Origin of the sequence: Micromonospora sp. NBRC 101691, from assembly GCF_030269285.1 — a bacterium.
Lineage (GTDB): Bacteria > Actinomycetota > Actinomycetes > Mycobacteriales > Micromonosporaceae > Micromonospora > Micromonospora echinospora.
Genome location: NZ_BSTB01000002.1, coordinates 344,421 through 400,363, shown reverse-complemented (window position 1 = coordinate 400,363; position 55,943 = coordinate 344,421). Strand labels below are relative to the sequence as shown.

Sequence of the window (55,943 nt, the reverse complement as noted above, 5' to 3'; positions counted from 1 at the left end):
CCTGAGCCCGGGAGCCTTCCGGGCGACCGGTGGCCGGGTGGCCGTGCCGGCGCGGATCGTCCGCCCCCGGCCACCGCATTGGACCGACCGGGCATGATGGCATCGTGCAAATCTCGGCCCGCGGCGACTACGCGATCCGGGCGGCGCTGAGTCTGGCCGCCGCGTACCCGTCGCTGCTCTCCACCCAGTCCATCGCCGCGGAGCAGGACATGCCGCGCAAGTTTCTCGAAGCCGTGCTGGCGGATCTGCGCCGGGCCGGCATCGTCCGGGCCCAGCGTGGGGCCGAGGGCGGCTACACCCTGGCCCAACCGCCCCGGGAGATCGCCGTCGGGGCGATCCTGCGGGCGGTGGACGGGCCGCTGGCCGGCGTACGGGGGATGCGCCCCGAGGAGACCGAGTACCTCGGCGCGGCGGAGAACCTGCCCCGCCTCTGGGTGGCGGTCCGGGCCGCGGTGCGGCAGGTCGTCGACGAGGTGAGTCTGGCCGACCTGTCCACCGGCAAGCTGCCGGCGCACGTGCGGCGGCTGACCGCCCGGCCGGGGGCCTGGGAGCCACGCTGAGGCGATCCGGCGACCGGTGACCCGCTCCGCCCGACCCGGTCGGTGTTGTGTTCCAGGGTGGAACGACCGCGGGTTTCGGGAAACAGCCATCCGGGCATGTTCGACACCGAACACGGACGGCTGGTCACGAAGGGAGGCCCCGACATGGGCCTGATGTTCCGCAAGCGGAAGAAGTACGGTCCCCTGGTCCTCAACTTCACCGAGAACGGCTTCTCCTCCTGGACCGTCCGGCTCGGCCGGTGGTCCTGGAACTCCAAGGCGCGGGCGCACCGGGTCGACCTGCCCGGCCCGCTCTCCTGGAAGCAGGACAAGTCCCGGTCGCGGGCGTAACGGACACGACCGAAGGCTCCCGACGTCGAGCGGGGTGCGTGGTGGACCACCACCGGCACCCCGCTCGACGCGTCCGGGTCGTCCGCCGGGCACCAGGTTCCCCGTTCCGGCCGGTGGCCGGCGGGCCGGGGTCGACAATCACCCCATGACCCGGGAGCGGCCCCACCGGCGCGAACGCCGGCACGCGCTGTGGGCGTCGGCGCTGCTCCTGCTCGCGTACTTCGTGGCCCCGGTCGAACCGGACGTCAACAGTGTCCGGCTGGCGTTGCGGGCGCTCGGCACCGCCGTGCTGGTGCTGGTGGTCGCCGGGCTGGTCACCGGACAGGTGCGCCGGCAACTCGCCGACGACGGGGAGTCCACCGCCCTCTGGCACCTCGCGGTGGGGCTGGTCGCCGGGGTGCTCGCCTTCGCGCTCGCCGACTACGTCATCGCGATCAGCGACCCGACGCAGTTCGTCAGCCTGCGGACCCGGATCGACGCGCTCTACTTCTCGCTCGCCACCCTCACCACGATCGGCTACGGCGACGTGCACGCCCAGGGACAGGTCGCCCGGGCGGTGGTCGGCGGGCAGATGGTCTTCAGCATCGGCGTCGTCGCCACCGGGGTGTCGATCCTGTTCAGGCGTCTGACCGAGCGCCCCCCGTCGAGCCCGCCACCGAAGACTGCCCCGGAGGCCGGGCCTTCTCCGCCGGCCGGGAACCCGCCGCCGGCCGGGACTCCCCCGTCGGGTGGGACTACTCCGTCGGGTGGATGAGCACGTCCCCGCCGAGCCGGCCGTCCGCCGGTTCCCGGGTCACCGTGCCGGCGTCGAGGAGCGCGGTCAGCGCCCGCACCGCGTCGGTGGCCCGGTACGGGGTGGTGGTCAGCACGTGTCGGCGCAGCTCGGTCACGGTGCGGGGGCCGGAGCGGGTCAGCTCGGCGACCAGCAGCGCGCCGAGCCGGTCGGCGTCCACAGCGGCGGTGAGGTCGCGCGGCACGCCGTCGAGGTCCCGGTAGCGGAACCCGGCCGTCGCACCGACGTGCCAGATGGCCTCCTTGCCCGCCTCCAGGTTGCGGTCCGAGCCGGTGCCGAGGGCGAGCAGCCGGGCCGGTCCGTCGTCGGCCGGGCTGGCCTCGACCCCGGTGACCAGGGGGAAGCCGGCCCGCTGGAGAGCGGCCGGGCCGTCCACGTCGGCGGGCACGGCGAGCAGCAGGTCGGCCGGGCGGCCCGCGGCGGCGGCGGTGAGGAAAGGTGCCGCCGCCGGTCCACCCAGCACGACGCCGGCCAGGTCGACGAGGACGGTGAGGGTGGGTGCGCCGGCCGCGCCGGCCGCCTTCAACGCCACCGGCAGCCGGTCCGGCGCACCGGGTACGGGGTACACGGCCACGTCGGCGGGGAGGGAGGTCACCGCCCCGAGCCGGCCCGGCAGGTCCGGGTCGCCGCCGACCACCACGACGGTGACGCGCCGACCGCGTACCCGGTCGGCGGCGTCGGTCAGGGCGCCCAGGGCGGCCTCGACGGTCCTGCCCGACGGGCCGGCGTACGCGAGGGCGAGCGTGACCCGCCGCGAGCGGCGCAGCGCCCCGGTGAGCCAGGTGTCGAGCTGACGGGCGAGGAGCCCGCAGAGAACGGTGTCGTACGGATCACGCGACATCCTGTGGTTCTACCAGGCGTCCGGCGTGGGCCCGGCGGGCCGGGGGCGGACGGACCGCGAACTGTCCCCGCCGGTCGGCCGGGCAGTCCCGGCGGGGGCGGACGGACCGGGGGCGGACGGACGGGGCGCGCGGACGGGTCGCTCCGGACGGGCCGGGACGGGGACGCCGCTCCGGGTCAGGCCGGGACGGAGACGCCGACGCCGCCCCGGGTCTGCCCGCCGTAGCGCTGCCGTTCGCGGGCCAGGTCGAGGCGGCCGATCCGGGTGCGCGCGGCGAGCGCGGCGGCGTCGAGCCGGTCGGCGGGGACCAGCCAGACGATCTCGAACTCCAGGCCGTCCGGGTCGCGGCCGTAGAGGCTCTTGGTGGTGCCGTGGTCGGAGCTGCCGACCAGCGCGCCGGCCGAGGTGAGCCGCTCGGCGGTGACGGCCAGTTCGTCGAGGGTGTCGACCTCCCAGGCCAGGTGGTAGAGGCCGACGGTGCGGCGGCCCGCCTCGGACGGGCCGGCCGCCGCACCGATCTCGAAGAGGCCGAGGTCGTGGTCGTTGGTCGAGCCGGGCGCCTGGAGGAAGGCGGCGCCGGTGAACCCGTCGGGGGTCATCGGCACGGGCTGGAAGCCGAGCACGTCACGGTAGAAGGCGACGCTGCGTTCGACGTCGCGGACGAAGAGGACGGCGTGGTTGAGGCGGTGGATTCCCATGCCCGCCACGGTAGCGCGGTTTTGTTGAGCGTTCAACTAGTTGTCGTATGATGGTTCCATGACCCGCTGGTTGGACCCCGACGAGCAGCGCACCTGGCGGGCGTTCCTGGCCGCCTCCCGGGCGCTGATGGAAGCCCTCGACCGCGAGCTGCAACACGACGCCGGCATGCCGCACGCGTACTACGAGATCCTGGTCCGGCTCTCCGAGGCGCCCGGCCGGGAGCTGCGGATGACCGACCTGGCCCTGGCCAGCGGGTCCTCGCGCAGCCGCCTGTCCCATGCGGTTACCCGGCTGGAGGCCGCCGGCTGGGTGCGCCGCCGGGACTGCCCGACCGACCGACGGGGACAGTTCGCCGTCCTCACCGACGCCGGCTTCGCCGCGCTCGCCGCCGCCGCGCCGGGCCACGTCGAGGGGGTGCGCCGGCACCTGTTCGACGCGCTCAGTCCGGCGCAGGTCGACCAGCTGCGCCGGATCAGCGAGTCCCTCGTGGACCATCTGGGCGTCGATCGACCACTATCCTGACCAAACTGCCACCTGACGGGTCTTGTACATACCGTCGCGGAATGCGCACGATGAGGCGTGTCCTCCCCCTTCGGTGAACTGACCGGCCAGGCGCACCATCTCGTGGCCGCCGGCGACCTCTCCGGTGCCCAGGAGCTGCTCGCCGACGCCCTGGCCGACGCGGACCCGCGACCGGCGAACGCCTCCCCCGAGTTGGCCGAGGCCGCCGGCCTCCAGGCCCGGGTGCTGGTCACCCTCGGCGAACCGCACTCCGCCCGGGGCTGGGCGGCGTTCGCGTACGCCGCGATGACCCGGCTGTACGGCACGTCCGACCAACGGACCGTGGCCGCCGCCGCGACCCTCGCCGCCGTGCTGCACCGGGTCGGCAGCTACGCCCGCGCCGCCCGGCTGTACCAAGAGGTGATCATCGAGCTGACCGCGCTCGACGGGCCGGAGTCGCTGCGGGTGCTGGCCGCGCACGCCGACCTGGCCACCGTCGAGTACGCCCGGGGCGAGTGCACGGTGGCCCGGGAACGCCTCCAGGATGCCTGGGAGTTGCACCGCGAGGTGTACGGCGACGGGCACGTCAGCGGAATCAAGATGCTCGCCCGGCTCGGGGCGATGCAGCGCGACTGCGGTCACTTCGCCGACGCGCACGACAACCTGGCCCTGGCCCGGGAACTGTGCCGGCAGCACCTGGACCCGGACGACCCGCTCGCCGCCCAGGTGGCCGCTCTGGCCCGGGCCGCCGCCAATCCCGACCACGCCTGCGACGAGGTCGACGACGCCGAGTCCGCCGTGGCGCCCGCCGCGCGGACCCCGTCGACCGACGAGGGCGACACCGGTGGAGCCTGGCCCCCCGAGGCGGCCGACCACGCCGACGGCCCCGGACCGGAGCCCTGGGACACCGGCCACGACGACGCCTACCGGACGGACGCCGGCTACGACACACAACCGCCGTACGGCTCCGGGGCGGGATACGAGCGCTACGGGGCCGGGCACGGTCCGGTGCCCCGCCCACGGGTTCCGGAGGAGGAGCCAGCCGACCGCACCGGCACCGGTGACGCGTACCCGGGCGGTCCCGACCGGTACCGGACGTACCCGGGTCACCATCCGGACGAGCGGTCGACGGGCGGCGGTCAGCAGCACCACGCCGGACAGCGGCACGACCCCGGTTACGCCGACCCCGGGTACGCCGAGGCCGGTTACGCCGAGGCCGGGTACGCCGACGGGGGCGTCGGGTACGCGAGCGACGGGATCGGGTACGCGGACGACGCCGGGTACACCGCCGAGCGCAGCCGGGAGGGCGGAGGTGCCGGACCGGACGGCGGCTGGTCGACCGGCCACCGGTACGGTCCCGACGGTCGCCCGTACCGGCACGACCAGCGGTCCACCGGCCCGGGGCGGTACGGCGACGGCCCGGACGGCGACGACTGGTGGCCTCCGGAGGGCGAGGTGGACCGCCCCGACGACCCGGCCGGCACCCGGGCCCCGACCGCCCCGGCCGTGCCGCCGTCGGTGGTCGGCCTCACCGCCGGACAGCGCCCGGAGGAGTCCCCGGGCGTGCACCGGGTCGCCCACCTGCCGGTGCGGGTCGGCTCACGGCTGCCGGTGCACGTTCCCCGTCCGCCGGCCGATCCGCCCCGCCGGCTCGCGCCCCTGGTCGTCGCCGGGGTGGTCGTGGTGCTGCTCGGCACGGGCGCGGTGATCGCCGGGGTGGCCCGGGTCGACGAGCCGGGTGGGCAGCCGCCGCCCGTCCCCGGCACTCCGACCTCCCCGGGCGCGACACCCGGCGGCACCGCGAAACCGGCCAGCGCGGCGCCCGGCGCCCCGCCCAGCGGGGTGACCCTGCGCGACAACCGGGACAGCGTCACGTTGACCTGGACGTACCCGGCGGGGGCAGAGGGTCCGGTGCTGGTCTCCGGCGGCCGGGTGGGAACGGACGCACGTGCCTTCCAGGAGTTGCCGGCCGGCGCGACCAACTACATCGTCTACGGGCTGGACCGTGGCACCGACTACTGCTTCACCGTGGCGGTCGTCCACTCGGCCGACACGGTCGGCCGGGCGAAGCCGGTCTGCACGAAGCGGAGCTGACCGGAGCCGGGGCAGCCGGGGCGGTCCGGTCGACCACCCGGGGCGGGCGGACCAGGGCCGGGGCGGTCAGGCGTCCGGGTCGGGCAGGGCGGGCAGGCACACCGCGACCCGCAGTCCCGGCCCGGCGTCGGAGAGCCGCACCGTGCCGTCGTGCAGCCGGACGAGTTCCCGGACGATGGCCAGGCCGAGGCCGGCGCCCCCGGCGTCCCGGTCCCGGGCGTCGTCGAGTCGGGTGAACCGGTCGAAGACCCGTTCCCGGTCGGCGGCCGGGATGCCCGGCCCGTCGTCGGTCACGGTGACCAGATGGGCGTCGGCGAGGGCGGTCACCTCGATCACGACCGTGCTCCGGCAGTGGCGGACCGCGTTGTCGATCAGGTTCGTGACGACGCGGTGCAGTTCGTCCGGGTCGCCGACCGTCCACTGCGGGCCGGACGCCGGCAGGACGCGTACCGGAGGGGACGGGAAGCGCGCGGCGACGGCCCGGACCAGCTCGGTCAGCTCGACCGGGCCGGTGGCCCGCCGCCCGCGTACCGCCCGCCCCGGAGTGTCGGCCCCGGCGACCGCGCCCACGCTGCCGGCGCCGGCGTGCCCGGCCTCGTCCAGCCGGGCCAGCAGCAGCAGGTCGTCGACGAGACGACTGAGCCGTTCGGTGTCCGCGAGCAGGTCCCGGGCCACCACCGGCCAGTCGGTCCGCTCCCCCAGCCGCCCGGCCACCTCCAGTTCGGTCCGCATGTTCGTCAGCGGGCTGCGCAGCTCGTGGGCGGCGTCGGCGAGGAACGCCCGTTGCCGGGCCCGGGCCGCCTCCAGCCGGGCCAGCATGTCGTTCAGGGTGACCGCCAGCCGGTGGATCTCGTCCTGGGAGGCCGGGACCGGCAGCCGCCCGCCGTTGGCCCGGCCGGTGATCTCCTCGGCCCCGCTGCGCAGCGCCTCGACCGGGCGCAGGGTCGCCCCGACCACCCGCCAGGTCACCCCGCCGAGGATCACCACCAGCAGCGGAATGCCCACCAGCAGGACGAAGCGCACCACCTTGGCGCCCTGGTTCACGTCCGCCATCGACTTGCCGACCAGCACGGTCAGCGGATCGGTCGGCGTACCGGCGGGGACGCTGACCACCCGGACCGGACCGGGCAGTCCCAGCCGTTCCCCCCGGACGAAGGCGCGCTGCCGGGTGGCGTGGTCGATCCGGTCCACCGGCAGCATCGGCACCAGCCGGTCGGCGTCGATCGAGGCGGCCCGGACCCGTCCCTGTCCGTCGACCACCTGGACCCGGACCTGTCCGGCGGCGACCGGCAGCGGGTCGGGCAGGGCATCCTCGGCGGCGAGCAGCGCCACCGCGTCGGCGGTCTGGAACGCCTCGGCGTCGACGCTGCGTTGCAGGACGTGGCCGAGCACGCTGAGCAGCGCCAGCCCGCCCAGCGCCAGCCCGACCGCCAGCCCCAGGACGCTGACCAGGGTGAGCCGGCCCCGCAGCCCGAGCGGGGGTGTGCGGCGGGCCGCGCGCTCCCCCGCCGCCGTGGGCTCCACCGGTCGGGTCACGGGGTCAGGCGGTAGCCGGCGCCCCGGACGGTCTCCAGGTGGTGCCGACCGATCTTGCGGCGGAGGTAGCCGACGTACACCTCCACCGCGTTCGGCGCGGTCTCCACGCTGGCGTCCCAGACGTGGTCGAGCAATTCGGTCTTGGAGACCACCTCTCCGGGGCGGCGCATCAGGTAGTCCAGCAGGGCGAACTCGCGGGCGGTCAGGGCGATCTCGGTGTCGCCCCGGGTCACCCGCCGACCGGCCGGGTCGAGGCTGAGGTCACCGACGGTCAGCACGGTGGGGCGTTGCGGCGCGCCCCGGCGCAGCAGGGCCCGCAGCCGGGCCAGCAGCACCACGTACGAGAAGGGTTTGGTGAGGTAGTCGTCCGCCCCGCAGTCCAGCCCGTCGGCCTGGTCGTACTCGCCGTCCTTGGCGGAGAGCATCAGCACCGGCAGCCAGTGCTCCTCGGCCCGGAGCCGGCGCACCAGCTCGTAGCCGGAGAGCCCGGGGAGCATCACGTCGAGGATCATCGCGTCGTAGCCGCCGTGCCGCGCGGCGTCCAGCCCGGCCGGACCGGTGGCCGCCACGTCCACCGCGAAGCCCTCCGCCTGGAGCCCCCGTTGCAGGGTCCCGGCCAGCCGGGTCTCGTCCTCCACCACCAGCAGTCGCACGGGTCAAGGGTGCCACCGTCGCGCCGCCCGCCGATTCCTTCTCCTCAGCACCCTCACAGCATCCGTCGGGCAGGATGGCGGTCAGGAGGTGCACATGTCTGTTCTGACAAGCCGTCCGGCGTTGCGCTGGATCGTGCCGACGGCCGCGACGGTCGTCCTGATCGGCGGTGGCGCGGCGGTCGGCCGGTTCGCCGCCGAGGCCGAGCCGAGCCTGCCGCCGAGGAGCGCCGCCCAGCTCCTGGTCGACCTTCAGACGTCCCGGTTGGAGGGGCTCTCCGGCACCGTGGTGCAGCGCGCCGACCTCGGTCTGCCCCCGCTGGTCGCCACGGTCGCGGAGCGCCGCGAGGACCTGACCGCCCTGGTGGCCGGCACCCACACCATGCGGGTCTGGTACTCCGGTCCGGACAAGGCGCGGATCGCCTTCAAGGACACCCTCGGCGAGCGGGACGTGATCCGCAACGGCGCCGACCTGTGGGTGTGGAACAGCAAGAAGAACGAGGCGTTCCACCGGACGCTGCCGGCCGACGCCGGGCAGCGGCCCGACGCCGGCACGGAGCTGCCGGTCACCCCGGCCGAGGCGGCCGACCGGGCGCTGGCCGCGATCGACCCGACCACCGAGGTCAGCGTCGGCCGGTCCGCGACGGTGGCCGGGCGGGACGCGTACGAGCTGGTGCTCAAGCCGAGGAACACCGCCTCCCTGGTCGACCAGGTGCGGATCGCGCTGGACGCGAAGGAGCACGTGCCGCTGCGCTTCGAGCTCTTCGCCGACGAGGGGGACGCGCCGGCGATCGAGGTCGCCTTCACCCAGGTCGACTTCAGCCGTCCGGACGCGGACCAGTTCACCTTCAACCCGCCGCCCGGGGTGAAGGTGAACGAGGAGAAGTCGACCGGGACGCGGCCCGAGCGCCCGGCCGGGGCGGAGAAGCCGGGCGGCGCGAAGGACCGGGACGCGACCGTGGTCGGTGAGGGCTGGGCCGCCGTGCTGGTCGCCCGGACCGGCGCTCCCACCGGACGGCCGGCGGGTGACGCCCCCGCCCGGCAGCCGGAGGGGTCGGAGGCCGCCGCCGGACTGGACCTGCTCAACCAGCTGCCCAAGGTCAGCGGCCCCTGGGGCAGCGGCCGGCTCTTCTCCGGGACGATCTTCAGCGTGCTGCTGACCGACGACGGCCGGGTGCTCGCCGGTCTGGTCACCCCGGAGCGGCTCTACGAGGTCGCCCGCGGCTGACCGCGCACCACCCACGATTCGCGTCACCGGAACCCGTTCCGGTGACGCGAATTCTTTCCCGGGACTTGGTTCCTACCGCCGGGGCAGGCTATCTTTCTCAGTTCAGACACAAAAAGAACGACCATTAGCAAATGGCCGCTCGAAGCTATTTTAGCGAATTGGGAGAGGGCTTGTCAACGCAGTCCGACGAGCAGCAGCACACCGACGAGATCGGCCACGAGCAGGAGTACGTCTCGATGCTCTACCGCCGGCTGGACGGGCTGCGTGACCAGGCCGCCCACCGGCTGGCCCAGGAGCTGCGCAGCGACGGTGGCACGATGCAGGCCCGCTCCCAGCGGGACACCGTCGTGCGGATGTACGCCGAACAGGTGGAGCAGTTCTCCGCCGTGGAGCAGGGGCTCTGCTTCGGCCGGCTGGACTCCGACGACGGCTCACGCCACTACATCGGCCGAATCGGGATCTTCGACACCGGCGACGACTACGACCCGCTGCTGATGGACTGGCGGGCCCCGGCCGCCCGGCCCTTCTACCTGGCCACGGCGGCCAATCCGCAGGGCGTACGCCGCCGCCGGCACCTGCGGACCCGGGACCGCAAGGTGGTCGGGCTGCACGACGAGACGCTCGACCTGACCAGCGCCTCCCCCACCGCGCACGAGGAGCTGACCGGTGAGGCGTCGCTGCTGGCGGCGCTGAACGCCAGCCGGACCGGCCGGATGCGGGACATCGTCGAGACCATCCAGGCCGAACAGGACCGGGTGATCCGGGCCGACCTGGGCGGGGTGCTGGTCGTGCAGGGCGGGCCGGGCACCGGCAAGACGGCGGTCGCGTTGCACCGCGCCGCGTACCTGCTCTACACCCACCGTCGGGAGCTGTCCAGCCGGGGCGTCCTGCTGGTCGGGCCGAACGCGACCTTCCTGCGCTACATCTCCCAGGTGCTGCCGACACTGGCCGAGACCGGCGTGCTGCTGCGCACGCCGGGTGACCTCTTCCCCGGCGTGACCGCCCGTCGCGCCGAGTCGGCCCGGACCGCCGCCCTGAAGGGGCGGACGACGATGGTCGAGGTGCTCGCCGGCGCCGTCCGGGACCGGCAGCAGGTGCCGGACGAGCCGCTGGAGATCGAGCTGGAGCAGCGGGACGTGCTGACGCTGACCCCGCAGGTGTGCCGGGAGGCGCGGGAGCGGGCCCGCCGCTCGGGTCGGCCGCACAACCTGGCCCGAGCGCTGTTCGACATCGAGGTCATCCACGCGCTCGCCGACCAGGAGGCGGAACGCATCGGCGCGGACCCGCTCGGCGGGGAGAACCTGCTCGACGAGGCCGACATCGCGGAGATCCGCCGGGAGCTGCGGGAGGAGCCGGGGATCCGCGCGGCGCTGGACCAGCTCTGGCCGGTGCTCACCCCGCAGCGCCTGCTGGCCGACCTGTTCGCCGACCCGGACCGCATCGCCGCCGCCGCGCCCATGCTCGACGCCGACGAGCGGGCGCTGCTGCACCGCGAACCGGGCGGGTGGGCCCCCTCCGACGCGCCCCTGCTCGACGAGGCCGCCGAACTGCTCGGCGAGGACGACCGGGCGGCGGCGGCCCGCCGGGACCGGATCCGCGCGCAGGCGCGGGAGTACGCCGAGGGTGTGCTGGAGATCTGGCGGGGTTCCCGGTCCATCGACGTGGAGGACGAGGCGGACGGCGGTGAGATCCTCGGCGTCACCGACCTGCTCGACGCCGACCGGCTGCTCGAACGGCAGGAGACCGGGGACGCGCTGACCACCGCCGAGCGGGCCGCCGCCGACCGGAACTGGGCGTTCGGGCACGTCATCGTGGACGAGGCGCAGGAACTGTCGCCGATGGCCTGGCGACTGCTGATGCGCCGCTGCCCGAGCCGGTCGATGACCATCGTCGGCGACGTCGCGCAGACCGGCGCGCTCGCCGGCACCCCGTCCTGGGGGGAGGCGCTGGAGCCGTACGTGGCCGACCGGTGGCGGTTGGCGGAGCTGACCGTCAGCTACCGCACCCCGGCCGAGATCATGGCGGTCGCCGCCGACGTGCTGGCCCGGATCGACCCCGGACTCCGTCCACCCCGCTCGGTCCGCAGCACCGGCGTCGAGCCGGTGGAGCGTACGGTCGCCCCGGAGCGGCTCGCCGCCGAGGTGGTCGACGTGGCGCTCCGGGAGGTGACCGGCCTCGACGACGGCCGGCTCGGCGTGATCGTGCCGGCCGGACGCGTCGACGAGTTGGGCGCGGCGGTGACCGGCGCGCTGCCGGAGGCGGCGGTGGGCGAGCACCCCGAGTTGGAGAGCCAGGTCGTCGTGTTGACCGTCGCCCAGGCCAAGGGGCTGGAGTTCGACTCCGTCCTGCTGGTCGACCCGGACGCGATCGTCGCCGAGTCCCCGCGCGGTGAGAGCGACCTGTATGTCGCCCTCACCCGCGCCACCCAGCGCCTGACCACCCTGGTCTGCCCCTGACCGCCGGCGGGTGGGTCAGTCGTCGGTGAAGCCGCCGACCTGGCTGGCGGCCGAGGACTGGTCACTGGTGGAGCTGCCGGCCGGGGTGCTCAGGCCCCCGGTGGTGGCGTCCCCGGTGGTGGTCGGGGCGACCGTGCCGGGGTGCCGTTCCGGTTGCCGGGCGATGCGCCGCACGCTCGCCGGGCCGGCGGTGCCGCCGGTGGTGGTGACCGCGCCCTGACCCCGGGTCGGGCCGCCGTCGCGCAGCACCTCCGGGTCGATCGGCACGTCCGCCGGGTCGCCCGGGTCCTCGCGTTGGAGCTGCTGCTGCACGTCGCTCGGGGGCGAGTTCACCTCGTTCAGGGTGTCCTCGCCGTAGACCCCGGCGAGGAGCCTTTCCTCGGTCCGGCGGGCGGACTCGCGCATGCTCTCGGACACGTGGATCACCTCGCAGATTCGTCGGCGACCCGTGGCCTGCCCGGCCCCGCCCCGGCTAAACCCGGCCGCCCCGGTCGACCGGCGTCAGGGGTCGTTCACCGTCACGTCGTCTGCCGCTCGCCCGCGCGACGGCCGCGCTCGGCGATGCTGTCGGGCGGGTAGGCGGGACCCGCCCGCCCCCGAGGGGAGCAAGCGTGCGGACAGTACGCCGTACCGCCACCGCGGTCCTGGCGGTGGCGATCGTGACGAGCGGGCTCGGTGTGCCCGCCCAGGCGCGACCGCGCCCGGACCGGACGTTCGACGTGCAGGCCCACCGGGGCGGGCTGGGCCTGCGGGTGGAGAGCAGCCTCGCGTCGTTCGGCAACGCGCTCCAACTGGGGGTGACCACCCTGGAGCTGGACGTGCAGATCACCGAGGACGGGCAGGCCGTGGTCACCCACGACCGCCGGGTGAGCGGGACGAAGTGCGTGGACACCGCCCCGGTCGCCCCGGGTGACCCGGAGTTCCCGTACGTCGGGAAGTACGTCAACACGCTCAGCCTGGCGCAGGTGCGCACGCTGGACTGCGGCACGAGGACCCTGCCGGACCGGCCGGGTCAGGTCGCCGTGCCCGGTGCCCGGATGCCGCTGCTGCGCGAGGTGTTCGACCTGGTGAAGCGGTACCGGGCCGACGACGTGACGCTGAACGTCGAGACCAAGGTGGAGGCCGGCGCGCCGCACGAGACCGCGCCCCGGGAACAGTTCGTCCAGGTCACCGCCGCCGAGATCCGCGCGGCCGGGCTGCGCGACCAGGTGACGATCCAGAGCTTCGACTGGGGCGCGCTGATGCGGATGCGCCAGGTCGACCCGAAGCTCCCGCTGATCGCGTTGACCAACTACGACTTCCTCCAGGTCGGTCAGCCCGGCGCGTCGCCCTGGCTGGGCGGCATCGACATCGACGATTTCGGTGGGGACCCGGTCCGCGCGGTGCGCAGCTTCGGCGCGGACGCGTTCTCGCCGGTGCACGGCTTCCCGCAGAACGGCACGGTCACCGACCCCGGCTACCGGCCGTACGTGACCAGGGAGATGGTGGCGCACGCGCACCGCAACGGGCTGAAGGTGATCCCGTGGACGGTGAACGACGTACCGACCATGGCGAAGCTCGTCGACGACGGCGTGGACGGCATCATCACCGACTACCCGGACCGGTTGCGTGGCCTGCTCGCCGAGCGTGGCCACGAGCTGCCACGCCGGTACGCCTCCCCGTTCGACGTCCAGGCGCACCGGGGCGGCCGGGCGGACCGGCCGGAGAACACCCTGCCCGCGTTCGCGTACGCGCTGGAGAACCCGGCCGTCTCCACCCTGGAGCTGGACACCGGAGTCACCGCCGACGGGCACCTCGTGGTGCTGCACGACCGGCGGGTCAACGGCAGCCACTGCCGGGACACCGCCCCGGCCACCCCCGGTGACCCGGAGTTCCCGTACGTCGGGAAGCTGGTGCACGACCTGACCCTGGCCCAACTGAAGACCGTGGACTGCGGGACGCTGACCCCGCCGGACGCGCCGGACCAGGTGCCCGTGCCCGGTGCCCGGATCCCCACTCTGGACGAGGTCCTCGACCTGGTCCGGGCCAGCGGCCGGGACGACGTACGGCTGAACATCGAGACGAAGATCAGCCCGCTGGTGGCGGACACCGCGCCGTACCGGGAGTTCACCCGGAAGCTGGTGCGGGCGGTCGAGCGGGCCGGGTTCGTGTCCCGGGTGACCATTCAGTCCTTCGACTGGCGGACCATCACCCACGCCCGGGAGCTGAACCGGCGGATCGAGACGGTCGCCCTGGTCTGGCAGTACGGCCCGGCCGAGTGCGCCGGCCTCGCCGACGAGTGCTCGCTGCGGGCGGTCTACGACGACCCGTCGGTCAAGAGCCCCTGGACGGCCGGGCTGGACTGGTGGCGGCACCGCGACCTGGGCAAGCTGGTCCGCGCGTCCGGCGCGACCACGGTGTCGGCGAACTGGCAGGTGCACGACCCGGCGCAGGGCACCCTGACCTCCGCCGACTGGTACCTGCGGGAGAACCCGGCCTACCACCACGGACCGGACGTGCCGACCCTCCAGCGGCGGTACGGGCTGAAGGTGGTCCCGTACACGGTCAACGACCCGGCGGTGATGCAGCGAGTCATCGACCTCGGGGTGGACGGCGTCATCACCGACGACCCGCGGCTGCTGGTCGAGGTGGCGATCCGCAACGGCCTGCGCTGAGCCGGCCGGCGGACCCGGCGACGATGTCATCCGGCCCGGGAGCCGGCGTTAGTGCCCCGCCGGCGCCGGGTAGCCAGGCGATGCCCCGCCGAGTACCGCCCCGTGACCGGAACGCGGAGTGGGGGCGTGGGTGCAGTACTCATCGCATCCTGAGGAGGAAAGATGAGCACGCAGGCTGCAAGCACCAGGCCGGTCAACCGCCAGGCGCAGGACATGCAGACCCGGGCGGGACAGGACATGCCGAACCGCGCGATGGCGGAGGCGCCGACCCGTCCCATGCCGATGATGCACGACGGCCGGCGCGAGGCCATGCAGGCACCGGGTACGGAGACGAAGAACGCGTTCAAGACCACCGAGTTCTGGGTCTACGTCGCCGCGGTGATCGGCGTCCTGGCCGCCTCGCAGCTGGTGGGCCGGAACTCGGCCGGTGTGGACATCTTCCGGGCCGACAACGCCTGGTTCATGATCACCCTGCTGACCCTCGGTTACCTGGGTAGCCGTGGCCTGGCCAAGGCCGGGAGCGCCTTCCGCAGCGGCGCGGAGCGCACCGCCCGGCACTGACCGGACGGACGGTACGCGCGGTCACTGACCGCCGTCACCGCGACGGTGGCCCCCGGGGATTCCCCGGGGGCCACCGTCGTCGTACCGTTCGGCCGGATCCACCGACCCGGACGGGTCACTCCTCGAAGTCGCCCCCGTCGTCACCCTCGAAGGCGTCGTCGAGCATCTCGCCGGCGATCATGCCGCCGGCCACGCCGAGGGCCGCGCCGGCCACCACGCCGCCCATGCCCATCCCCCGGCTGTGTCCGCCGTGTCCGTGTCCGTGCCCATGGCCGTAGCCGTGGCCGTAGCCCTGCGGACGCATGCTGCCGTAGCGGTTGATGGTGGCCTGGAGCCACCCGTCGACCACCTGGGCCCAGTCGACCCGGTCGACGTCGGCGTGGGAGACCGTGTAGCGGCCGAACGTGTCCTGCCCGGGGGTGAAGATCCCGCCGCGCTTGTCGCACTCCAGGATCACGTCGACGCCCTGCTGGCTGGTCACGAAGGTCAGCTCGACCTCCCGGACCGTGTGCGCGTACTGCGGCGCGGCGAAGTACTCGATCTCCTGGTAGAACGGGAGCGTCTGCTGCACGCCGTAGATGTGCCCCCGCTCCAGGTCGGCGTTCTTGAACCGGAAGCCGAGACGCTGGAACGCCTCCAGGATCCGCTCGTGCACCGGCAGCGGGTGCACCGACACCTGGTCCAGGTCGCTCTTGTCGACCGCGCGGGCGATCGCCAGCTCGGTGCGCAGCCCCATGGTCATGCCGTGCAGGCGCTGGCCGTACACGTCGGTGATCGGGGTCTCCCACGGCACGGGCAGCTGGAACGGGATGGAGAGCTGCTGCTTCGGGGCGAGCTGGAACGCGCCGCTGACCCCCATCCGGTGGAACTCCATGACGCCCGCGTACTCACCGTCACCGGTCTCGACCTCGACCCGGGTGACCAGCCCGACGCTGATCTGCTCGATGTTCGCCGGGGCGTCCCCGCCGACCAGGTTGACCTGGCCGTCGAGCATGAGGCCGGGTCGGGTGTTCGGGTTGGCGAGGACGGTGTCCACAGTCGGCCCGCCGACACCGAACGCGCTCAACATCTTCTTGAAGACCATGTCGCAAACTCCCGGAAATCGCACCGGCCCTCACAGGTGGGACCGGACGCCACTCTCCGCACCCTAACCGCTCCCACTGGGAACTACCTGGGAGGACACCACCGGTCACAGCGGACCGGCGGGTCCGGTCGGACCGGTGCCGAGCAGCCCGCGCAGCCACGCTCTGGTCCAGGCCGCGATGGTGAACCCGTCGCTGACGACGCCGTCCCGGATCAGCTCGCCCACCTTCTCCGGCGGGTACGTCCGGGCGGCCCGGATGCCCTCCACCGCGTCCAGGGGGCCGAGCTCCGCGATCTCCACCAGATAGAGGTGGACCCGGTCGGTGGCGGTGCCGGCGTCCGGGTGCAGCAGCCCGAGGTCGACCACCCGGGTGGGCACCGCCCCGAGTTCCTCCCGCAGTTCCCGGGCGGCCTGCTCCACCGCCGGCACGCCGGCCTCACCGAACCCGCGCGGGGCTTCGAGCTGCCAGCCCCGGACGGCGTGCCGGAAGTGCTCCACCAGGACCACCGCCCCGTCGAGCACCGGCAGCAGCACCACCCCGTCCGCGTCGCCGCCCGGCATCGACCGGATGTACGTCCCCAGCGACCCGTCGGAGAAGCGGACCGGGTCACGGATCAGCGTCACGTACTCGTCCTGGTACGCCACCCCGACCCGGCTCCACTCCGGCGGCAGGCCGCGCTTGCGGAGCGACTCGGCCTTGGCCCGCTCCGCCGCCGCCACCTCCTCCGGTTCGTGCAGGATGTACACGGCGGCGTCCGGCGGGTTGACGAAGTAGGCGGGCTGCCGCTCGCGCAGTTCGGCGTACTGCTCCCAGCTACTGGTCATCGTCTTCTCCCTGCGCTCGGTCGATGTTCGGCTCGTCGTCGCGGGCCGCGTCCCCGTCGGCGACCGGGAAGCCCATCTCCTGGAGCCGGCGGACGAGTTCCCGCCAATCCTCCCCGGCCCGTTGCAGACGCACCCGCATCACGTCGATACCGGTGCTCAGTTCCCGGGCGGCGCGGCGCTCGTCCCGGCCGACCACGGCGAAGCGGAGCACGGCGGTCGCGGCCCGGGCGACGACCTCGGTGGGCACCTCGCCGACCATCTCGAGTCGCGGGTGACCGTCGAAGACGACCGAGAGGACCGCGCCGGACACCTCGACGGTGACCCGGATCGCCGGGTCCCAGACGCTCATCCGGTCCTGCCGGCGCTCGCCCACGATCTCGGCCAGCCGCCCGGCGAGCGCGACGTACCGGTCGTAGAGCGACTGGGACCGGGCGACGAAGTCGAGCGGCTCGTCGAGCAGCGCCTGGAGGGCGCCGACGTAGTCGCGCCACTCGTCGGTCTGCCGGGCCTGCCGCACGTGGTGCAGGTCCAACCCGGTCAGGTCGAGCCGCAGCGGGGACTGCGCCAGGTCGAAGACCTGCGGCCGGAGCGTCCGGATCACCTCCAGCAGGTCGCCGAGGCCGCGGTGCGCCCCCTCCGGCCGGCGGTACTCCTGCATGGCGGTACGGCGGAGCGAGTCCGCCGGGGTCAGGGCGTATCCGTCGACGGCGTCCGGAAGGGTGGTGTTGTAGCGCAGGTCGACGAGTTGCTTGAACTCGGCGACCAGTGGGTCGGAGCGGAAGAAGCCGTCCGCCGGGTTGGTGCCCGGCTCCACCAGAAACTCCTGGTAGAAGCCGTTCCGGGTGACCTGCTCGCTGTCGACCGCCCAGTTGTTGATCTCCCGCAACCGGCGCTTGAGCAACGGTCGGTCCTCGTTCCGCAGGCCCAGGTCCCGCTCCAGTTGGGGCAGGTCGAAGACGGCCATGTCGACCAGGAACCGGCGGAACTCGGCGTACATGCAGCGCTGGGTGAGTCGCTCGTTCTCGTCGTCGTCCCACGACAGTCGCAGGCAGCGGACGGCGTCCACCTCGTCGAGAACCCGCAGCCAGCCCCGCCAGCCGGCGGAGTCGACGCCGAACTCCGGTTCCTCGGCGGGGGTGCGCTCCCGCAGCAGGAAGGGAACGATCACGCCCTCGTCCAGCAGCACCCGGAACGCCTCCCGTTGTGGGCCGGTGGCGACGAAGTCCCGGTGGACGACCGGGTTGTTGAAGAAGTACGCCCGGTTGACGACCACCTGCTCGGCGTTGAGGATGGAGCGGAGGTACTCGGCCCGCGCGTCGCGCTGGCGTTGCCGCTCCACGTCCCGGTACGACCGCCGCCGCTTGATGATCTCGGTGAGCAGGTCCTCGGTGACCCACTGGTTGTCGAGGCACTGGGCGACGACCGCGACCCGGGCAAGGTCCCGGTTGTCGATCTGCGCCCGACGGGCGCCGCTGAACAGATCCGACATGACTCTCCCATGTGGATAGACGTTCCCCCACAAGGATGATGACGGACCGGCGCCAGCCGATAACGCAGCGCCGGCCGGCCATACGGCCGACCGGCGCCGTGGATCACTCTCCCGCTCGGGTCGCCCCGCTCCGGGAGGTCGGGATCAGGCCGCGGTGCAGGTGGGCGTCGGGACGGTGTTGCCGCCCGACGTCGAGCCGATGAAGCCGAAGGTGGTGCTGGCCCCGGCCCCGAGGTTGCCGTTGTAGCTGACGTTCTTGGCGGTCACGGCCGAGCCGCTGCTGGTCACCGTTGCGTTCCAGGACTGGGTGACCGTCTGGCCGTTGGCGAAGGTCCAGTTCACCGTCCAGCCGCGGATGGCGGCGGAGCCGGCGGTCACCTTGACCTCACCCTGGAAGCCACCCTGCCACGAGCCGACCACCGTGTACGTCGCCGTGCAGCCGCCCGGCGGCGGCGTGGTCGGCGGCGGCGTGGTGGGCGGAGGGGTCGTGGGCGGCGGGGTGGTCGGCGGCGGAGTCGTCGGCGGGGTGCTGCCGAAGACGGTCGCCTCCTTCGCGGTCTGCTTGATGCCGTTGGTCCCGTTGAAGATCCGCTGCCCCCAGCTGCTGAGGTTGGCCGGGTTGAAGTTGATCGCCATGTCGAGGTACTCGACGCCACCGCCGTTGCCGCTCCACGACCAGCCCAGGTAGCCGATGCCGTTGGCCTGGCTGTAGGAGAGGATGGCGTCCTCGTCCGGGTCGCCGTCGGAGTGGTTGTGGCCGAACTCGCCGACCAGGATGGGCAGGCCGGCGGTCCGGAACCGGCCGAGGTAGTCGCTGATCTTCGCGGCAGTGTTGAACACGCCGTACATGTGGATCGAGAACATGGTGTTCTTCGCCGGGTCGGCCGCGAAGACCGACGCGGCGTTGTCCCGCATGGTGTACGTCCAGTCCTGACCCCAGTTCGGCCCGTCCACCATGATGGTGTGCGCGAACCCGGCGGTGCGCAGCCGCTTGATCGCGTTGGCGGTGTCGGTCGCCCAGCCGCTGTAGTTCTGGTTGCCGTACGGCTCGTTGCCGATGTTGACGATGACGTACTTCTCCTGGCCGGTCAGGGCCGACTGGACGCTGATCCAGTAGTCGACCGCCTGGGCCAGGGTGGCCGCGCCGGCCTGCTCGCCGTAGCCGGTGGTGTCGTGCACCTCCAGCACGCAGATCAGGCGGTTCTGCTTGCAGAGCGAGATGACGTTGGCGACGTCGGCGGTCTCGTTCTTGGTCCAGCGCTGACCGCTGGAGAGCACCACCCGGACGGTGTTCGCGCCGAGCGCCTTGATGTTGGCGAAGGAACTGGTCTGGTGGGTGTACCAGGTGTGGGCGTGGTTGACGCCGCGCATGACGAATTCCGCGCCGTTGGCGTCGTAGAGCTTGCCGTTGGCGACGGTGAACCCGGTCGCGGCGTGCGCCGGCTGTCCACCGAACGCCACCAGGCTCACCACGAACGCGAGCAGGGTGGCGGCGACGACGGAGAGTCGTGTCTTCATGACCTTCCTCAGGGATGACCCCCGGCCCGACGGGGGTGAAGGGTGTGACGAGGGGCGGCTGCAGCCCGACAGCCGCGCCCGACTCCACGGCGCGGGATCAGCGTAGGCCGATGCGTCCCCCGGCGGCAACCTGAACCGGTTAAGAAATCGTCCACCTGCGGCCCCGTACGCCGTGCCGCCGGAGGGTTGAGCGGCGGGGCCGGGGGTAAGCCGGAGGGACCGGTGCGGCGAGAGGAGCGTGCGATGGTCAACGTCGGCTACACCCTGATGTGCGAGCAGGCCGGCCCGAAGCAGCTGGTCGACTACGCGGTACGGGCGGAGGCGGCCGGCTTCGACCAGCTCGTCATCTCCGACCACTACTACCCGTGGCTGGACTCGCAGGGCCACTCGCCGTACGCCTGGTCGGTGCTCGGCGCGGTGGCGCACGCCACCAGCCGGGCCGAGCTGATGTCCTTCGTGACCTGCCCGATCCGGCGCTACCACCCGACCGTGGTGGCACAGAAGGCCAGCACCGTCGGCGTCCTCTCCGACGGCCGGTTCACCCTCGGTCTCGGCGCCGGGGAGAACCTCAACGAACACGTGGTCGGCGGCTGGCCACACGTGCAACAGCGGCACGAGATGTTCGAGGAGGCGTTGCAGATCATCCGGCCGCTGCTCAACGGCGAGACGCTGACCTTCTCCGGCAACCACTACGACGTGCCCGACGCGTACGTCTGGGACCGGCCGGAGCAGCCGGTGCCGATGGCCATCGCCGCCTCCGGCCGGCAGTCCGCCACCCTCGCCGCCGAGTACGGCAACGGCATCGTCGCCACCGAACCGGACCGGCACATCATCCAGATGTACGACGACGCCGGCGGCGCGGGCCAGCCCCGCTACGGGCAGGTGGCGATCTGCTACGGCCCGGACGAGGCCGAGTGCCGCAAGATCGTGCACGACCAGTTCCGCTGGTTCGGCCTGGGCTGGAAGGTCAACGCCGAGCTGCCCGGCCCGGACTCGTTCGAGGCGGCCAGCCAGTACGTCCGGGAGGAGGACGTCGCCGAGGGCATCTCCTGCGGCCCGGACGTCGACAAGCACGTCGAGGCGTTCAAGAAGTTCGTCGACGCCGGCTTCAGCCACGTCGCCGTCGTCCAGGTGGGCGGGGACAGCCAGCCGATGTTCCTGGACTGGGCGCGCGAGGAGCTGCTGCCCCGACTGCGCGAGCTGTGAGCGACCCGTCGGTTCCCGTCCCGAGGGGCACCGGACGCGCCCGGACGACCGGTCCGACACCGGACCGGTTCGGGTGGGCACAGCTACGGGTCGCGCTGGCCGCGCCACGCCCGGCCGCCGGGCTGACCAGCGAGTGGCGGCTGGTGGACGGCATCCGCACGCACTGCCGCCGGTCCCCCGGCCCGGCCGAGGGACGACCGTCCGTCCTGCTGGTGCACGGCCTGGCCGTCTCGCACCGGTACCTCACCCCACTCGCCACGGCCCTCGCGTCCACGCACCCGGTCTACGTGCCGGACCTGCCCGGCTTCGGGTTGAGCGGCCCGCCCCCACGGCCGTACGACGCGGCCCGGCACGCCGCGCACCTGGCCGCCTGGCTGGCGGCGTACGACCTGGGGCCGGTCTGCGTGTTCGGGCACTCCTTCGGCGCGGAGGTGGCCGCGGCGCTCGCCGCCCGGCACCCTCGCACGGTCCGGGCGGTGGTGCTGGCCGGGCCGACCAGCGACCCGGCCGCCCGGTCCCGGTGGGGGCAGACCCGCCGCTGGCTGCTGGACACCACCCGGGAAGCCGCGCTCCAACTTCCGGTCCTGCTCCGCGACGTCCGCGACGCCGGCCCGCACCGGGTGTACGCCACGCTGGCGCATTCGGTGCGCAACCCGGTGGAGACCGATCTGGCCCGGATCACCGCGCCCACCCTGGTGCTCACCGGCGGGCGGGACCCGATCGTGCCGCCCGCCTGGCGGGAGGCGGTCGCCCGACTGGTCCCCACGGTGGCACCGGTGACCGTGCCCGGGGCCGCGCACAACGTCGCCACCACGGCACCGGCGCGGGTGGCCGACGCGGTCCGCACCTTCCTCGCCCGACCCGACCTTCTCGACGGACAGGTGGACCTTCATGCGCATCGGTAACACGGAGATCCGGCCGCTCGGCGGCGGCCTCGGATGCCTGCTGATGATCCTCTTCTCGGTCCTCGCCTCGGTCGCGCTGACCGTGCTGGTCAACACGGTGCTCTGAACACCCCACCGAGACAGATATGACTTTCGATATTTACCGCTAGCAAAATGACGCGCACCCAGGGTGCGGCGACGATGCCGAGCGTCGCAGCCGGGTGGTCTACCTCTGATCCGCCTGCGGCTCGCTTGTCGGCGGACGTTCATCGCCGCGACGGTGCTGCCGGTGCTGTGCGTCGATCGGCAGCACCGGGTGGGACAGGTGGTCGCCTTGCCGGTCCTTTGGAGCTGCCCCGTTTGTGCGGGCACCGGGTGCGCTTGAGCCGGTCGGTCTACTGACGGCAGAGACCACTGGGCCCTATCCGGAAGTCGGCGGTGACGCCTGGACCGGTGTCACCGCCCCCGTTGCGGCCTGTCCGTGGCGCCGGCCACGGAGCCTGCGCAGAAAACACGTCCGGCGGGTCACGGCGGCCGCTGCTAATGTTCGGAGGCCGTGCGAGAGACCGAGGAGGTGGTACCCGTGAACGTTTCGACGTGGGTGCTCCCCTCTGGGGTCACGGTCGGGCGATAGGTCGTCCGGGAGCGCCGTTCACGAGCACTCCCGAAGGGCACGACCATGCGATTCACTTCTGAACAGCGCCTCGATGACGGCGTCCTCGAACGCGAATTCACCCTCGGCGAGATCCCCGGCATCCTGTGGACGCCCGGATCCGCATCCGCACCGGTCCCGCTGATCCTGCTCGGCCACCCCCCGCTCGGACTGCGCACGATGTACCCCCGTCTGGTGGCGCGGGCCCGGCACGCCGCGGCCGACGGCTTCGCCGCGGCCACCATCGAGCTTCCCGGCAGCGGTGACCGGCCCCGTTGGGCCGCCGCCGAGCGGGCCCGCGCTGACCTGCGTCGGGCCATGGAGGCCGGCGAGCCGGTCAGCGACGACATCGTCGACGCCCTCGTCCTCCCACTGGTCGACAGGGCGGTCCCGGAGTGGCGGACCGCCCTGGATGCTCTCCTGTCGCTGCCCGGGATCGGCGGCCCGGTCGGGTACTCGGGGGGAGTGATCTCCGTCGGCATCCGGCTTGCGGTGGTGGAGCCGCGCATCGTGGCCGCCGCTTTCTTCGCCGGGAGTCTCGTGCCTCGCACCATGTTCGAGGAGGCCCGGCAGGTCACCATTCCGCTGCACGTCCTGCTGCAGTGGGATGACGAAGGGAACGACCGGCAGGCCGCCCTGGACCTGTTCGACGCCCTCGGCTCCAAGGAGAAGACGCTGCACGCCAACATGGGCGGACACACCGGTGTCCCGCAGTTCGCCGGGCAGGACGCCGCCGCGTTCTTCGCCCGGCATCTGCGCTAGCGCCTGGCCGAAGTCGCGCACAGCCACTCGTTGATCGCGGCTGTCCCCTCGCTGACCGCACGCGGTTGTGACAACTCAGATGCACGACACGCCGAGCGGATCACACCTCAGGCAGCCACGAAGCCTCGAACACCCCGACAGACGCGGGTGGGGCCGGACTCCAGCCAGAGTCAGGGCCCACCTGTCGTCCGATCAGTCACGCGGCGTCAGTGCGCCAGCCACGGTGGCCCGAGCGAAAGCGGCCCATGCGGCAGGCGGGAAGGACAGCACCGGCCCCTGCCGGTCCTTGCTGTCGCGAACGCCCACCACGTCGGGCAGGTTCGTCGCCACCTCGACACAGGTCGAGCCACCGTTACCGCTCCGGCTGGACTTCCGCCACACCGCCCCGGTCAGGTCCATGACTTCGCCGCTTTCTGAATCAGCTCCCAGGAAGCCCTGCGAGGCAGCGCCTCCCCACGCATGGCCTCCCACTTGCGTTGAAGAGTATCAACGTCTTCCGGCCTGTCGGTGACGTGCGCGCGGAGTTGGTTGTCGAGATGCACGACCTCACTGCCGTCCGGCGTCTTGGCGAGGATCAACGCTCCGGCGAGGCCAGCGTGAGCGCCTGCCCCGAACGGCATCACGTGCAGATGAACGTGTGGCCACTCGGAAACCTGCGCCAGGTGGTCGAACTGTTCGACCATGAGCGCCGGCTCGCCGACGGCGCGATGCAGCACCGCCTCGTCCAACAAGGCCACGAACTGCGGAGGCGTGTCAGCGGAGAGAACCGCTTGCCGTGACAGGCGGGACGTGACCCGTTGCTCGATCTCGGGCTGACGAAGTAGCCCGCCCCACGCCAGGACCGCGCGGGCGTACGCCTCGGTCTGGAGCAGGCCGGGGACGAGGGACGGCTCGAACCAGCGGATCAGGGTGGCTTCCTTCTCCACGCTGATCCACTCACGCAGCCAGGGTGGCGCGGCGTCGGCGCGGACCAGACCGAGCAGCCGCTCGAACAGGCCACCGGCCCGCAGTTCGGCGTCCACCCGGGCGATGAAGTCCTGTGACGGCGTACGGTGCCCGATCTCCACCATCCCCACCAACGAGGACGAGTAGTTGATCCGCTGGGCCAGGTCTTCCCGGCTCAGCCCGGCCTCCTTGCGCGCCCGCCGCAGCTCCGCACCGAGGAATTCCAGGGTCGACAGTCGACCGTCCGCCATCACACCTCCACCACCGCTCCCCCACCTGGTGTCACCGCCCCGACACGCGAGGTCGACCGGAGAGCACGCCCGCCGCTGGGACACCACATCCTCTTCGGAAAGTAGTCGATCGACCGCAGAGTGTGAACAGCCAGTGAGGAGAGGACCGAGATGGCACGTCGTCCCGGTGCCGGCGCAGCCCGGCGACCGCAGGGCCGGGCCGACGAACCTCGGCGGAAGGTGAGAGTGCTCGTGACGTACCAGATCCTGTCGGTCGTGTTCGGCGGGCTGATGCCCGGGTTCCTGCTCGGTCTGCTCGCCTTCCGGGTCAAGTCCCGCTGGTGTCCGCGCTGCGGCGAGTACACCGAACCCGTCCACCCGACGGAGGGGCGATGAACGCGCCCCGCCAGCCCGACCGCCGGGACCTGCCCATCGGGCGACGCGTCGCACAGCTACGCGCTCGGCGCGGCATGAGCCAACAGGTCCTCGCCGACCGGATCGGCCGCTCGAAGAGCTGGGTCGACAAGGTCGAACGCGGCGTCCGTACCCTCGACCGCCTCCCCATGATCGAAACAGTCGCCGCCGTCCTCGGCGTCGCGCCCGGCATCCTGCTCGGCCGGCGCGTCCAGCGCGCACCCGCCACCGACGCCACCACCGCCATCGAACGTGTCCGCGAAGCCCTCGCCAGCCACCACACCCCCGACACCGTCAGCCGCGGCCGGCCGCCGTCCGTCGCCGCCCTCGACCACCAGGTCGGATACGCCTGCACGGCCTACCGCCACGCGCACCACACCCAGGTCCTCAGGATGCTGCCCGACCTGCTCGCCGCCGCCAGTCCCGCCCACCACCCGGCCTCGACAGCCAGCGCTCTCCTCCTGGTGCGCATCTACCGGCTCACCGCCCAGACGCTGGTCAAGCTCGGTGAGCCGCACCTCGCCTGGCTCGCCGCCGACCGGGCCATGACCGCCGCAGCCGGAGACCCCTGCCGCACGGCCCTGGCCGCCGTCCCCCTGGCCCAGGCGCTGCGCACGCTCCACCGGGGCCGGCTGGCGCTGACCGTCGCCACCACCGCCGTACGCCCCCTCAATGTGACCCCGGACCACCTCGCCCTGGCCGGGACGCTCCTCACCGAAGCCGCCCTCGCCGCTGCCACCTGCGGCGACCCCACTGCCGTGGACGACCTCACCGACCGCGCCGCCCACCTCGCCGCTCACACCGCGCACCAGCACGACGACGGCTTCGGGCCGATCGTGGTCGACCTGGCTCGCGCGCTGGCCGCCGCGCACCTGGGAGACAACCACCTCGCCGTCACCCTGCACCACCGGGCCACCACCACCGACGCCTGGCACCGGCTACCCGCCGAACACCGCGCCGCCCACCTCGTCGACATCACCCGGGCCCACCTCGACCTCGGCGACCACCACGCCGCCGGCCGCGCCCTGCTCACCGCGGACCGGATCGCCCCCGCCGAGGTACGCCTCCGACCCGCCGCCTTCGCCGTCCTGACCGCCGTACTCCGCGCCGGCCCCACTCCCGCCGACCTCACCCGCCTCGCCGCCACCATCGGCCTGGCCGGGTCGCCCTGATGGGCCGGTGCGGGTCGCGTATTCTCTGCGGCCCGGTCTGGGCGCATGGACGGGGCAGCTCCAAAGCGTGCCGATCGGGTACGTTCCTCGGCTTGGAGGACCGCAAGTGGGGCACCAGAGGACAGCACGGCGCTCAGCAGTGAGACCGTCGGCGCGGGGGATGCCGGTCAGGCCGGGGTGAGGTCGAGGTCCACGACGACCGGGTAGTGGTCGGAGGCGTACTCGGTCGCGCCGCCCCGCACCACCCGGCAGTCGCGGGCGCGGGCGGCCAGCGCGGGCGTACCGAAGAGGTAGTCCAGGCGCATGTCCGAGAACTCCGCGCCCCCGCCGTACCGGGTCGGCGCGGTCTCCGGCTCCCCGGAGCCGGCGTGGGTGAACAGGTCGACCAGGCCGGCCCGGTGCAGCCGGGCCACCGCGCGGGTCTCCGCCGTCCGGCCGTCGGAGCGCAGGTGCCGCCGCCGGTACGCCGCCGGCAGCCGGGTGGTCCGCGCCCGGTGGTCGACGCCCGGTTCGAGGGTGTTCAGGTCCCCGGCGAGCAGCGCGGACTCCCCCGGCGCCCGGCGCAGCGCGGCGACCAGCCAGCCCGCCTCCCACAGTCGCCGACGCCCGCAGTAGGGGTCGAGGTGGGCGCTGATGACGGTCAGCGGTCCGGCCCCGGCGGTGGCGAGGGTGACCCGCGCCGCGGCGTGGTGGAACGGCCGGCGCACTCCGGCGGCGGTGAGCACCCGCCACGGCGGTCGGACCAGCACCGCCACCGGCTGGCCGAACCAGCTCCGGGCCAGGTGCGCCCGCATCCCCACCGCGTCGCCGAAGCGCTCCGCCACACCGGGCGCGTCGAAGCCGCGCAGTTCCTGGAGGGCGAGGACGTCCGGCCACTGCTCGCCGACGACCCGGACCAGCCGGTCCCGGCGGTCGGCGGCGCGGTCCCGGCCGCCGGTGCGGACGTTCCAGGTCATCACCCGCAGCATGACGGCGGTTCAGTCGACCCGACCGGCCTTGACCAGCTCGTCGTCGAGGGTGTGCACGTCCTCCGACTCGATCGCGGGTCGGTTGCCCTCGGCCACGTCGGCGTTGGGGCGGACCACCCAGTAGAGCAGGCCGATCCAGCACGCGGTGAGCATCATCGCGCCCATGAAGTCGGTCGGGTGGTGCATGCCCCGGTACATTCGGGAGATCGCCACCCCAAGCGGCATGACCACGGCGAGCCCGACGAACACCCAGCGCCACCAGCGGTCCGTGCGCGGGAACACGACGATCGCGATGGCCACCCAGAGGCAGAGCGTCGCGGCGATGTGGCCGGACGGGAAGGACGAGGTGGGCATCGGCCCGTCCAGGTTCTCGATCGGCGGGCGGGGCCGGTCCACCGCCGCCGAGCTGGCCAGGAAGAGGCTCAGCTCGCCGAACATGGTCAGCGCCACGAAGAGCACCGGTCGCCAGCGCCGCCACACGGCCAGCACCAGCGGGCAGAAGACCAGGGAGATCAGCAGGATGGCGTGGGTGTCGCCGACCTTGCTCCACCAGTAGCTGAGGTCGTCGCGGCCCGGGGTGCGCTGCGCGTCGAACCACTCCGGCACGGCGCGGTCCATGGTGGCGAAGAAGGTGCCGTCGGCGTGGTAGCTGACGAAGGTGCCGAAGCCGTACAGCACGCCGAGCACCAGCACCCAGCCGATGATCAGCTCGGCCACGCCGGCCCGGGGGTGGGGCAGCAGCCGCTCCTCGTCGGGCGCGGGCGCGACGTCGTGCGCGGCCTCCGGTTCCAACCCCTCCTCGATCGGTACGGCGGGCCGACCGCGTTCCAGCCGCCACAGCCGGAACGCGTACGCGGTGACCGCGAGCCAGACCGCGCCGAGCAGCCAGGCGCCGAGCACGTCGGAGACGAAGTGGACGCCGAGCGCGATCCGGGTGAAGCCGATCAGGGCCACGATCAGCGCGGTGAGCGCGATGGCCGGCCTGCGCCACCGGCGGGACATGGCGGGCAGGAAGACCAGCAGCAGCGCGCCGTACGCCACCATCGAGCCGAGCGCGTGCCCGCTGGGGAAGCTCTCCCCGGAGTAGGTGCCGATGGGCACCTCGACCTCGGGCCGCAGCCGGTCGACCAGGGCCTTGACCGTCGGGTCGAGGATGAGCGCGCCGGCCCCGGTGACCAGCAGGTAGACCGCGAGCCGCCCCTGCTTGCGGATCAGCAGGCCGACCACCCCGACCGACACCAGCCAGAGGATCACCGCCAACCCGCCGAGGTCGGTGACCGCGTTCAGCACGGTGACCAGCGGGCCGTGCGGGGCGATCTGCTCGTTGAGCCAGGCGGCGATGCCGTGGTCGACGTCGTAGAGGGGGGTCCACCGGCTGCGGACGGCGACGAGCAACACCCCGAAGGCGACCCCGGCACCGAGGACCAGCGCCAGTCCGGCGAGGCTCCGTTCGGTGAAGTGTCCCAGGGGTCGACGCAGAACCTCTCTGACCGTGGTCACGCCCAGCCTCCCTTTTCGCCTCTGGCGAGGCGATGTACCCGAACGGCCGGTTCGGTACACGCTCCCCGGGCGCGGGGTCAGAGCGCGGTCATCTCCCCGGTGTCGTGGATCTGTTCCCGGTGCGAGTCCGGCTCCCAGAGGTCCGGTTGGGCGGGCTCCTGCACGCCGATACGCAGCGCCTCCAACTGGGCGGCGAAGGCCAGCCCGCCGAAGAGCGCCATGCCGGTGAGGTTGGCCCAGAGCAGCAACGCCATCATTCCGGTCAGCGGGCCGTACGTCTGCCCGAAGTTGTCGCCGAAGGCGACGTAGCCGGCGAGCAGCAGGCTGGCCAGCCACCAGAGCACGGTGGCGATGGCCGCCCCGAAGAACAGCCAGGACAGGCCGGGCTGCTTGCGGCGCGGCGCGTGCCGGAACAGCACGGCGACGGCGAGGACGGTCAGCCCGAGGCTCAGCGGCCAGCGCAGCACGCTCCACACGCCGTGCGCGGCGTCGCCCCAGGCGTAGTGCCGGCGTACCGAGTCGCCGATCGCGCCGCCGCCGACGAGGATGAGGAAGCCGACCAGCGCCGGCAGGCCGGCGGTGACGGCGAGCACGGCGGCCCGCAGGTACTTCCACAGTGCCGGGCGGTCCCGCTCGACGCCGTAGATCCGGTTCGCGCCCCGCTCGATCTGGGCCATGGTGGAGGTCAGCGCGACCAGGCCGGTCAGCAGGCCCAGGGTCAGCGCCAGTTCGCCGACCCGTTCGGTGCGTTCCCGGTCGCTGAGCAGTTCCTTGACCATGTCGTCGCTCGCGCCGGGGCTGAGCGCGAGGACGGTGTCCGCGACGACCTCGCCGCCCTCCTCCACCCCGAGTTCGCTGATCAGGCCGGTCAACGCGATCATGAACGGCACCACGGCGAGGCAGAGCTGGAAGGCGAAGGCGCGGGCGTGGCTGAAGCCGTCGCCGTAGCGGAACCGGACGAAGGCGTCCCGCAGCAGGGTCCAGCTGCCCTCACGGCGCAGGGTGTGCCAGGCGTCGTCGGCGGAGAGTTCCTCGTCCGCCATGCACCGGGTCTCGGGGACGATCCGGGTGCTACTCACCGCGTGCCTCCTCGACCCGGCGTTCACCCCGCTCCGCCACCGCGTCGGCGTCCTCGGTCAGGTCGGGTGCCTGCGCCGGGCGCGGTACGCAGAGCCACAGCGCCCCGGGGCGGACCTCCACCCGCAGCGACCGGCCGGGTTCGATCAGGTCGCCGTCGAGTTCCCGGGGCTGCGCCCGGTTGCTGGTGATCTCGACGCGTCGGCACCGGAGGACCTCCATCCGGGGCACCCGGTCGCGGCGGCGTACCACCGCCCAGCCGAGTTCCAGCCAGTGCCGCAGCGTGCGTGGGGTGAGCACGGCCACGTCGAGGTAGCCGTCGTCCGGTTCCGCCTCGGTCAGCAGGGTCACCCCGCCCTGGAGCCGCCCGACGTTGGCGACCAGCACCGACTTGGCGCGGCGGCGCAACGGAGGCCGGTCGTCCACCCGGATGCTGACCTTCATCGGCCGGTCCCGCAGGTGGCGGGCGGCGCCCATGACGTACGCCGGCCAGCCGATACGCGCCTTGGTGGTCTCGGAGGTGTCGGCGAGCATCTGGGCGTCGAAGCCCATGCCGGCCATCACCACGAAGTGGTGCCCGTCGACCGCCCCCACGTCGAGTCGGCGGCGTCCCTGCTCGACGGCCACCTCCAGCCCGGCGGCGAGGTCGCCGGAGAGACCGAGGTTCGCCGCGAGCAGGTTGCCGGTGCCCTGTGGCAGCACGGCCAGGGCCACCTCGGTGCCGACCAGCCCGCTCACGCAGGACATCACCGTGCCGTCACCGCCACAGGCGAAGACGACGTCCACCCCGGCCGCGACGGCCTTCTCGGTCTGGCCGCGACCCGGGTCCTCGACGGTGGTCTCGTACCAGAGCGGCTCGGCCCAGCCCGCGGCGGTCAGGGTCTCGTCGACGACGCGCCGCAGCTCGTCGAGATCGGCGACCTTGACCGGGTTGACCACCACGGCGGACCGCAGCCCGGCCCGGTCCGCCCCGCGCCGCCCACCCTCTCCAGCATCCACGGCGTCAGTGTGCAGCAATGTGGCGGTGGCAGCGACCCGGCAGCGCCCGTCGTCGAGCACACCACAAAAAGGTTTCCGGCGGGCTCCTGGTGGTCAGGAGCCCAAGCGCCGCTGCGAGGCGCCCGCCGTCGTCACGTTCCACCCGTTTGGAGCGTCCCGGAAATCGGAAATCGGGCGACCGGCCATCAGCAGTTGATTAACACTTACAATTCCGGCAACGCCGGCTGGTCGGACATCGGGTGGAAATGGCGGGAAGCAACGACGGACGTTGCGCTGGCCAGGCAGCGGATATAGCCTGGTGTCCGATCAGGACGCCGAAGCGTGGGCAACGGCGAAAAGCGGCAGGAGAAAAAGTGTTCAGACGTGCTGCCCAAATTTTTCTGACATTGATTCTCGCCTTTTTTGGAACGAGTCTGGCCGCCTCGCCGGCATACGCATTCGACGTGATCTGCCCGATCGAGGTCGGGGACGGTTCCTGCGGTGGCGGCGGCGACCCGGGCGGCGGCGGTGGCGGCTACACCACCTACACCTTGCAGGGTGCCATCGAGAACCAGGGGTACGAGACCAGCGGCTACGGCAAGCGGGTGAAGATCCGGGGCTACTCGCGGTTCGCCGATTCGAGCAACAACCGGGTCGACGCCGACTACATCAACGTGCGGTGTTACGCCTACGACATGCTCGGCGGCTACACGACCGGCTACGACGCCGAGAACAACGGCGCACTCGTCGACATCAAATTCGCCTCGAACTACGTCTACGGCGTCGCCGGTGGGGGCTACCGCACGATCACGGTGACCTGCTCCCACTACGCGGAGAAGAACGGCGTGCAGTACAACGCGACAAGCAACACCCAGATCGACATCCCCTGACCGTGGGAAGCGACCTGGCGGCGGCGCGGAGCCGCCGCCAGTTCCCGTCAGGCCGCCGCCCGCACCGCCACGTCGACGTGGTGGCGCAGGTCACGTAGGTCCACCCCGGCCTCGGCGAGCACCTGACCGGCCAGGCCGGCACGCTCGTGCCGCAGCCCGAGCAGGATGTGCTCGGTGCCGATGTGCCGGTGCCGCAGGTGCAGCGCCTCGCGCAGGGACAGTTCCAGCACCTTCTTGGCCCGGGGCGAGAACGTGCCCCCCTCCGAGCGCCGCCACCAGCCCCGGCGGCGCGACGGTGGGGCGGGGCGACGCAGCACGCCCGGCCCGAAGGCCTCCTCCACCCGCGCCTCGATGGCGGCCAGGTCGATCCCGATCTGCCGCAGCGCGTCGGCGTCCGCCGCACCGAGCACCGCGCCCCGGTCGACCTGCGCGACGATCCGGGCGCGCAGCCCGTCGGCCGGAAGACCGAGGTCGGCGAGCACCTGGGTGGCCAGCGCGTCGGGATCGGCGAGCAGCGCCAGGAGCAGGTGCTGGGTGTCGACCGGCTGCGCACCGGCCTCGTCCCGGGCCCGCCGGACCACCTCGCGGGCCCGGTGGGTGAACCGTTCGAACATCACGCCTCCCTGGAGTGCTCGACCGCCGGACGCCCGGCGTGCTTCTTGTGGACCGCCTGCCGGCTGACCTCGAGCGCGTCGGCGATCTCCTGCCAGGACCAGCCCGCCCGTCGGGCGTTGTCCACCTGGACCACCTCCAACCGCTCCAGCAGCCGGCGCAGGGCGAGCACGGCCCGCAGCCCGACCCGGGGGTCGGCGCTGCCGGCCGCGGCCGCGAGTTCCGTCGCCTGACTCATGCCGTCAATCTACGTTGACAATCCCTCCACTGTCAACGTCGGTTGACAGGCTCTGGTGCGGTCGCGCGGTGATCCGTACCATCGAGGCGCGTCAGCGGCATCCCGGCACGGGTGCCGCCTGCGGAGCGGGACCACCCCACCGGCATGCGGGCTCATGCCGGTCGACCGGCGTGCGGTCCCCGCGTCCACCTCCCATCGACGCCCCCGCGCGCACCCACCGCGAACCACCGGAAGGACAATCCATGCGCGCTGTGACGCGCCACCGTCGGGCGTTGCCGGGCCTGCTGGCCCTGGCCGCCCTCGCCACCGCCGCCCTCGCCGCCGTGCCGCTGACCGGCCCGCCCGCCCACGCCGCCGACCCCGTCGTGGTGGTCGACGCGACCTTCGAGGACGGCACCACCCAGGGCTTCCGGGCCCGGGGCGGGGAGACCGTCGCGGTCAGCACCGCCGCCGCCCACGGCGGCACCCGCAGCCTGCTCGCCTCCGCACGGACCGCGAGTTGGCAGGGCCCCACCCTCGACCTGCTGGACAAGATGGTCCAGGGCAAGCGCTACGAACTGTCGATCTGGGTCCGGCTCGCCGCCGGCCAGTCCCCCGCCCAGGTCCGGCTCAGCGTGCAACGCGACGCCGACGGCACCTCCGCCTACGACCAGGTGGTCGGCAACACGGCGGTCACCGCCGACACCTGGGTCCGGCTGCGCGGCACCTACGTCCTCGCGCACGACGTGGACGGCCTGTCCGCGTACGTGGAGACCGCCAGCGGCACCGCCGACCTGCACGTCGACGACTTCACCCTGTCGTACCAACCCACCAAGCCGGTGCAGACCGACATCCCGGCGCTGCGCGACGTCCTCGCCGACGACTTCCCGATCGGGGCGGCGATCAGCAACCGGCAGATCATCGGCGACCAGGCCACCCTGCTGCGCCGGCACTTCGACACGGTGACCCCGGGCAACGCGCTCAAGTGGGACGCCACCCAGCCGACCGAGGGCACCTTCCGCTGGGCCGACGCCGACGCGCAGGTCGACTTCGCCACCACCAACGGCCTGGCCGTCCGGGGGCACACCCTGGTCTGGCACCAGCAGACCCCGGCCTGGGTGTTCACCGACACCGACGGCACCCCGCTGACCTCCGACCCGGCCGACAAGGCGCTGCTGCTGGAGCGGCTGGAGACGCACATCCGCACCGTCGTCGGCCGGTACGGCGACACGATCGGCGTCTGGGACGTCGCCAACGAGGTGATCGACGAGAACCAGGCCGACGGCCTGCGCCGCAGCCGGTGGCACGAGATCACCGGCCTGGACTACCTGCGCACCGCCTTCCGGGTGGCCCGCCAGGTCGCCCCGAGCGCGAAGCTCTACATCAACGACTACAACACCAACGTGCCCGCCAAACGCGACAAGCTGCGGAACCTGGTGAGCCAGCTGCGCGCCGAGGGCGTGCCGGTCGACGGGGTCGGGCACCAGATGCACGTCAACGTCCAGTGGCCGTCGGTCGCCGAGACCGAGGCGATGCTCCAGGCGTTCGTGCCGCTCGGCGTGGAGCAGCAGGTCACCGAGATGGACATCAGCATCTACACCAACAACAACGAGTCCTTCCCGACGCCGCCCGCCGACCGGCTGCTCACCCAGGCGTACAAGTACCGGGACCTGTTCGCCCTCTACCGCCGCTACGCCGACGAGCTGACCTCGGTGACCCTCTGGGGACTCGCCGACGACGACACCTGGCTGGACACCTTCCCGGTGGCCCGCAAGGACGCGCCGCTGCTCTTCGACACCGAACTCCAGGCCAAGCCGGCCTACTGGGGGATCGTCGACCCGACCCGGATCACGCCGACCCCGTCGCCCACGGTGAGCCCCTCCCCTACCGGCACACCCACCCCCTCGCCCACGGTCAGCCCCTCCCCCACCGGCACACCCACGCCGGGCCCCACCGGCGGGGTGGACTCCTGCCGGGTGACGTACGCCGTCACCAACCAGTGGTCGGGCGGCTTCCAGGCGACCGTCCGGGTCAGCAACACCGGCACGCGGGCCCGCACCGGCTGGACGCTGCGGTGGAGCTTCCCGGACGGGCAGCGGGTCACCCAGCTCTGGAACGGCACCCACCAGCAGTCCGGCGCCGACGTGACGGTCTCACCCGCCTCCTGGAACGGCACCCTGCCGGGCGGCGGGACGGTCGAGGTCGGCTTCCTCGGCAGCTGGTCCACGGCCAACACGCACCCGTCCGCGTTCTCCCTCGACGGCCTGCCCTGCCTCCGCGGCTGAGCAGTCACCGCCCCGCCGGGTGGTAGGAGGGGTCCCCTGTTACCGCTTTTTGCCGAGCAGGGGACCCCTGCACACACCCGGGCACACCCCCAGCCGGTGGCTCCGGTTCCGCCGACTCGCCCTGACGGCGGCGACCGCGCCACTACTGTCGGCGGTGAAAGGGTGACGGCCGGGAGGTGACGCGACCATGAGCGCAGCCGCCGACGCGCCCGTGGTGGTCGGGGTCAGCGGGTCGGAGGAGAGCCTGCCGGTGGTCCGGCTGGCCGCCCGGGAGGCGGCCGAGCACGGCCGGCGGCTCTGCGTGCTGCACGCCTTCAACTGGGAGGCGGCCCTGGCCGCGCCGAGTCTCGCCGGGGCCCGGACCGAGGCCGAACGGGCGATCACCCGGGCCGTCGGGGCGGCCCGTGAGGTGGCCGCCGACCTGCTGGTGGACGCGCACGTCGTCGAGGGTGCCGCGGTGGCGGTGCTGCTGCGGCAGTCCGAGTCGGCCTTCCTCGTCGTCGTCGGTGACGGCGGCATGACCACCCGGGACTGTGTGTCGCCCGAGGCGGCGGCCGTTCAGGTGGCCTCCCGGGCCGGCTGCCCGACCCTGGTGGCCCGACTCGACCCGCCCCCGGCGGGACCGGTCCTCGTCGGACTGGACGGCTCGGCCACCTCCCGGTTCGCGCTGGACTTCGCCCTCGACTGCGCAGCCCGGCACGACGGCCGGCTCCGCGTGGTCCGGGTGGTCGAGCCGAACGGCGACGGGACGCGCACCGAGCAGGAGGTCGCCGACCTGCTCGCCGAGAAGGGGTCGGGGCATCCCACGGTCACCGCCGAGCCGACGGTGCTGCGCGGCGATCCCGGCCGGATGCTGGTCGAGCAGTCCTACTCGGCCCGGCTGGTGGTGGTCGGCACCCGGGGCGACCAGCCGTGGCGGGGCCTGCTCGGCGCGGTCAGCCAGTCGCTGCTGTACCACGCGCCCGCCCCGGTGGTGTTCATCCGTGGGGTCACCGACGTACCCCTGGAGACGACGTGACCAACGGGTCGTCCCGCCCGGTGGGTCCGGGACCAACGACCCTGCTTCCACGACAGCGGGCCGGCGAGGCTGGATCCGCCGGACGAATCCGCCGTTCCGGATGCAGGATCCCCCGACCCGCGAGAGGCTTGCGCAGATGGACACCGCTCTGGAGCTGCCCGCGCCGCTGACCGACGACGAGCTTCGCCGGCTGGACGCCTACTGGCGGGCGGCCAACTACCTGACGGTCGGCCAGATCTACCTGCTGGACAATCCCCTGCTGCGGGAGCCGCTGCGTGTCGAGCACGTCAAACCCCGGCTGCTCGGCCACTGGGGCACCAGCCCCGGCCTGAACCTGCTCTACGCGCACCTCAACCGGTTGATCGTCGACCGTGACCTGAGCGCCGTCTTCGTCACCGGCCCCGGTCACGGCGGCCCGGCGCTGGTGGCGAACACCTGGCTGGAGGGCACCTACAGCGAGCGGTACCACTCGGTCGGGCGGGACGAGGCCGGCATGGCCCGGCTGTTCCGCCAGTTCTCCTTCCCCGGTGGCATCCCCAGCCACGTGGCGCCGGAGGTGCCCGGCTCCATCCACGAGGGCGGCGAGCTGGGGTACGCCCTCAGCCACGCCTACGGCGCCGCGTTCGACAACCCCGACCTGCTGGTCGCCTGCGTGATCGGCGACGGCGAGGCGGAGACCGGCCCGCTGGCCGGCAGCTGGTTGTCCAACGTGTTCCTCAACCCGGCCCGCGACGGGGCGGTCCTGCCGATCCTGCACCTCAACGGCTACAAGATCGCCAACCCGACGGTGCTGGCCCGGATCCCCACCGACGACCTGCTCGCCATGCTGCGCGGCTTCGGCCACGAGCCGTACGTGGTCGAGGGGGACGACCCGGCGCGGGTGCACCAGGCGCTCGCCGCCACCCTGGACCGGGCGGTCGACGAGATCGCCGCCATCCAGCGCCGCGCCCGCTCCGGGGAGGCGGTCGGCCGACCCCGCTGGCCGATGGTCGTCCTGCGCACCCCGAAGGGCTGGACCGGCCCGGACGTGGTCGACGGCAAGCAGGTCGAGGGGACCTACCGGGCCCACCAGGTGCCGCTGTCGAACATCCGGGACAGCCCCGAGCACCTGGCCGCGCTGGAGCGCTGGCTGCGGTCGTACCGGCCGGAGGAGCTCTTCGAGGCCACCGGCGCGCCGGTGGCCGAGCTGACCGCGCTGCCCCCGACCGGGGACCGGCGGATGAGCGCCAACCCGGTCGCCAACGGCGGGCAGGTGCTGCGTGACCTGGTCCTGCCGGACTTCCGGAAGTACGCGGTCGACGTGCCCGCACCGGGCACGCCCGGTGTCGGCGCGACCGGCGTCCTCGGTCCCTGGGTCCGCGACGTGATCACCGCCAACCCGCAGACGTTCCGCCTGTTCGGTCCGGACGAGGTCGCCTCGAACCGGCTCGGCGCGGCGTTCGAGGTCACCGACCGGGTGTTCGTGGCCGACACCGACCCCGACGACGACCACCTCGCCGCCGACGGACGGGTGATGGAGGTCCTCTCCGAGCACCTGTGCCAGGGCTGGCTGGAGGGCTACCTGCTCACCGGGCGGCACGGCGTCTTCACCAGCTACGAGGCGTTCATCCACATCGTCGACTCGATGGTCAACCAGCACGCCAAGTGGCTGAAGGTGACCCGCGGCATCCCCTGGCGGATGCCGCTCGCCTCCCTGAACTACCTGCTCTCCAGCCACGTGTGGCGGCAGGACCACAACGGCTTCTCGCACCAGGACCCGGGCTTCATCGACCACGTGGTCAACAAGAAGGCCGAGGTGGTCCGGGTCTACCTCCCGCCGGACGCGAACACCCTGCTCTCCACAATGGACCACTGCCTGCGCAGCCGGCACTACATCAACGTGGTGGTCGCCGGCAAGCAGCCCGCGCCGAACTGGCTGACCATCGACGAGGCCGTCCAGCACTGCCGGCGCGGCCTGGGCATCTGGGACTGGGCCAGCACCGACGAGGGCAGCGAACCGGACGTGGTGCTCGCCTGCGCCGGGGACGTGCCGACGTTGGAGACCCTCGCCGCCGCCGACCTGATCCGTCGGCACCTGCCCGACCTGAAGGTCCGGGTCGTCAACGTGGTCGACCTGATGCGGCTCCAGCCGCCGTCGGAGCACCCGCACGGGCTGCCGGACAACGAGTTCGACACCATCTTCACCCGGGACAAGCCGATCATCTTCGCCTACCACGGCTACCCGTGGTTGATCCACCGGCTCACCTACCGCCGGACCAACCACGGCAACCTGCACGTGCGCGGCTACAAGGAGGAGGGCACCACCACCACGCCGTTCGACATGGTGATGCTCAACGACCTGGACCGCTTCCACCTGGTCATCGACGTGATCGACCGGGTGCCGGGGCTGGCCGCCCGGGCCGCGCACCTGCGGCAGGAGATGGTCGACGCCCGGCAGGAGTGCCGCGACCACACCCGGCGCTTCGGCGAGGACGACCCCCGGGTGGCGGAGTGGCGCTGGGTCCGCGAGACCGACCCGACGAACCGGTAGTGACCACGAACGAGAGGCAGGCATCATGAGCGACGAGGAGATTGTGGTCGGCTACGACGGCTCCCCGGACGCGGCGGCCGCCCTGACCTGGGCGCTGGCGGAGGCCGGACGGACCGGGCAGCCGGTGCGGCTGGCGTACGTGTTCGAGTGGTTGACCGTGGGGGGATGGATCGGCCCCGGCATCGCCCCCGGCGCGTGGCCGGACGCCGCCGCCCGGCAGCAGGTGGAGCAGCTCGTGCAGCAGGCGGTCACCGACGCCGCCACGGCCAACCCGGGGCTGACCGTGCACGGCGAGGTGTTCGACGGGCCGCCCGCGCTGGTGCTCCAGGAACGCTCCGCCGAGGCGGCCCTGCTGGTGCTGGGCAGCCGGGGCCACGGCGGCTTCACCGGCCTGCTGACCGGCTCGACCGCCGTGTCGGTCACCGCCCACGCGCACTGCCCGGTCGTGGTGGTCCGCCGGGACACCCCGACCGCCACCGGGAAGCGGGTCGTGGTCGGGGTGGACGGTTCGGAGACGTCCCTGGTCGCGCTCGGCTTCGCGATGGAACGGGCCGCCGGGCGCGACGCCCCGCTGCACGCGGTGCGGGCCTGGGCCCCGACCCAGTGGCGGGCCCAGGGCTTCGACCCGGACGAGGCCCAGGCGACCGAGCAGGCCAGCCTGGAGGAGTCCCTGCGGCAGTGGCGGGAGAGTTTCCCGGACGTCCCGGTGACCACCGAGGTGCTCTCCGGCAACGCCGCGTCCACGCTGGTGGAGGCGAGCCGGGACGCGCAGCTCGTGGTGATCGGCACCCGGGGCCGGGGCGGTCTGCGCGGGGCGCTGCTCGGGTCGGTCAGCCAGCAGGTGCTCCAGCACGCGCACTGCCCGGTGGCGGTGATCCGCCAGCGGTGACCGGCGACCGCCGGTCATTCACCCCGGGCCGGTGGAGCCGCCGTCGGATCGGGCGGGGCCGCCCCCGTCCGATCCGTCCCGGGCCGGGTACGCGCCACCGCCGAGCGCCCGCAGCGCGTTGAGGATCACCACCACGTCGATGCCCTCCTGGAGGAACGCCCCCGCCACCGGCGGCAGCCGACCCGCCGCCGCCACGAATATCGCCACCACCGCCAGCGCCATCCCGACGGTGGCGCTCTGCACCGCGATCCGGCGGGCGTGCCGGGCGATCTCGACGGCGTCGGCGAGCCGGTCCAACCGGTCCACGGTCAGCACCGCGTCGGCGACGTCGGCGGAGGCCCGCGCCCCGGTGGCTCCCATCGCCACCCCCACGTGCGCCTCGGCCAGCGCGGGGGCGTCGTTCACCCCGTCGCCGACCATCACCGTCACCGCCCGCCGGGCCTCCTGACGGACCCGGTCGGCCTTCTCCCCCGGCGGGCACTGGGCCACCACGTCGTCCACCCCGACCGTCCCGGCGACCTGTTCGGCGATACCCGGCCGGTCGCCGGTGAGCATCACCAGTCGGGTCAGCCCGGCCCGCCGCAGCCGCCGCACGGTGTGCGGGGCGTCCGGTCGGACCGGGTCCTCCAGCAGGACCACGCCGAGCGGCCCCTGCTCGCCGCTGATCCAGACCGCGGAGCGGCCGGTCCGTTCGGCCTCCTCGCGCACCCGGCACGCCCAGTCGGGCAGCCCGTCGGCGAGCTGGCCGACCCGGACCACCCGGCCGTCCACCCGCCCCCGGACCCCGCGACCCGGTTCCTCGGTCACCTCGGTCGGCTCGGCCAGCGTCAGGCCCCGTTCCCGGGCCTGCCGGACCAGCGCCGCCGCCAGCACGTGCGGGGAGAGCTGCTCCACCGAGGCGGCCAGCCGCAGCACCTCGTCGGGGTCACCGCCGGGCGCGGTGACCGTCTCGGCCGCCCGGGGCCGGCCGGCGGTGAGCGTCCCGGTCTTGTCCAACAGCAGGGTACGGGCCCGGCCGAGCAGTTCCAGCGACCCGCCGTCACGGACCAGCACCCCGCGCCGGGCCGCCCGGGACAGCCCGGAGACGATCGCGATCGGCGTGGCCAGCAGCAGCGGACACGGCGTCGCCACCACCAGCACCGCCACCGCCCGGACCAGGTCACCGGCGAGGAGCCCGGCCAGCCCGGCCAGGGTCAGGGTGAACGGCACGAACGCCGCCGCGTACCGGTCGGCCAGGCGCACCATCGGCGCCTTCCGGGCGGTCGCCTGCTCGGCCAGGCGGACGATCCCCGCGTACGTGCTGCCCGCCGCGTTGCGGGTCGCCCGCAGCCCGAAGCCGGCCCCGGCGTTGACCACCCCGCTGGGCACGCGCTCCCCCGCCGTCCGCTGCACCAGGCGGGACTCCCCGGTCACCACCGACTCGTCGAGGGTGGCCGGTTCCTCCACCGTGCCGTCGACCGGCACCACGTCCCCGGGGCCGACCAGCAGCCGGTCACCCGCCGCCACCACGTCCAACGGCACCTGCTCGATCCCGCCGCCGGGCCGGCGGCGTCGGGCCGTCCGAGGGGCGTGGGCGAGCAACGCGCGCAGATCCCGGGTCGCCCGGTGCTGCGCGTACGTCTCCAGCGACCGGCCGGTGGCCAGCATCAACGCCACCACCGCGCCGGCCAGGTACTCCCCGACGACCAGCGCCCCGGCCAGCGCGAGCACGGCGACCACGTCGACGCCGAACCGCCGGTGCCACAGCTGCCGCAGCATCGACCCGGCGGCCGGCACCAGGGTCAGTACGGTCGCTGCGGCCCACAGCAGGCCCGCGACCTCCCGCCGCCCGGCCAGCCAGAGACCCGCGCCGACCAGCACCACGAGAGTGAGACCGGCCAGCGGCAGCCACTCCCGCCCGCGCCCGCGTCGGCCCGCGCCGACCGGCCGCTCCGGGACGCACTCGCTCTCCGCCACCCGTGGATCGTCTCAACCGCGACGGCGGCGGACCCCGGATCCGCCACTGTTCGACCGGGCCGAAGGACCCCCGGCCCGGGACCGGTGGCACCGTGCGGAGCCGGCCACCGTGGCGCAGGATGGAGCCGCAAGCTCACCCGGAGCACCACCCGGGTACGGCACGATGGGGTGGAGACGAAAGGTCGCAACATGAGCCACGAGACGCCGGCACGCCCGCTGACCACCGCGTACGCGGAGGCCGCCGCCACCGCCGGCTACGCCCCCTCGGTGCACAACACCCAGCCCTGGAGCTGGCGGGTGCTGCCCGACGCGTTGGAACTGCGGACGGCACCGGAACGGCGGCTCGCCGCGACCGACCCGGAGGGGCGGCTGCTCGCCCTGAGCTGCGGCGCCGCCCTGCACCACGCCCGGGTGGCGCTCGCCGCCGAGGGCTGGGCGCCGGCGGTGGAACGCCTGCCCGACCCGGCCGACCCCGACCTGCTGGCCCGGATCACCGGCTCCCGCCGGGCGGAACCGGAGCCGGAGGCGATGCGGTCGGTGCAGTGCATGCAGGTCCGGCACACCGACCGTCGCCCGGTCAGCGAGGAGCAGGTGTCCACCGCCGCCATCGGCGAGATCACCCGGGCCGCGGGCACGGCGGGCGGGCGGATGCAGATCCTCGACCGCGACCAGGTGCTGGAGCTGGCCGCCGCCGCGTCGCACGCCGAGTCGGTCGAGGCGGAGGACCCGCAGGTACGCGAGGAACTGGCGTACTGGACCAGCCGCGCGGAGAGCGGCCTGGGCCTGCCGCCGGAGGTGCTGCCCGAGCAGACGCCGCAGACCACCGTCCCGGCCCGGGACTTCGGTCGGGCCGGCACCCTGCCGATCGGCGCCGGCCACGACCGGGCCGCCGTGTACGCGCTGCTCTACGGTGACGAGGACGAGCCGGACAGCTGGCTGCGGGCCGGCGAGGCGCTCTCCGCCGCGTGGCTGGCCGCGACCCGACTCGGGGTGTCCGTGGTGCCGCTGAGCGGTGTGGTGGAGGTGGCCGGCACCCGCCAGACCCTACGCCAACTGCTGGCCGGGATGGGTTTCCCGTACCTGGTCCTGCGACTGGGCATCGCCGACCCGGCGCACGCCGGTCCGCCGCACACCCCCCGGCTGCCCACCGCCCAGGTGGTGGACACCTCCGCCGTCGAAGGGCGGCCCTGACCACGGGAGTCGCGTCCCGGTGCGGTCGTGGGGGCGGTCACCGCGCGCTCACGGGGTCGTCCGCCACGGTCACCGGGCGGTAGCATCCCCCGGTGGCCGCAGCCGTCCCGAACCCGTCGCCCGAGCCGCAGCAGGGCGTCCCGTCGTTGGGGTTGAGCCCGCTCTCCCGGGTCCGCCTCGACGAACTGCTCCAGGAGATGCTCGACCGGGTCGGCGACGTGGTCGCCAGCCGGGAACGGCTCCGCGCGCTGCTCGACGCGGTCGTCGGCATCAGCACCGACCTCGACCTGCACAGCACCCTGGAACGGATCGTCCGGTCGGCGTGTGAGCTGGTCGGGGCCCGCTACGGCGCGCTCGGCGTGATCGGGCCGGACCGGATGCTGCACGACTTCATCGTGCACGGCATCTCCCCCGAGCTGCACGCGCGGATCGGCGACCTGCCCCACGGACGGGGCGTGCTGGGGCTGCTCATCGACGACCCGCGTCCGCTGCGCATGCCCGACATCACCCAGCACCCGAGGTCGTACGGGTTCCCGGCGAACCACCCGCCGATGCACACCTTCCTCGGCGTCCCGGTCCGCATCCGCGACCAGGTCTTCGGCAACCTCTACCTCGCCGAGAAGCAGGGCGGGACGGAGTTCACCGAGGACGACGAGGAGATCGTGGTGGCGCTCGCCGCGGCGGCCGGCGTGGCGATCGAGAACGCCCGCCTCTACGCGCTGGCCCACCGCCGGGAACGCTGGCTCGCCGCGACCGCCGAGATCACCTCGGTGCTCCTCGGCGAGGTACGCCGGACCGACGCGCTGGCCCTGGTGGCCCGCCGGGCCCGCGAGGTCGCCGAGGCGGAACTGGCGCTGGTGCTCCTCTACGACGAGGACGGCGACCAGTTCACCGTCGAGGTCGTGGACGGTGCCGGCGACCGGGTGCGGGAACTGCTCGGGGCGGTCCTCCCGGCCCGGGAGACCACGTTCCGCGGATCGGTCACCGAGCACCGGCACGAGCTGGTCGAGAACCTCGCCGAGGCCGCCCCCTGGCCCGCGCCGGTGACCGCCGGACCGGCGGTGGTGTCCCCGCTGGCCGCCGGGGACACCCTGCACGGCGTGCTGGTCACGGCGCACCTGCCGGACCGGGACGGCACCACCGACGACGACGTGGCGCTGCTGCGCAGCTTCGCCGGTCAGGCCGCGCTGGCCATGGAACGTGCCCGGGGGCAGGAGGAGCGGGAACTGCTGGTGGTCCTGGAGGACCGGGAGCGGATCGCCCGGGACCTGCACGACGTGGTGATCCAGCGGTTGTTCGCCACCGGGTTGCAGTTGCAGAGCGCCGCGCCGATGTCCTCCCGCCCGGACGTGGCCAAGCGGATCAACGCCGCCGTGGACGACCTCGACGCCACCATCCGGGACATCCGGCGCACCATCTTCGAGCTACGGACGCCGATGAGCGCGGCGCTGCGCACCGACATCCGCGAGGCGATCGAGGCGGCCGCCGAGTCCCTCGGATACCGCCCGGGGCTGGACCTGGTCGGGCCGATCGACAGCGCGGTACCCGAGTCGATCCGGCCGGACCTGCTGGCCGTCCTGCGCGAAGGGCTCTCCAACGCGGTGCGCCACGCGCGGGCCGACCGGGTCGGCGTGCGGGTGCTGGTCGACGCGGGCCGCGTGACGGTGACCGTCACCGACGACGGCGTGGGCACGGATCCGTCCGCCGCCCGCAGCGGGCTGGTCAACCTGCGTGAGCGGGCCGAGCGGCTCGGCGGCGAGTTCGTCGTCCGTCGGGTGGATCCGCACGGCACCGAGCTGTGCTGGAGTGTCCCGCTCGGCGACTGACCCGCCCCGCCAGCTCTCCTTGCGGGTTCCCGCCGCTCTGCCGGCCCCGCTCTGCCGGCCCCGTCCGGCCGGTCCCGTCCGGCCTGGTCCTCCGCGCTCGGGCCACGACCACCGGTCCCCGCCACCGGGCCACGGCCGCCGGTACCCTCGGCTACCCGGTCTGTCGTGCCCGGTCTGCCTTGCCCGGTCTGCCTTGCCCGGTCTGCCTTGCCCGGTCTGTCGTGCCCGGTCTGTCGTGCCCGGTCCGGCGAGCGCCACCGGGTCGGGGGCATCACCTCGCGGACGCTGTGGAGCTGCCCGCACAGACGGGGCAGACATGCCCGCTCGGCGACCACGGCTGGGCGATGAGGGCGTTGGGCGATGAGGGCGTTGGGCGATGACGGCCACTCGCCGCCCACCGACCGACCGGCGCCACCCGCCGTCGGTCGCCCCGTCGCCACTCACCCCCGACCGGCGCCACCCGCCGTCGGTCGCCCCGTCGCCACTCACCCCCGACCGGCGCCACCCGCCGTCGGTCGCCCACTCCGTTTTGGCGCCCTCGCCCCTGACGCAACGCGCGGGACGGTCGACCCGGGTGGTGGGCAACGAGCGGATCGCCCGCGAGCGCTCTTCCCCTCTTGGCTGGGCGCACCGACGGGGCAGCTCGACAGCGTCCCCCGGGTCAGTGTCTTCCCCCGGTCGGACCTGGCACGTGATCGCTTCGGGCTCGGTCGGCCGGAGCGTCCGGGTGCCGCCCCGGTGTGCCCGCCCGGTCGCTCAGTTCCGCTGGCCGAGAAGTCGGGTGGCCAGCACCGCCGCCTGGGTGCGCCGTTCCAGACCGAGCTTGGCCAGCACGCTGGAGACGTAGTTCTTGACGGTCTTCTCGGCGAGGAACATCTTGCCGGCGATCTCCCGGTTGGTCAGCCCCTCGGCGACGTACTCCAGGATCCGCCGCTCCTGCTCGGTGAGGGACTGGAGCTCGCGGGGCTGTTCCACCCCGCTGCGGATGCGGTCCAGCACCCGGGTGGTGATCGCCGGATCGAGCAGGGACTGCCCGGCCGCCACCCGGCGGACCGCGTCCACCAGGTCGGTGCCCCGGATCTGCTTGAGCACGTAGCCGGCGGCCCCCGCCATGATCGCCGCGAACAGCGCCTCGTCGTCCTCGTACGAGGTGAGGATCAGGCCCTTGATCGACGAGTCGACGGCCCGGACGTCCCGACAGACGTCGATGCCGTTGCCGTCGGGCAGCCGGGCGTCGAGGATCGCCACGTCCGGACGGAGCGCGGGAATCCGGCGCGCCGCCTCCTGGGCGGAGCCGGACTCACCGACCACCTCGATGTCACCGCTGTTGGTGAGCAGGTCGGCGAGGCCACGACGGACGACCTCGTGGTCGTCGAGGAGAAACACCCGGATCATCCCTCGTTTGTACCCCGTCGGGCGGGGCACGCACACGGGCCGAAGGTCCCGAACACCGAACCCGCCGGCGGGTAGCTGGTCCCGCCGGGTGGGGACGTCCGGCCCTGCCCGGTGACCCCGTCGACGACGCACCGTGGAGACGAACCTGGAACAGCCACCGCACGACCGCCCGAAGGGACCAACGCCATGGACGTCGGCTACACCGTCGAGCAGCTGCGCGCCGCGGCGGCGGACGCCGTCCGGGCACCGTCGCTGCACAACACCCAGCCGTGGCGGTTCCGGCTGCACGAAGGGGGCATCGAGGTCGTCGTCGACTCGGCCCGCCGGCTGCCCGCCACCGACCCGAGCGGCTGGGGAACCCGGATCGCCTGCGGGGCGGCCCTCTACAACCTGCGGCTCTCCCTGGCGGCGGCCGGCACCCCGGCGTCGGTGCGGCTACGGCCGTACCCGGCCGAACCGGATGTGGTGGCCCGGCTGGTGCCGGACGTGCCCCGCCGCCCCACCCCGACCGAGCAGAGCCTGCACGCCGCCATCCCGCGCCGGTTCAGCAACCGCCGGCCGTTCCGGCCCGACCCGGTGCCGGCCGACCTCCGTTGGCGGCTCGGCGAGGCGGCCCGGGCCGAGCAGTGCTGGCTCGAACTGGTCATCGGCACCAGCGCGGTCAACGCTCTCGGCGAACTCGCCCACAGCGCGCACCGGGTACTGGAACGGGATCCGGCCTACCGGGCCGAGCGGGTCGAGTGGACCCGCGCCGAGCCGGCGCCCGACGGCGTGCCGGCCACGGCCGGCGGCCCGCAGAGCGAACCGCAGGACCTGCTGCCGCAGCGCGGCTTCGGCGCCCTCCACCGGACGCCCGGACGCGACTTCGAGCCGGAACCCCTGGTCGCCGTGCTCGTCGCGGCCGGCAACACCGCCACCGACCAGATCGTCGCCGGACAGGCCCTGCAACGGGTGCTGCTGACCACCACCGACGCCGGCCTGGCCGTGTCGTTGCTCTCCCAACCGATCGAGGTGCCCGGGGCACGCGAGCGGCTGCGCCGGTCCGTGGGCCGGTTCGGCACCCCGCAGATGGTCATGCGGATCGGGTACGGCCAACCGGGGCGACCCACCGCCCGCCGGAGCGTCGACGAGGTGCTGGACCTGCCGATGGCACACGTCGCGGAGAGGTAGCCGACATCTACTGCAATGCACTGCTGGTGGGCGATACTGGGTTTGAACCAGTGACCTCTTCCGTGTCAAGGAAGCGCGCTCCCACTGCGCCAATCGCCCGAGCCCCAGAGGCGGGCCGCGAGCGGACGACGGGATTCGAACCCGCGACCCTCACCTTGGCAAGGTGATGCGCTACCAGCTGCGCTACGTCCGCACGTCCCCGGTGTGTCCCGGTGACGGGATGAACTCTACCCGAACACAAGATCAGCCCGAAACCGGGTATCCCCCACCGGGCTCAGCCCTGACCCCACCCCGGTCCCTGCGGTGGCTCCGGCTGCTGCCGCTGTCGAGGCGGCTGCGGCGGGACCGGCGGCGGTGGTGCCGTAGGCCCGGACGGCGCCCCGGGCCGAGGCGCCGGCTGCTGGTGCGGCACCGGACCGCCCGCGCCCCAGCCCGGCAGCACCCCGGCGGCGGCCTGGTCCGGCGAGGTCGGCTGCGAGACGATCGGCGCCGGCTGCGACAGCGTGACCTGACCCGGCACCCCGGAGACCGGATGCGCGGCCTCCCCGGCGGGCGGCAGCGGCACCGCCGGCAACGGGTCCATCGTCATCCGGGGCAGGGTGACGATCTCCGGATTGCACTCCACCGCCTGCACCACCGAACCGCGCCCCTCCCCCTTCACCAGGAGCAGGGCATAGTCCGGCAGGTCCTGCAACACGCGGGGCTCGACGGCGTACTCGTACACCCGCTGCGCGGAGGCGGCGTCGCTCCAGTTCGTCCCGCTCGCCACCGACTGCGTCTGACTCCAGGTCCGACTCCGGCTCCAGTTGCGGCTCCGCTGCTTGATCAGCGACTTCCCCTCGCCCCGGGACCCCTCGCTGCCCCCCTCGGTCTCCGACCCGCCCTCGGAGTTCGCCAACGTGTGCGTCTGGTCCCCGCCCAGCGTGCGGGTCAGTCCACTGAGCACGAACCGGTGCTGCCGGCCGATGAACTCCGCCGCCTGCTGCGCCTCCCGGTGGTTGCCCAGCCGCATGAACGCCACCTCGCCGCCGCCGAGCGCGTGCAGCGACTGCTCCCGCAGGTGCGCGAAGAAGAGCACCAGACGGATCCCGCGCCGCTCGCAGAGCGTGCCCAACCGCTCGATCTGCCGGTGGTGCAGGTCGTCCGCGCCGACCAGCACGATCGACCCGCCGCTGATCGCCTCCCGGCTCACCCGCCGGATCAGCCACTGCACCAGCAGGTCCTTGAGCAGGTCGTGCTGGGCGCTGCGGCCGTCCCGGTCGGCCACCAGGCAGGACAGCTCGGCGGTGGGCGGCCCCCCGGCGGCCTGCCCCAACCCCGTCAGCGGACGCAGGAAGCTCTCCAGCCGGCGTACGTGCTGGTGGGCCTGCCGGCGGGCCTCCTCCGGCATCAGCCCCGCCACCAGCGCGCACTCGATCTCGCTGAGCGCCGGCTGGCCCGGCCGGTCGGTCAGCACCCGCAGTCCGGCGACCAGCCGCGCGATGCTCACGTCCTCGCCGAGCACCTCGCAGAGCTCGCCCAGCAGCATCGTGTCCCGGTGCCGGTCCGCCCGGTCACCACCGGTGCCCTCGCCGTACATCGACTCGACCAGCAGGTCGACCAGTTCCCGCGCGGAGAGGCCGGCGAGCAGGTCCAGATCGCGCAGGCCGGACGGGAACCCGGTGACCCGCACCGAACGGCCGGTCTGCTCGGCCAGGGTCATCAGCTCGCCGCAGAGCGCCTCACCGGTGAAGTCCACAAGCGTCATCGGCCCGCGGGTGCTGAGCAACGAGCCCCCGAAGACGGTCAGCAGCGCCTCCCAGCCGTAGCTGGTGCCGCCGACCACGTCGATCCGGCGGGTGCCCGGGGACGGGGTCGCCGCCCCCCACTCGTACATCTGCGCCAACGCCTGCTGCTGGTGGTGCTCGAAGGCCGCGCTGCGCGCGTCCCACCCGGCCCTGGCCTGCTCGTACGTGGTGCGGACCTGCTCCTGGGCGGTGGCCAGGTCCCGCTCGGCCTGCCGCTTGAGCAGCCAGACGACCGCCGCCCCGCCGAGCCCGCCGAACGCCGAGAGGATCATCAGGAACATCACGAACGCGCCGACCGGCTCGCCGAGGGCGGCGCCGAACCGCTGGCAGCAGCCGAACAGCACCGCCAGTCCGAGACCGACCCCCAGCGCCACCCCCATCCGGCGCATCGCCCGCTCTCTCGCCGCGGCGGCCCGGGTGACCAGCTCCGGCGGGACGACCCCGGGCACCGGCGGCGGCTCGGGGAACCGCCGCCGGTAGAGGCTGGGGTCCTGGTAGATCCAGCCGAACCGCTCACCGGGCACGGCGAGCCGGGGCAGCGGGTTGTCTCGGTGCGCGATCTCGGTCATGGGGCAGGGAGCCGCCTTCCACACTGGCACGATCCACGATCGAATTCGCAGTTAACCAGGCACCTGACGAATCGAGAAGACCACCGTCCGCTACCGGGCGGTTCGGGGCCTAGAGTTGTCCGGTCCCCGTCACCGGCCCGAGGAGCCGTCATGGTCAGTGCCGTCGTGGCCGTCCTCCTGCTACTGCTGGCGGTCGGGGTCTCGACCGCCTTCTCCCGCTGGCGGCGACGGGCCGGGGCGAAGGCGTCCGGACCGGCCGGGGCGGACGCACGCCCGGGGCGGGACAACCCGTCCCTGCCGGAACGCTGGCGGCTCCGGTCCGCCCGTTGGCTGCGCCGGCCCGGGGAGCCCCGGCGGCCGGTAGTGCCGGAGGAGGTCACCCTCATCTGCCTCGCCTGCCAGGGCCGGGGGTGGATCGACCGGCGGGAACGGACCCTGACCTTCACCGGCACCGGCTTCGCGGACGTGGAGAACCCGCCCACGATGTGCGAGACGTGCGGTGGTTCCGGCCGGGTGACCCGGTGACCCGGGCCGCCGAGCCCCGAACGGCGATCGACCCGCCGCCGGAGATCCGGTGACGGGTCGAACCTGCTCATCGAACTGGTGGGCGATACTGGGTTTGAACCAGTGACCTCTTCCGTGTCAAGGAAGCGCGCTCCCACTGCGCCAATCGCCCTCGTCTACTGCCGAGGTGGAGACGGGATTTGAACCCGTGTACACGGCTTTGCAGGCCGTTGCCTCGCCTCTCGGCCACTCCACCGAGGTTGCCCCCGCATGCGTGGTGGCATCTCTCCGAGCGGACGACGGGATTCGAACCCGCGACCCTCACCTTGGCAAGGTGATGCGCTACCAGCTGCGCTACGTCCGCACGCCCCCGGTTGTTTCCCGGTGACGGATGAGAACTTTAGCCGAGGCCGGGAACGCTTGCCAAATCGGGGGGACATCCGGCGCGTTCCGCCCACCCCGAGGGGGTCCCGTGGGCAGGTCGGGCGGGTGCGGGGAGGGGTGGTGGTCACCACCACCGGCAAGCTTCCTAGGAGCCTGGCCAGCATGCCTCCGGCCCGCCCCGGCCGGTCGACTGTCGCCGACCGGCGGCGGGCCGCGGCACCGCGGCCCGCCCCCGCCGCCAGCTCATCGACGGCAGGCCGGAGCGGTAACTCCTCGTGAGCGGGCTGATGGGCTACGGTAGCCGCGTGACGAGACGTGCCGCTGAGATCCGCCTGGATGCCCTGCTGCGCACGGCGTGTGACGTGATCGTGGAACGTGGCCTGGCCAACACCCGCACCGCCGACGTGGCGCAGGCGGCCGGGGTCAGCCAGGCGCTGGTCTTCTACCACTTCGCCACCAAGGACCGCCTGCTGGAGCAGGCGTTCGCGTACGCGGTCGAGCAGGACCTGGCCCGCCTGGACGCGGTGGTCCGCTCCTCCGCCACCCCGTTGGCCAAGCTCAAGAAGATCCTGCGGCTCTACACACCGTCCGGGCGTTCCACCTCCTGGTCGCTCTGGATCGACGGGTGGTCCGAGTCGTTGCGCACCCCCGAGCTGGAGAAGGTCTGCCGCCGTCTCGACCTGCGCTGGCGGCAGGATCTCGCCGCGGTCATCGCGGCCGGCGTCGAGGACGGCACCTTCGAGTGCGCCGACCCGGCCGGCGCGGCCTGGCGGATCAACGCGGTGATGGACGGGCTCGCGGTGCAGCTCGCGGTGCACCACCGGGTGATCACCCGACGCCAGTTCGCCGACTGGATCCGCCTGGTCACCGCGCGGGAGCTGGGGCTCGATCCGGCCGACCTCGACTGATCCGTCGACGCCCGCCGCCGCGCCCCGCCGGCGTCGAGCGGGCCGGAACGCACGCCGCCCGCCCGGGAGAGCCCGCCCGAGCGGAAACCGCCCCCGACCGGACCGCCTCCCCGGAAACCACCCGACCGGGACGGCCGAACGGCACAATCGCGGCATGGATCTGCTGGAGACGTACCGGCGCAGCCTGGCGGAGTTCACCGACCGGGTCGGCCGGGTCGACCCGGGACGGTGGTCGGCACCGACGCCCTGCCCGGAGTGGGACGTCCGCGCCCTGGTCGCGCACGTGGTCACCGAGGAGCGGTGGTCGGCGCCCCTGCTGGCGGGCGCGACCATCGAGTCGGTCGGTGACCGGTTCACCGGCGACCAACTCGGCGACGATCCGGTCGAGGCGGCCCGGTACGCGGCCGGACAGGCCGAACGGGCCGCCACCGCCCCGGGCACGACGGAACGCACCGTCCACCTCTCGGCCGGCCCGACACCGGCCCGGGAGTACCTGCACCAACTCGTCGCCGAACACCTGATCCACGGTTGGGACCTGGCCGTGGCGGTCGGCGCGGACCCCCGGCTGGACCGGGAGGCCGTCCGCGAGTGCGCCCGGTGGTTCACCGGACGGGTCGCCGACTACCAGGCGGGCAACCTGGTCCGCTCCGGGGTGGACGTGCCCGCCGAGGCCGACGAGCAGGACCGGCTGCTCGCCCTGTTCGGCCGCGATCCGGCCTGGACGCCGTAGGGCCGACCCGCGTTCTCGGACACGTACGCCGGGAGGCCCACCCGCGCCCCGGAACCTGGGCCCGGAAGGCTGCTCCGCGCTCGCCGGCACGCCGCCCCCACGCGCCCCGGCACGCCGGTCGTCCACGCGCCGCCCGCAGCGGTCGCCGGCCGGTCACCCGCCGGGGGACTCGTCCACCCCGACCGCCCCACCGCCGGGGGACGACGGACGGGGCGGGCCGCCTGCCGGTGGCCCGGAGAGTCGGCGGCGGGCCGGCGGGTGGACGTTGGCCCGCGACGGATCACCGCCGTAGTGGGCGAGGACCCGGTGGTCCATCGTCCGTCGCCACAGGGGCGGCACCAGGGCGGCGACCACCATGGTCGCGTACCCGGCGGGCAGTTGCGGTGCGGAGTCGAAGCTGCGCAGCGTCTGGTAGCGGCGCAGCGGGTTGGCGTGGTGGTCGCTGTGCCGCTGGAGCTGGAAGAGGAAGACGTTGGTGACCGTACGGTCGCTGTTCCAGCTGTGCCGGGGTTCGACCTTCTCGTAGCGGCCGGTGGCGGTGCGCTGCCGGGCCAGCCCGTAGTGCTCCAGGTAGTTGACCGCCTCCAGGAGCGAGAACCCGACCACCGCCTGCGCCGCCAGCAGGGGAAGCACCGCCGGGCCGAGGACCGCCGCCAGGACGGCGACCAGGAGCACCGTCATGGCCCAGGCGTGCAGCACCTCGTTGCGCCACGTCCACGGGGTGCGTCCGCGCAGCCGGAACCGGGCGGCCTCCAGCCGCCAGGCGGAACGCAGGCTGCCGACGACGGTACGCGGCCAGAACGCCCAGAAACTCTCCCCGAGGCGGGCGCTGGCCGGGTCCTGCGGGGTGGCCACCCGGACGTGGTGCCCCCGGTTGTGCTCCACCTGGAAGTGTCCGTACCCGGTCGGGGCCAGGGCGATCTTGGCCAGCCAGCGTTCCGTCCGCTCCCGCTTGTGCCCCAGTTCGTGCGCGGTGTTGATGGCGATGCCGTTGACGATGCCGAGGGTGACGGCCACCCCGGCTCCGGTCACCGCGCCGGGCTCGTCGCGGACCCAGACCGCGCAGCCGAGCACCAGTCCGGCGTACTGGGCGGGCAGGTAGAGGAAGGTCAACCAGCGGTAGTAGCGGTCGCCGGCCAGTCGGGACACCGCCTCCTCCGGCGGGTTGTCGTAGTCGTCCCCGACGAGCAGGTCGACCACCGGGATCGCGCCGAAGACCAGCAGCGGGGCGAGCCACCAGGCCCACCACCCGCCGGTGGCGTCCCACACCAGCCAGCTCAGGAACGGCAGCCCCGGCACCAGCAGGGCCAGCGGCCAGAACGGGCGACGTGGGTCCCGCCAGGCGGTCGGCGGCGGAGTCGGATCGATGCCGTCGGCCATGCCAACCTCCGATCAGCGCGTACCCCGACTGTGACAGGGGACACGCCGCTTTACAAGATGGCAGATTTTGTAAAGTGTCGATTCAAGGACGGAGCGACCCGCGCCGGCCCCGGCGTCGGCCACCGGGCAGAATCACCGGGTGTCCGAGATCTCCGCGGCCTTCGTCCGGCTGCACGCCCGGCTCGCCCCGGTCGCCTTCGTCCCCGAGGTGCTGCTCCACCAGGCCGACGAACCGATCGGGCTCTGGGAGCTGACCGAGGGCGAGTTCCGCAGCGCGCAGCCACCACCGTTCTGGGCCTTCGCCTGGGCCGGCGGCCAGGCCCTGGCCCGGTACGTGCTCGACCGTCCGGAGACCGTCGCCGGTGCCCGGGTGCTCGACCTCGCGTCCGGCTCCGGCCTGGTCGCGGTCGCCGCCGCCCGCGCCGGGGCCGCCGCGGTCCGCGCGGTGGAGATCGACGAACGGGCGGTCGCCGCCGTCGCACTCAACGCCGAGGCCAACGGGGTACGCGTCGACGCGGAACTGGGCGACGTCCTCGACGACCCCGACGCCGGGACGGCCGACGTGGTGCTCGCCGGGGACGTCTTCTACAGCGCGGCGATGGCCAACCGGATGCTGCGCTTCCTGCTGCGCGCCACCCGGGCCGGGGCGCGGGTGCTGGTCGGTGACCCGGACCGCGCGTTCCTCCCCCGCGAGCGGTTCACCGAACTCGCCGCGTACGACGTGCCGGTGCCCCCGGCGCTGGAGAGCGTCCGGATCCGGCACACCACCGTCTGGGAACTGAAGCCCGGTCGTCCCCGTGCCGACGGTTGACGTGTCCGACGTGCTGTTCCGGGGCTGGGGCCCGGCACTGGACGGCGAGACGCCCGACACGGTGACCGTCACCGACCACCTCGGCGTCGCGCACCTGCTGGTCACCCGGCACGCGCTGGTCCGGCAGGTGCTCGCCGACCCGGTGACCTGGCGACCCGACAACGCGCTGGACGCGGTCACCCCGATCCCGGTCGCCGCGCTGCGGGTCCTGGCCGGCCACCGGTTCCGGCTGCCGCCCACCCTGGCGAACAACTCCGGCCCGAGCCACCCGGGCATCCGGGCGCTGGTCGCCGAGGCGCTGCACCCGGAGCGGGTCGCCGCCCAGCGGCCCTGGCTGACCGGGCTGGTCGACGAGCGGGTCGGCCGGCTCGCCGCCGGGCTGGGCGCCGGGGCGACCGTGGACCTCCACGCCGGGCTCGCCGCCGACCTGCCGCTGCTGGTGCTGGCCCGCCTGGTCGAGCTGCCGGACGCCCCGGTCGGCGCGGTCAAGGACTTCGCCCGCGCCGCGCTGGAACTCTTCTGGGCCCCGCTCGACGCCGACCGGCAGCAGGCCCTCGCCGTCGAGGTGGGCCGCTTCCACCGGGTGCTGCGGGAGTTCGCCGCCACCGGTGGTGGGCTGGCGGCCCGGCTGCGGGCCGCCGGCCACCCGCCGGACGTGGTGGTCGGCGCGCTGTTCTTCCTGCTGGTGGCGGGACAGGAGACCACCTCCCAGTTCCTCACCCTGCTGCTGCACCGGCTCACCGGCGAACCGGCGGTGCTGGCCGCGTTGCGCGCCGGCACCGTGCCGGTGGCCGACGTGGTCGAGGAGGGACTGCGGCTGGAGCCACCGATCGTCACCTGGCGGCGGGTCGCCACGGCGGACACCACGCTGGGCGGGACGGCGGTGCGGCGGGGCACCAGCGTGGTGCTCTGGCTGGCCCGCGCCGGACGGGACCCGGCCGTGGTGGCCGAGCCGGAGCACTTCCGCCCCGGTCAACGCGGCTCCCGCCGCCACCTGGCGTTCGGCGCGGGCACCCACCGCTGCGTCGGGGCGCACCTGGCCCGGATGGAGGCGGCCGTGGTGGTGACCCGCACCGTGGACCTGCTGGCCGGAGTGGAGGTGGTCCGTCCACCGTGGTGCCCGGACAACCTCACCTTCCGGATGCCGGACACCTTCCTGGTGCGCCGGGCCGGCTCCCGACCCTGACGGAGGCCGACCGTCGACCCTGACGAAGATCAGTGGTCGACCCGGTCGGTCGGCAGTGGGGGCGGGCGGTCCGCCGTCGTTAGCGTCCGGTCATGATGACCCCACGTCACGGCGGCCGGGCGGTCGCCGTACTCCTGGCCCTGGCGGCGGCGCTGACACCCGGCGGCGCGGTCGCCGCCGGAGCACCCCCCGCGCCCGCGCTGACCCTGCCCGCGCCGACCGGCCCGCACCCGGTCGGCACCACCTGGCTGCACCTGACCGACCACGACCGGCCCGACCCGTGGGCGCCGGAGCAGCGCCGCGAGCTGATGGTGTCGATGTGGTACCCGGCGGCGGCCCCGGTCGGCGCGCCCGCGCCCTACACCACGGCGGCGGTCTCCGCCCGGGTCGTCGCCGGCACCGGACTGCCGCTCCCACCGGACGTGCTCACCACCGTCCGCACCCACGCCCGCCGGGACGCCCCGGTGCGGCCGAACCGGCACGGCTGGCCGCTGGTGCTGCTCTCCCCCGGCTTCTCGCTCAGCCGGGAGTCGCTCACCGGGCTCGCCGAGGACCTGGCCAGCCGGGGGTACGTGGTCGCCGGGATCGACCACCCGTACGAGGCGTACGGCGTCGAGTTCCCCGACGGCCGCGTCGTCGACTGCCGGGCCTGCGACGAGTGGGGCGACGGCACGGCGCAGAAGGTGATCGCCGGACGGACCGCCGACGTGTCGTTCCTGCTGGACCGGCTCACCGGGCCGCGACCGGCCTGGCGCGGCTTCGTCGACCGGCAGCGCGTCGCCATGGTCGGCCACTCCATCGGGGGCGCGTCGGCGGTCCGGACGCTGGTCACCGACGCACGGGTGGACGCCGCCGCCGACCTGGACGGGACGCTGTTCACCCCGGTCGGCCCGACCGTGCGGCCGGTGATGCTGGTCGGCGCGGAGCGGCCGGCGGACCACAGCTGGGTACGGGACTGGCCGGACCTGGGCGGCTGGAAGCGCTGGCTGACGGTGACCGGCAGCGGGCACATGTCCTTCACCGACCGGCCGGTGCTCGGCGCGCAGCTCGGTCAGGACCCGGGGGCGATCCCGGCGGAACGGCAGATGCTGATCACCC

At 73.5% G+C, this 55,943-nt stretch carries 50 protein-coding genes and 5 tRNA genes (2 of these 55 cut by a window edge); 29 read left to right on the top strand and 26 right to left on the bottom strand.

All coding sequences use genetic code 11. The features are described 5' to 3' along the window. The 4 genes from QSK20_RS05820 to QSK20_RS05805 form a co-directional block, all read left to right on the top strand. Positions 1–97, top strand: partial view of a helix-turn-helix transcriptional regulator gene (locus QSK20_RS05820; protein WP_285787499.1) — the 3' end only. The gene continues 782 nt to the left of window position 1, outside the view; the window shows 97 of its 879 coding nt (coding positions 783–879); its start codon lies off the left edge, out of view; the stop codon is at positions 95–97. 7 nt (positions 98–104) lie between these two features. Further along, a complete protein-coding gene (locus tag QSK20_RS05815) occupies positions 105–560 on the top strand; it encodes an RrF2 family transcriptional regulator (protein ID WP_088979961.1) in 456 nt (151 codons plus the stop codon). 144 nt (positions 561–704) lie between these two features. Then, positions 705–890, top strand: coding sequence for a DUF4236 domain-containing protein (locus QSK20_RS05810; RefSeq protein WP_088985195.1), 186 nt, complete (start codon positions 705–707; stop codon positions 888–890). 145 nt (positions 891–1,035) lie between these two features. Continuing rightward, a complete protein-coding gene (locus tag QSK20_RS05805) occupies positions 1,036–1,644 on the top strand; it encodes a potassium channel family protein (RefSeq protein WP_285787498.1) in 609 nt (202 codons plus the stop codon). On the opposite strand, the gene QSK20_RS05800 is transcribed toward QSK20_RS05805, so the two are convergent. Both QSK20_RS05800 and QSK20_RS05795 read right to left on the bottom strand, forming a co-directional pair. After that, positions 1,625–2,524 carry a hypothetical protein gene (locus QSK20_RS05800; RefSeq protein ID WP_285787497.1) on the bottom strand — a complete coding sequence of 300 codons (900 nt, stop codon included), beginning with the start codon at positions 2,522–2,524 and terminating at the stop codon, positions 1,625–1,627. The two genes, QSK20_RS05805 and QSK20_RS05800, sit on opposite strands and share 20 nt — an antisense overlap. A gap of 176 nt (positions 2,525–2,700) precedes the next feature. Further along, a complete protein-coding gene (locus tag QSK20_RS05795; protein ID WP_088979964.1) occupies positions 2,701–3,222 on the bottom strand; it encodes a VOC family protein in 522 nt (173 codons plus the stop codon). A gap of 58 nt (positions 3,223–3,280) precedes the next feature. Here QSK20_RS05795 and QSK20_RS05790 point away from each other — a divergent pair, with 58 nt between their 5' ends. Further along, positions 3,281–3,745 carry a MarR family winged helix-turn-helix transcriptional regulator gene (locus tag QSK20_RS05790; RefSeq protein WP_285787496.1) on the top strand — a complete coding sequence of 155 codons (465 nt, stop codon included), beginning with the start codon at positions 3,281–3,283 and terminating at the stop codon, positions 3,743–3,745. A 57-nt stretch (positions 3,746–3,802) separates the two neighbouring features. Further along, on the top strand, positions 3,803–5,818 hold the full coding sequence (locus QSK20_RS05785; RefSeq protein WP_285787495.1) for a fibronectin type III domain-containing protein: 2,016 nt from the start codon (positions 3,803–3,805) through the stop codon (positions 5,816–5,818). 66 nt (positions 5,819–5,884) lie between these two features. On the opposite strand, the gene QSK20_RS05780 is transcribed toward QSK20_RS05785, so the two are convergent. Next, complete coding sequence (locus QSK20_RS05780; RefSeq protein ID WP_502888849.1) at positions 5,885–7,354, bottom strand: sensor histidine kinase; 1,470 nt, start codon at positions 7,352–7,354, stop codon at positions 5,885–5,887. After that, on the bottom strand, positions 7,351–8,007 hold the full coding sequence (locus QSK20_RS05775) for a response regulator transcription factor (protein WP_285787494.1): 657 nt from the start codon (positions 8,005–8,007) through the stop codon (positions 7,351–7,353). Before QSK20_RS05775 ends, QSK20_RS05780 begins: the two co-directional genes overlap by 4 nt. Positions 8,008–8,101: 94 nt before the next feature. Here QSK20_RS05775 and QSK20_RS05770 point away from each other — a divergent pair, with 94 nt between their 5' ends. Beyond that, positions 8,102–9,232 carry a LolA family protein gene (locus QSK20_RS05770; RefSeq protein WP_285787493.1) on the top strand — a complete coding sequence of 377 codons (1,131 nt, stop codon included), beginning with the start codon at positions 8,102–8,104 and terminating at the stop codon, positions 9,230–9,232. 131 nt (positions 9,233–9,363) lie between these two features. Then, positions 9,364–11,688, top strand: coding sequence for a HelD family protein (locus QSK20_RS05765; protein ID WP_502888848.1), 2,325 nt, complete (start codon positions 9,364–9,366; stop codon positions 11,686–11,688). Positions 11,689–11,703: 15 nt separating this feature from the next. On the opposite strand, the gene QSK20_RS05760 is transcribed toward QSK20_RS05765, so the two are convergent. Next, entirely contained in the window at positions 11,704–12,111 is a 408-nt protein-coding gene (locus QSK20_RS05760; protein WP_088985196.1) for a hypothetical protein, read from the bottom strand. 188 nt (positions 12,112–12,299) lie between these two features. On the opposite strand from QSK20_RS05760, the gene QSK20_RS05755 reads away from it, so the two are divergent. Next, positions 12,300–14,342: a glycerophosphodiester phosphodiesterase family protein gene (locus tag QSK20_RS05755; RefSeq protein WP_285787492.1), complete on the top strand. Its 2,043-nt coding sequence runs from the start codon at positions 12,300–12,302 to the stop codon at positions 14,340–14,342. 162 nt (positions 14,343–14,504) lie between these two features. Next, complete coding sequence (locus tag QSK20_RS05750) at positions 14,505–14,903, top strand: hypothetical protein (RefSeq protein ID WP_285787491.1); 399 nt, start codon at positions 14,505–14,507, stop codon at positions 14,901–14,903. A gap of 115 nt (positions 14,904–15,018) precedes the next feature. Here the strand turns inward: QSK20_RS05750 and QSK20_RS05745 are convergent, their stop codons facing one another. The 4 genes from QSK20_RS05745 to QSK20_RS05730 form a co-directional block, all read right to left on the bottom strand. Beyond that, positions 15,019–15,987, bottom strand: a complete 969-nt coding sequence (locus QSK20_RS05745; protein WP_285787490.1) for a sporulation protein — start codon at positions 15,985–15,987, stop codon at positions 15,019–15,021. 105 nt (positions 15,988–16,092) lie between these two features. Beyond that, complete coding sequence (locus QSK20_RS05740; RefSeq protein ID WP_285787489.1) at positions 16,093–16,812, bottom strand: NUDIX hydrolase; 720 nt, start codon at positions 16,810–16,812, stop codon at positions 16,093–16,095. Beyond that, positions 16,802–18,301 carry a hypothetical protein gene (locus QSK20_RS05735; protein WP_285787488.1) on the bottom strand — a complete coding sequence of 500 codons (1,500 nt, stop codon included), beginning with the start codon at positions 18,299–18,301 and terminating at the stop codon, positions 16,802–16,804. The genes QSK20_RS05740 and QSK20_RS05735 overlap by 11 nt, the downstream gene beginning before the upstream one ends. Positions 18,302–18,445: 144 nt before the next feature. After that, positions 18,446–19,819, bottom strand: coding sequence for a cellulase family glycosylhydrolase (locus tag QSK20_RS05730; RefSeq protein ID WP_285787487.1), 1,374 nt, complete (start codon positions 19,817–19,819; stop codon positions 18,446–18,448). A 243-nt stretch (positions 19,820–20,062) separates the two neighbouring features. Between QSK20_RS05730 and QSK20_RS05725 the strand changes: the two genes are divergently transcribed. The 3 genes from QSK20_RS05725 (at position 20,063) to QSK20_RS05715 (ending at position 23,323) form a co-directional block, all read left to right on the top strand. Further along, a complete protein-coding gene (locus QSK20_RS05725) occupies positions 20,063–21,025 on the top strand; it encodes a TIGR03557 family F420-dependent LLM class oxidoreductase (protein WP_285787486.1) in 963 nt (320 codons plus the stop codon). Beyond that, a complete protein-coding gene (locus QSK20_RS05720; RefSeq protein ID WP_285787485.1) occupies positions 21,022–21,930 on the top strand; it encodes an alpha/beta fold hydrolase in 909 nt (302 codons plus the stop codon). Before QSK20_RS05725 ends, QSK20_RS05720 begins: the two co-directional genes overlap by 4 nt. A 658-nt stretch (positions 21,931–22,588) precedes the next feature. After that, the gene (locus QSK20_RS05715) at positions 22,589–23,323 is read left to right on the top strand and encodes a dienelactone hydrolase family protein (RefSeq protein WP_285787484.1); all 735 of its coding nucleotides are present in this window, start codon (positions 22,589–22,591) and stop codon (positions 23,321–23,323) included. A gap of 192 nt (positions 23,324–23,515) precedes the next feature. Here QSK20_RS05715 and QSK20_RS05710 read toward each other — a convergent pair whose 3' ends face one another. After that, positions 23,516–23,722 (bottom strand): DUF397 domain-containing protein, encoded by a 207-nt coding sequence (locus QSK20_RS05710; protein ID WP_285787483.1) that lies wholly within the window; start codon positions 23,720–23,722, stop codon positions 23,516–23,518. Next, a complete protein-coding gene (locus QSK20_RS05705) occupies positions 23,713–24,519 on the bottom strand; it encodes a helix-turn-helix domain-containing protein (protein ID WP_285787482.1) in 807 nt (268 codons plus the stop codon). Before QSK20_RS05705 ends, QSK20_RS05710 begins: the two co-directional genes overlap by 10 nt. Positions 24,520–24,750: 231 nt before the next feature. Between QSK20_RS05705 and QSK20_RS05700 the strand changes: the two genes are divergently transcribed. Both QSK20_RS05700 and QSK20_RS05695 read left to right on the top strand, forming a co-directional pair. Continuing rightward, positions 24,751–24,894, top strand: coding sequence for a hypothetical protein (locus QSK20_RS05700; RefSeq protein ID WP_285787481.1), 144 nt, complete (start codon positions 24,751–24,753; stop codon positions 24,892–24,894). Beyond that, entirely contained in the window at positions 24,891–26,084 is a 1,194-nt protein-coding gene (locus QSK20_RS05695) for a helix-turn-helix domain-containing protein (protein ID WP_285787480.1), read from the top strand. The genes QSK20_RS05700 and QSK20_RS05695 overlap by 4 nt, the downstream gene beginning before the upstream one ends. A gap of 167 nt (positions 26,085–26,251) precedes the next feature. On the opposite strand, the gene QSK20_RS05690 is transcribed toward QSK20_RS05695, so the two are convergent. From QSK20_RS05690 to QSK20_RS05675, 4 genes are all read right to left on the bottom strand, one after another. Further along, complete coding sequence (locus QSK20_RS05690; RefSeq protein ID WP_285787479.1) at positions 26,252–27,052, bottom strand: endonuclease/exonuclease/phosphatase family protein; 801 nt, start codon at positions 27,050–27,052, stop codon at positions 26,252–26,254. 9 nt (positions 27,053–27,061) lie between these two features. Continuing rightward, positions 27,062–28,552, bottom strand: coding sequence for a phosphatase PAP2 family protein (locus QSK20_RS05685; protein ID WP_285787478.1), 1,491 nt, complete (start codon positions 28,550–28,552; stop codon positions 27,062–27,064). A 77-nt stretch (positions 28,553–28,629) separates the two neighbouring features. Further along, positions 28,630–29,631 (bottom strand): YihY/virulence factor BrkB family protein, encoded by a 1,002-nt coding sequence (locus tag QSK20_RS05680; protein ID WP_285787477.1) that lies wholly within the window; start codon positions 29,629–29,631, stop codon positions 28,630–28,632. After that, complete coding sequence (locus QSK20_RS05675; RefSeq protein WP_285787476.1) at positions 29,624–30,628, bottom strand: diacylglycerol/lipid kinase family protein; 1,005 nt, start codon at positions 30,626–30,628, stop codon at positions 29,624–29,626. The genes QSK20_RS05680 and QSK20_RS05675 overlap by 8 nt, the downstream gene beginning before the upstream one ends. A gap of 443 nt (positions 30,629–31,071) precedes the next feature. On the opposite strand from QSK20_RS05675, the gene QSK20_RS05670 reads away from it, so the two are divergent. Continuing rightward, the gene (locus tag QSK20_RS05670) at positions 31,072–31,497 is read left to right on the top strand and encodes a hypothetical protein (RefSeq protein ID WP_285787475.1); all 426 of its coding nucleotides are present in this window, start codon (positions 31,072–31,074) and stop codon (positions 31,495–31,497) included. 47 nt (positions 31,498–31,544) lie between these two features. Here the strand turns inward: QSK20_RS05670 and QSK20_RS05665 are convergent, their stop codons facing one another. Both QSK20_RS05665 and QSK20_RS05660 read right to left on the bottom strand, forming a co-directional pair. Further along, positions 31,545–32,111, bottom strand: coding sequence for a Clp protease N-terminal domain-containing protein (locus tag QSK20_RS05665; RefSeq protein ID WP_285787474.1), 567 nt, complete (start codon positions 32,109–32,111; stop codon positions 31,545–31,547). Beyond that, positions 32,111–32,347 carry an HTH domain-containing protein gene (locus QSK20_RS05660; RefSeq protein ID WP_285787473.1) on the bottom strand — a complete coding sequence of 79 codons (237 nt, stop codon included), beginning with the start codon at positions 32,345–32,347 and terminating at the stop codon, positions 32,111–32,113. The genes QSK20_RS05665 and QSK20_RS05660 overlap by 1 nt, the downstream gene beginning before the upstream one ends. Positions 32,348–32,589: 242 nt before the next feature. On the opposite strand from QSK20_RS05660, the gene QSK20_RS05655 reads away from it, so the two are divergent. From QSK20_RS05655 to QSK20_RS05640, 4 genes are all read left to right on the top strand, one after another. Beyond that, complete coding sequence (locus QSK20_RS05655; protein WP_285787472.1) at positions 32,590–34,611, top strand: endo-1,4-beta-xylanase; 2,022 nt, start codon at positions 32,590–32,592, stop codon at positions 34,609–34,611. Positions 34,612–34,798: 187 nt separating this feature from the next. After that, the gene (locus QSK20_RS05650) at positions 34,799–35,629 is read left to right on the top strand and encodes a universal stress protein (RefSeq protein WP_285787471.1); all 831 of its coding nucleotides are present in this window, start codon (positions 34,799–34,801) and stop codon (positions 35,627–35,629) included. Positions 35,630–35,765: 136 nt separating this feature from the next. Beyond that, the gene (locus QSK20_RS05645) at positions 35,766–38,159 is read left to right on the top strand and encodes a phosphoketolase family protein (RefSeq protein WP_285787470.1); all 2,394 of its coding nucleotides are present in this window, start codon (positions 35,766–35,768) and stop codon (positions 38,157–38,159) included. 25 nt (positions 38,160–38,184) lie between these two features. Then, the gene (locus QSK20_RS05640) at positions 38,185–39,048 is read left to right on the top strand and encodes a universal stress protein (protein WP_285787469.1); all 864 of its coding nucleotides are present in this window, start codon (positions 38,185–38,187) and stop codon (positions 39,046–39,048) included. 18 nt (positions 39,049–39,066) lie between these two features. Here the strand turns inward: QSK20_RS05640 and QSK20_RS05635 are convergent, their stop codons facing one another. Then, positions 39,067–41,004: a heavy metal translocating P-type ATPase gene (locus tag QSK20_RS05635; RefSeq protein ID WP_285787468.1), complete on the bottom strand. Its 1,938-nt coding sequence runs from the start codon at positions 41,002–41,004 to the stop codon at positions 39,067–39,069. Between the two features lie 189 nt (positions 41,005–41,193). Here QSK20_RS05635 and QSK20_RS05630 point away from each other — a divergent pair, with 189 nt between their 5' ends. Beyond that, positions 41,194–42,195: an Acg family FMN-binding oxidoreductase gene (locus tag QSK20_RS05630; protein ID WP_285787467.1), complete on the top strand. Its 1,002-nt coding sequence runs from the start codon at positions 41,194–41,196 to the stop codon at positions 42,193–42,195. Positions 42,196–42,392: 197 nt separating this feature from the next. Beyond that, the gene (locus tag QSK20_RS05625; RefSeq protein WP_285787673.1) at positions 42,393–44,021 is read left to right on the top strand and encodes a sensor histidine kinase; all 1,629 of its coding nucleotides are present in this window, start codon (positions 42,393–42,395) and stop codon (positions 44,019–44,021) included. Positions 44,022–44,777: 756 nt separating this feature from the next. On the opposite strand, the gene QSK20_RS05620 is transcribed toward QSK20_RS05625, so the two are convergent. Further along, positions 44,778–45,416 carry a response regulator gene (locus tag QSK20_RS05620; RefSeq protein ID WP_088979992.1) on the bottom strand — a complete coding sequence of 213 codons (639 nt, stop codon included), beginning with the start codon at positions 45,414–45,416 and terminating at the stop codon, positions 44,778–44,780. 186 nt (positions 45,417–45,602) lie between these two features. Between QSK20_RS05620 and QSK20_RS05615 the strand changes: the two genes are divergently transcribed. Next, positions 45,603–46,586, top strand: a complete 984-nt coding sequence (locus QSK20_RS05615) for an Acg family FMN-binding oxidoreductase (protein WP_285787466.1) — start codon at positions 45,603–45,605, stop codon at positions 46,584–46,586. Between the two features lie 24 nt (positions 46,587–46,610). Here QSK20_RS05615 and QSK20_RS05610 read toward each other — a convergent pair. From QSK20_RS05610 to QSK20_RS05600, 3 genes are all read right to left on the bottom strand, one after another. Further along, positions 46,611–46,685 (bottom strand) — tRNA-Val (locus QSK20_RS05610). A 21-nt stretch (positions 46,686–46,706) separates the two neighbouring features. Continuing rightward, a tRNA-Gly gene (locus QSK20_RS05605) sits at positions 46,707–46,779 on the bottom strand. A gap of 81 nt (positions 46,780–46,860) precedes the next feature. Beyond that, on the bottom strand, positions 46,861–48,942 hold the full coding sequence (locus QSK20_RS05600; protein WP_285787465.1) for a hypothetical protein: 2,082 nt from the start codon (positions 48,940–48,942) through the stop codon (positions 46,861–46,863). A 150-nt stretch (positions 48,943–49,092) separates the two neighbouring features. On the opposite strand from QSK20_RS05600, the gene QSK20_RS05595 reads away from it, so the two are divergent. Then, positions 49,093–49,467 carry a hypothetical protein gene (locus QSK20_RS05595; RefSeq protein ID WP_285787464.1) on the top strand — a complete coding sequence of 125 codons (375 nt, stop codon included), beginning with the start codon at positions 49,093–49,095 and terminating at the stop codon, positions 49,465–49,467. A gap of 76 nt (positions 49,468–49,543) precedes the next feature. Here QSK20_RS05595 and QSK20_RS05590 read toward each other — a convergent pair. From QSK20_RS05590 to QSK20_RS05580, 3 genes are all read right to left on the bottom strand, one after another. Next, positions 49,544–49,618, bottom strand: a tRNA-Val gene (locus tag QSK20_RS05590). A gap of 13 nt (positions 49,619–49,631) precedes the next feature. Further along, positions 49,632–49,702, bottom strand: a tRNA-Cys gene (locus QSK20_RS05585). A gap of 35 nt (positions 49,703–49,737) precedes the next feature. After that, positions 49,738–49,810 (bottom strand) — tRNA-Gly (locus QSK20_RS05580). 325 nt (positions 49,811–50,135) lie between these two features. On the opposite strand from QSK20_RS05580, the gene QSK20_RS05575 reads away from it, so the two are divergent. Further along, complete coding sequence (locus tag QSK20_RS05575) at positions 50,136–50,738, top strand: TetR/AcrR family transcriptional regulator (RefSeq protein ID WP_088985199.1); 603 nt, start codon at positions 50,136–50,138, stop codon at positions 50,736–50,738. Positions 50,739–50,892: 154 nt separating this feature from the next. Then, a complete protein-coding gene (locus tag QSK20_RS05570; protein WP_285787463.1) occupies positions 50,893–51,468 on the top strand; it encodes a TIGR03086 family metal-binding protein in 576 nt (191 codons plus the stop codon). A gap of 153 nt (positions 51,469–51,621) precedes the next feature. Here the strand turns inward: QSK20_RS05570 and QSK20_RS05565 are convergent, their stop codons facing one another. Continuing rightward, the gene (locus tag QSK20_RS05565; protein ID WP_285787462.1) at positions 51,622–52,848 is read right to left on the bottom strand and encodes an alkane 1-monooxygenase; all 1,227 of its coding nucleotides are present in this window, start codon (positions 52,846–52,848) and stop codon (positions 51,622–51,624) included. Between the two features lie 139 nt (positions 52,849–52,987). Between QSK20_RS05565 and QSK20_RS05560 the strand changes: the two genes are divergently transcribed. The 3 genes from QSK20_RS05560 to QSK20_RS05550 all read left to right on the top strand — a co-directional run. Continuing rightward, positions 52,988–53,659: a class I SAM-dependent methyltransferase gene (locus QSK20_RS05560; RefSeq protein WP_285787461.1), complete on the top strand. Its 672-nt coding sequence runs from the start codon at positions 52,988–52,990 to the stop codon at positions 53,657–53,659. Between the two features lies 1 nt (position 53,660). Continuing rightward, positions 53,661–54,845, top strand: a complete 1,185-nt coding sequence (locus QSK20_RS05555) for a cytochrome P450 (protein WP_502888864.1) — start codon at positions 53,661–53,663, stop codon at positions 54,843–54,845. Between the two features lie 92 nt (positions 54,846–54,937). Then, positions 54,938–55,943 carry the 5' portion of an alpha/beta hydrolase family protein gene (locus tag QSK20_RS05550; RefSeq protein ID WP_285787460.1) on the top strand. Its footprint extends 101 nt past the window's final position, so the window shows 1,006 of its 1,107 coding nt (coding positions 1–1,006); its start codon is at positions 54,938–54,940; its stop codon lies off the right edge, out of view.

What these genes read in the sequence shown, in the direction of transcription:
- QSK20_RS05740 (WP_285787489.1), bottom strand. Translation starts at nt 16,812, where the DNA reads ATGACCAGTAGCTGGGAGCAGTACGCCGAACTGCGCGAGCGGCAGCCC.
- QSK20_RS05770 (WP_285787493.1), top strand. Translation starts at nt 8,102, where the DNA reads ATGTCTGTTCTGACAAGCCGTCCGGCGTTGCGCTGGATCGTGCCGACG.
- QSK20_RS05630 (WP_285787467.1), top strand. Translation starts at nt 41,194, where the DNA reads ATGAGCCACGAGACGCCGGCACGCCCGCTGACCACCGCGTACGCGGAG.
- QSK20_RS05620 (WP_088979992.1), bottom strand. Translation starts at nt 45,416, where the DNA reads ATGATCCGGGTGTTTCTCCTCGACGACCACGAGGTCGTCCGTCGTGGC.
- QSK20_RS05660 (WP_285787473.1), bottom strand. Translation starts at nt 32,347, where the DNA reads ATGAGTCAGGCGACGGAACTCGCGGCCGCGGCCGGCAGCGCCGACCCC.
- QSK20_RS05650 (WP_285787471.1), top strand. Translation starts at nt 34,799, where the DNA reads ATGAGCGCAGCCGCCGACGCGCCCGTGGTGGTCGGGGTCAGCGGGTCG.
- QSK20_RS05750 (WP_285787491.1), top strand. Translation starts at nt 14,505, where the DNA reads ATGAGCACGCAGGCTGCAAGCACCAGGCCGGTCAACCGCCAGGCGCAG.
- QSK20_RS05810 (WP_088985195.1), top strand. Translation starts at nt 705, where the DNA reads ATGGGCCTGATGTTCCGCAAGCGGAAGAAGTACGGTCCCCTGGTCCTC.
- QSK20_RS05645 (WP_285787470.1), top strand. Translation starts at nt 35,766, where the DNA reads ATGGACACCGCTCTGGAGCTGCCCGCGCCGCTGACCGACGACGAGCTT.
- QSK20_RS05715 (WP_285787484.1), top strand. Translation starts at nt 22,589, where the DNA reads ATGCGATTCACTTCTGAACAGCGCCTCGATGACGGCGTCCTCGAACGC.
- QSK20_RS05790 (WP_285787496.1), top strand. Translation starts at nt 3,281, where the DNA reads ATGACCCGCTGGTTGGACCCCGACGAGCAGCGCACCTGGCGGGCGTTC.
- QSK20_RS05565 (WP_285787462.1), bottom strand. Translation starts at nt 52,848, where the DNA reads ATGGCCGACGGCATCGATCCGACTCCGCCGCCGACCGCCTGGCGGGAC.
- QSK20_RS05800 (WP_285787497.1), bottom strand. Translation starts at nt 2,524, where the DNA reads ATGTCGCGTGATCCGTACGACACCGTTCTCTGCGGGCTCCTCGCCCGT.
- QSK20_RS05695 (WP_285787480.1), top strand. Translation starts at nt 24,891, where the DNA reads ATGAACGCGCCCCGCCAGCCCGACCGCCGGGACCTGCCCATCGGGCGA.
- QSK20_RS05795 (WP_088979964.1), bottom strand. Translation starts at nt 3,222, where the DNA reads ATGGGAATCCACCGCCTCAACCACGCCGTCCTCTTCGTCCGCGACGTC.
- QSK20_RS05595 (WP_285787464.1), top strand. Translation starts at nt 49,093, where the DNA reads ATGGTCAGTGCCGTCGTGGCCGTCCTCCTGCTACTGCTGGCGGTCGGG.
- QSK20_RS05765 (WP_502888848.1), top strand. Translation starts at nt 9,364, where the DNA reads ATGGCCGCTCGAAGCTATTTTAGCGAATTGGGAGAGGGCTTGTCAACG.
- QSK20_RS05600 (WP_285787465.1), bottom strand. Translation starts at nt 48,942, where the DNA reads ATGACCGAGATCGCGCACCGAGACAACCCGCTGCCCCGGCTCGCCGTG.
- QSK20_RS05570 (WP_285787463.1), top strand. Translation starts at nt 50,893, where the DNA reads ATGGATCTGCTGGAGACGTACCGGCGCAGCCTGGCGGAGTTCACCGAC.
- QSK20_RS05615 (WP_285787466.1), top strand. Translation starts at nt 45,603, where the DNA reads ATGGACGTCGGCTACACCGTCGAGCAGCTGCGCGCCGCGGCGGCGGAC.
- QSK20_RS05730 (WP_285787487.1), bottom strand. Translation starts at nt 19,819, where the DNA reads ATGAAGACACGACTCTCCGTCGTCGCCGCCACCCTGCTCGCGTTCGTG.
- QSK20_RS05665 (WP_285787474.1), bottom strand. Translation starts at nt 32,111, where the DNA reads ATGTTCGAACGGTTCACCCACCGGGCCCGCGAGGTGGTCCGGCGGGCC.
- QSK20_RS05640 (WP_285787469.1), top strand. Translation starts at nt 38,185, where the DNA reads ATGAGCGACGAGGAGATTGTGGTCGGCTACGACGGCTCCCCGGACGCG.
- QSK20_RS05690 (WP_285787479.1), bottom strand. Translation starts at nt 27,052, where the DNA reads ATGCTGCGGGTGATGACCTGGAACGTCCGCACCGGCGGCCGGGACCGC.
- QSK20_RS05745 (WP_285787490.1), bottom strand. Translation starts at nt 15,987, where the DNA reads ATGGTCTTCAAGAAGATGTTGAGCGCGTTCGGTGTCGGCGGGCCGACT.
- QSK20_RS05625 (WP_285787673.1), top strand. Translation starts at nt 42,393, where the DNA reads ATGCTCGACCGGGTCGGCGACGTGGTCGCCAGCCGGGAACGGCTCCGC.
- QSK20_RS05655 (WP_285787472.1), top strand. Translation starts at nt 32,590, where the DNA reads ATGCGCGCTGTGACGCGCCACCGTCGGGCGTTGCCGGGCCTGCTGGCC.
- QSK20_RS05805 (WP_285787498.1), top strand. Translation starts at nt 1,036, where the DNA reads ATGACCCGGGAGCGGCCCCACCGGCGCGAACGCCGGCACGCGCTGTGG.
- QSK20_RS05735 (WP_285787488.1), bottom strand. Translation starts at nt 18,301, where the DNA reads ATGTCGGATCTGTTCAGCGGCGCCCGTCGGGCGCAGATCGACAACCGG.
- QSK20_RS05705 (WP_285787482.1), bottom strand. Translation starts at nt 24,519, where the DNA reads ATGGCGGACGGTCGACTGTCGACCCTGGAATTCCTCGGTGCGGAGCTG.
- QSK20_RS05710 (WP_285787483.1), bottom strand. Translation starts at nt 23,722, where the DNA reads ATGGACCTGACCGGGGCGGTGTGGCGGAAGTCCAGCCGGAGCGGTAAC.
- QSK20_RS05725 (WP_285787486.1), top strand. Translation starts at nt 20,063, where the DNA reads ATGGTCAACGTCGGCTACACCCTGATGTGCGAGCAGGCCGGCCCGAAG.